The organism is Bacteroides pyogenes DSM 20611 = JCM 6294, assembly GCF_000428105.1.
GTDB classification, from domain to species: Bacteria; Bacteroidota; Bacteroidia; order Bacteroidales; family Bacteroidaceae; genus Bacteroides; species Bacteroides pyogenes.
This window is the reverse complement of sequence record NZ_ATZH01000009.1, coordinates 57,672-115,342: the sequence shown is the minus strand read 5'-3', so window position 1 is coordinate 115,342 and position 57,671 is coordinate 57,672. Positions and strand designations below refer to the sequence as shown.

37 protein-coding genes and 1 tRNA gene (2 of these 38 cut by a window edge) are annotated in these 57,671 nt (G+C 47.2%); 17 read left to right on the top strand and 21 right to left on the bottom strand.

All coding sequences use genetic code 11. The features are described from left to right. The 8 genes in view from C234_RS0102290 to C234_RS0102255 are tightly spaced (at most 38 nt apart) and all read left to right on the top strand, a layout consistent with a single transcriptional unit that may run on beyond the window. On the top strand, positions 1-1,193 hold the final stretch of the coding sequence (locus tag C234_RS0102290; RefSeq protein WP_027324440.1) for a SusC/RagA family TonB-linked outer membrane protein. The gene continues 2,185 nt to the left of window position 1, outside the view; only the last 1,193 of its 3,378 coding nucleotides appear in the window; its start codon lies off the left edge, out of view; its stop codon occupies positions 1,191-1,193. Between the two features lie 10 nt (positions 1,194-1,203). Further along, entirely contained in the window at positions 1,204-2,709 is a 1,506-nt protein-coding gene (locus C234_RS0102285) for a RagB/SusD family nutrient uptake outer membrane protein (RefSeq protein WP_027324439.1), read from the top strand. Positions 2,710-2,747: 38 nt separating this feature from the next. Next, complete coding sequence (locus C234_RS0102280) at positions 2,748-3,752, top strand: putative zinc-binding metallopeptidase (protein ID WP_027324438.1); 1,005 nt, start codon at positions 2,748-2,750, stop codon at positions 3,750-3,752. Between the two features lie 5 nt (positions 3,753-3,757). Beyond that, positions 3,758-4,786 carry a DUF4302 domain-containing protein gene (locus tag C234_RS0102275; RefSeq protein WP_027324437.1) on the top strand — a complete coding sequence of 343 codons (1,029 nt, stop codon included), beginning with the start codon at positions 3,758-3,760 and terminating at the stop codon, positions 4,784-4,786. A 16-nt stretch (positions 4,787-4,802) separates the two neighbouring features. Next, on the top strand, positions 4,803-5,477 hold the full coding sequence (locus C234_RS0102270) for a hypothetical protein (protein WP_027324436.1): 675 nt from the start codon (positions 4,803-4,805) through the stop codon (positions 5,475-5,477). A gap of 11 nt (positions 5,478-5,488) precedes the next feature. Next, positions 5,489-6,670, top strand: coding sequence for a DUF4856 domain-containing protein (locus tag C234_RS0102265; protein ID WP_027324435.1), 1,182 nt, complete (start codon positions 5,489-5,491; stop codon positions 6,668-6,670). Positions 6,671-6,677: 7 nt separating this feature from the next. Next, positions 6,678-7,826 carry a fibronectin type III domain-containing protein gene (locus tag C234_RS0102260; protein ID WP_034540452.1) on the top strand — a complete coding sequence of 383 codons (1,149 nt, stop codon included), beginning with the start codon at positions 6,678-6,680 and terminating at the stop codon, positions 7,824-7,826. Between the two features lie 34 nt (positions 7,827-7,860). Continuing rightward, on the top strand, positions 7,861-8,787 hold the full coding sequence (locus tag C234_RS0102255; RefSeq protein WP_027324433.1) for a hypothetical protein: 927 nt from the start codon (positions 7,861-7,863) through the stop codon (positions 8,785-8,787). Positions 8,788-9,561: 774 nt separating this feature from the next. Here C234_RS0102255 and C234_RS0102250 read toward each other — a convergent pair. From C234_RS0102250 to xerD, 9 genes are all read right to left on the bottom strand, one after another. Further along, positions 9,562-11,100, bottom strand: a complete 1,539-nt coding sequence (locus tag C234_RS0102250) for a YifB family Mg chelatase-like AAA ATPase (protein WP_027324432.1) — start codon at positions 11,098-11,100, stop codon at positions 9,562-9,564. A 132-nt stretch (positions 11,101-11,232) separates the two neighbouring features. Next, the gene (locus C234_RS0102245) at positions 11,233-12,285 is read right to left on the bottom strand and encodes a TlpA disulfide reductase family protein (protein WP_027324431.1); all 1,053 of its coding nucleotides are present in this window, start codon (positions 12,283-12,285) and stop codon (positions 11,233-11,235) included. A 324-nt stretch (positions 12,286-12,609) separates the two neighbouring features. Continuing rightward, entirely contained in the window at positions 12,610-14,106 is a 1,497-nt protein-coding gene (locus tag C234_RS0102240) for an arylsulfatase (protein WP_423774563.1), read from the bottom strand. A gap of 141 nt (positions 14,107-14,247) precedes the next feature. After that, positions 14,248-16,170 (bottom strand): RagB/SusD family nutrient uptake outer membrane protein, encoded by a 1,923-nt coding sequence (locus C234_RS0102235; protein ID WP_027324429.1) that lies wholly within the window; start codon positions 16,168-16,170, stop codon positions 14,248-14,250. A 22-nt stretch (positions 16,171-16,192) separates the two neighbouring features. Then, positions 16,193-19,723, bottom strand: a complete 3,531-nt coding sequence (locus C234_RS0102230) for a TonB-dependent receptor (protein ID WP_027324428.1) — start codon at positions 19,721-19,723, stop codon at positions 16,193-16,195. Between the two features lie 65 nt (positions 19,724-19,788). Further along, positions 19,789-20,796, bottom strand: coding sequence for a FecR family protein (locus C234_RS0102225; protein ID WP_027324427.1), 1,008 nt, complete (start codon positions 20,794-20,796; stop codon positions 19,789-19,791). Between the two features lie 140 nt (positions 20,797-20,936). Continuing rightward, positions 20,937-21,524, bottom strand: a complete 588-nt coding sequence (locus tag C234_RS0102220; RefSeq protein WP_027324426.1) for an RNA polymerase sigma-70 factor — start codon at positions 21,522-21,524, stop codon at positions 20,937-20,939. 533 nt (positions 21,525-22,057) lie between these two features. After that, positions 22,058-23,752, bottom strand: a complete 1,695-nt coding sequence (locus C234_RS0102215) for a tetratricopeptide repeat protein (RefSeq protein WP_027324425.1) — start codon at positions 23,750-23,752, stop codon at positions 22,058-22,060. Between the two features lie 439 nt (positions 23,753-24,191). Next, entirely contained in the window at positions 24,192-25,142 is a 951-nt protein-coding gene (xerD, locus tag C234_RS0102210; RefSeq protein ID WP_027324424.1) for a site-specific tyrosine recombinase XerD, read from the bottom strand. A 145-nt stretch (positions 25,143-25,287) separates the two neighbouring features. On the opposite strand from xerD, the gene aroQ reads away from it, so the two are divergent. The 5 genes from aroQ to C234_RS0102180 all read left to right on the top strand — a co-directional run bounded on the left by aroQ (position 25,288) and on the right by C234_RS0102180 (position 30,005). Next, positions 25,288-25,704: a type II 3-dehydroquinate dehydratase gene (gene aroQ, locus C234_RS0102205; protein WP_027324423.1), complete on the top strand. Its 417-nt coding sequence runs from the start codon at positions 25,288-25,290 to the stop codon at positions 25,702-25,704. A gap of 511 nt (positions 25,705-26,215) precedes the next feature. Beyond that, on the top strand, positions 26,216-27,673 hold the full coding sequence (pyk, locus tag C234_RS0102195; RefSeq protein ID WP_027324421.1) for a pyruvate kinase: 1,458 nt from the start codon (positions 26,216-26,218) through the stop codon (positions 27,671-27,673). Positions 27,674-27,722: 49 nt separating this feature from the next. Then, the gene (locus tag C234_RS15735; RefSeq protein ID WP_051290124.1) at positions 27,723-28,400 is read left to right on the top strand and encodes an O-methyltransferase; all 678 of its coding nucleotides are present in this window, start codon (positions 27,723-27,725) and stop codon (positions 28,398-28,400) included. A 49-nt stretch (positions 28,401-28,449) separates the two neighbouring features. Next, positions 28,450-28,782, top strand: a complete 333-nt coding sequence (gene rbfA, locus C234_RS0102185; protein WP_021644255.1) for a 30S ribosome-binding factor RbfA — start codon at positions 28,450-28,452, stop codon at positions 28,780-28,782. Then, a complete protein-coding gene (locus C234_RS0102180) occupies positions 28,779-30,005 on the top strand; it encodes an FtsX-like permease family protein (protein WP_027324420.1) in 1,227 nt (408 codons plus the stop codon). Before rbfA ends, C234_RS0102180 begins: the two co-directional genes overlap by 4 nt. Before the next feature lie 198 nt (positions 30,006-30,203). On the opposite strand, the gene C234_RS0102175 is transcribed toward C234_RS0102180, so the two are convergent. Both C234_RS0102175 and C234_RS0102170 read right to left on the bottom strand, forming a co-directional pair. Further along, positions 30,204-31,214 (bottom strand): 2-oxoacid:ferredoxin oxidoreductase subunit beta, encoded by a 1,011-nt coding sequence (locus C234_RS0102175; RefSeq protein ID WP_027324419.1) that lies wholly within the window; start codon positions 31,212-31,214, stop codon positions 30,204-30,206. 3 nt (positions 31,215-31,217) lie between these two features. Continuing rightward, positions 31,218-33,068, bottom strand: coding sequence for a 2-oxoacid:acceptor oxidoreductase subunit alpha (locus C234_RS0102170; protein WP_027324418.1), 1,851 nt, complete (start codon positions 33,066-33,068; stop codon positions 31,218-31,220). Positions 33,069-33,275: 207 nt separating this feature from the next. Between C234_RS0102170 and C234_RS0102165 the strand changes: the two genes are divergently transcribed. After that, positions 33,276-33,347: transfer RNA gene (locus C234_RS0102165), tRNA-Arg, on the top strand. Between the two features lie 282 nt (positions 33,348-33,629). Here the strand turns inward: C234_RS0102165 and C234_RS0102160 are convergent. After that, entirely contained in the window at positions 33,630-35,102 is a 1,473-nt protein-coding gene (locus C234_RS0102160; RefSeq protein WP_027324417.1) for a sodium:solute symporter, read from the bottom strand. A 69-nt stretch (positions 35,103-35,171) separates the two neighbouring features. After that, positions 35,172-36,416 (bottom strand): exo-beta-N-acetylmuramidase NamZ family protein, encoded by a 1,245-nt coding sequence (locus C234_RS0102155; protein ID WP_027324416.1) that lies wholly within the window; start codon positions 36,414-36,416, stop codon positions 35,172-35,174. Between the two features lie 208 nt (positions 36,417-36,624). Here C234_RS0102155 and C234_RS17860 point away from each other — a divergent pair, with 208 nt between their 5' ends. The 3 genes from C234_RS17860 to C234_RS0102145 all read left to right on the top strand — a co-directional run bounded on the left by C234_RS17860 (position 36,625) and on the right by C234_RS0102145 (position 42,210). Beyond that, the gene (locus tag C234_RS17860; RefSeq protein WP_034540449.1) at positions 36,625-36,822 is read left to right on the top strand and encodes a hypothetical protein; all 198 of its coding nucleotides are present in this window, start codon (positions 36,625-36,627) and stop codon (positions 36,820-36,822) included. 265 nt (positions 36,823-37,087) lie between these two features. Beyond that, on the top strand, positions 37,088-40,372 hold the full coding sequence (locus C234_RS0102150) for a SusC/RagA family TonB-linked outer membrane protein (RefSeq protein ID WP_244947336.1): 3,285 nt from the start codon (positions 37,088-37,090) through the stop codon (positions 40,370-40,372). A 32-nt stretch (positions 40,373-40,404) separates the two neighbouring features. After that, positions 40,405-42,210 carry a RagB/SusD family nutrient uptake outer membrane protein gene (locus C234_RS0102145; protein ID WP_027324414.1) on the top strand — a complete coding sequence of 602 codons (1,806 nt, stop codon included), beginning with the start codon at positions 40,405-40,407 and terminating at the stop codon, positions 42,208-42,210. A gap of 324 nt (positions 42,211-42,534) precedes the next feature. Here the strand turns inward: C234_RS0102145 and C234_RS0102140 are convergent, their stop codons facing one another. From C234_RS0102140 to C234_RS0102105, 8 genes are all read right to left on the bottom strand, one after another. Further along, positions 42,535-43,641 (bottom strand): DUF4971 domain-containing protein, encoded by a 1,107-nt coding sequence (locus tag C234_RS0102140; RefSeq protein ID WP_034536788.1) that lies wholly within the window; start codon positions 43,639-43,641, stop codon positions 42,535-42,537. Between the two features lie 42 nt (positions 43,642-43,683). Continuing rightward, a complete protein-coding gene (locus C234_RS0102135; RefSeq protein WP_027324412.1) occupies positions 43,684-45,165 on the bottom strand; it encodes a BACON domain-containing protein in 1,482 nt (493 codons plus the stop codon). 27 nt (positions 45,166-45,192) lie between these two features. Next, the gene (locus tag C234_RS15730; RefSeq protein ID WP_051290123.1) at positions 45,193-46,671 is read right to left on the bottom strand and encodes a BACON domain-containing protein; all 1,479 of its coding nucleotides are present in this window, start codon (positions 46,669-46,671) and stop codon (positions 45,193-45,195) included. A gap of 32 nt (positions 46,672-46,703) precedes the next feature. Then, positions 46,704-48,422, bottom strand: a complete 1,719-nt coding sequence (locus C234_RS0102125) for a RagB/SusD family nutrient uptake outer membrane protein (RefSeq protein ID WP_027324411.1) — start codon at positions 48,420-48,422, stop codon at positions 46,704-46,706. A 22-nt stretch (positions 48,423-48,444) separates the two neighbouring features. Continuing rightward, positions 48,445-51,225 carry a SusC/RagA family TonB-linked outer membrane protein gene (locus tag C234_RS0102120; RefSeq protein ID WP_027324410.1) on the bottom strand — a complete coding sequence of 927 codons (2,781 nt, stop codon included), beginning with the start codon at positions 51,223-51,225 and terminating at the stop codon, positions 48,445-48,447. Positions 51,226-51,255: 30 nt separating this feature from the next. After that, a complete protein-coding gene (locus C234_RS0102115) occupies positions 51,256-53,019 on the bottom strand; it encodes a RagB/SusD family nutrient uptake outer membrane protein (RefSeq protein WP_027324409.1) in 1,764 nt (587 codons plus the stop codon). A 12-nt stretch (positions 53,020-53,031) separates the two neighbouring features. Next, a complete protein-coding gene (locus tag C234_RS0102110) occupies positions 53,032-56,208 on the bottom strand; it encodes a SusC/RagA family TonB-linked outer membrane protein (protein WP_027324408.1) in 3,177 nt (1,058 codons plus the stop codon). A gap of 640 nt (positions 56,209-56,848) precedes the next feature. After that, positions 56,849-57,671 carry the 3' portion of a butyryl-CoA:acetate CoA transferase gene (locus C234_RS0102105; protein ID WP_027324407.1) on the bottom strand. 680 nt of this gene lie beyond the right edge of the window, so the window shows 823 of its 1,503 coding nt (coding positions 681-1,503); the start codon falls outside the window, past its right edge; its stop codon occupies positions 56,849-56,851.

The window sequence follows — 57,671 nt, the reverse complement described above, 5'->3', positions numbered from 1 at the left end:
TCGCCCTGCGTGCCAGCTACGGACTGACGGCCAAAATGAACGAACAGGCGATAAACTCCACAGCTGTGTTCAAGCATCTCATCATCAACCGTACACTGCTGAAAGACCGCGAGAATGCGTTGCGCATCCTGCATCTTGAGAACCGAGACCTGACATGGGAGAAAATGTATGAGCTGAATCTCGGTTTGGAACTCGGGCTGTTCAACAACCGCATAAGCGCAACATTCGATGTCTACCAGCGAAACTCATTCGACCTGATAGACCTCATCCGTACCTCCGGTGTGGGCGGACAGTATTACAAGTACGCAAACTTTGGAGACATGCGCACACGAGGAGTGGAATTGGCGCTGCAAACCAAGAATATCGTAACCGGCAATTTCAGCTGGACTACGGCTTTCACCGTGAGCGGCATGAAGCAGAAGATCACTCGCCTGCTGAATATGCCGAATACGTTCGATATGGTGGCGGGAACCGGACGCGGCAATATCCTCGGATTCCCACGGGGTTCTCTGTTCTCTTTCAACTTTCAGGGACTCAACAACAACGGTCTGCCTACCTTCGATTTCGGACTTTACCCTTCCAACCAAGGTGTGAACAGCGAAATATCAGGAGCCGATTTCCTCGACGCGCAGTACTCGAAATCGTACCTTATCTACCACGGTCCTATCGAGCCTACTTACATAGGCGGAGTATCGAACACATTTAAATACAAGAACTGGGAGCTTTCGTGCTTCGTCACTATGCAAGCGGGCAACAAGATACGCCTTAACCCGACATTCGACCCTTCGTTCGCCGATCTGAATGTGTTTTCCAAAGAGTACTACGACCGCTGGCTCAATCCGGGCGACGAGTGGAAAACGAACATCCCCGTCATTCCTTCGCAGGATTTGATTCGCAACATCGGAAAAGAAAACATTGAAAAGGCTTACAACACTTATAATTACTCTCAGAACAGAGTGGCAGACGGAAGTTTCGTGCGCATGAAAAACATCTCGTTGGGATACCGATTGCCCAAAAAGCTTCTTGCACAACTCAAGATCAGACAAATGAGTGTGAAGGCAAATGTAACCAATCCGTTCCTGATTTATGCGGACAAGAAGTTGAAAGGGCAAGACCCGGAGTTCTACAAATCGGGAGGAGTTTCATTGCCTACTCCGAAACAATATACGATGACGCTGCATGTTGAATTTTAATCGCATTGAAATGAAAAGAACAATTTACTTAAGTATCATACTCACGCTGCTCACGGCATGCCAAGGCTATCTGGAAACAAACCCCGACTCTACGCTCGATGTGAAGATAGACAGTGAAGAGAAAATAGCCGAATTGCTCGCCGGAGCTTACCCCGAAGCCAGTTACTTCGCGTTCTTGGAAACACGTACTGACAATGTGGGCGAGCGGGTGAACGGCATCCATTCACGGCTGAACGAAGCCATGTATTATTGGGAAGATTACGATCAGGAAGATCTGGACACTCCGCTGAACTATTGGAACGCATGCTACGCGGGTATCGCACAAGCCAACCAAGCGTTGGAACTTCTGAGCAAATATCCTAAAACCGACCGTGTGAAAGCTTTGTACGGCGAAGCATTCCTACTTCGCGCCTATCTGCACTTTATGCTGGTCAACATCTGGGCGGAGCCGTACGGTACATCCAAGTCGGAGACTGCACCCGGCATACCTTACCTGACAAAGCCTGAAAAGTACGCGCTGGTGGACTACAAGCGCGGAACCGTAAAGGAAGTATACGAAAAGATCGAGAAAGACTTGAAACTCGGTATTTCACTGGTAGACGACAGCTATTACGGCAAACCGAAATTCCACTTCAATAAAAAAGCCGCATACGCTTTCGCTTCCCGCTTCTACCTGATTAAAGGAGAATGGGAACTCGTTATTGCCTATTCAGACTACGTGCTCGGCATAGATCCCAAACCTGTTCTTCGGAACTGGCAGAAGTACAGCAAAGATTTTTATTTCAACCGCAAGCATCTCTATACCCGATACACAAGTACTGAAGAGCCCGCCAATTTGCTACTCTCCACAACAGAGTCAAGGGTAGCCCGCAACATATCCACAGAAAAGTACGGAGTGACAAGCAAAAGCGCAGACAAAGTGTACAACCAGCATGGGGTAGACGGATGCGCCAACTTCCGGAAAGTGAATATGGAACCGGTTTTCCTTTTCAACTATAATGACGGACGCATAGGCGACGGACAATATATCGGCAAATTCGACGAGCTTTCGTTATCGGGCTATACAGGCATACGACCGAAGGGACTGTATGTCACCAACGTTTTATTCTCCACCGATGAGGTAATGCTCAACCGGATGGAGGCATACGCCATGATCGGAGAATACGACAAATCCATAAACGACCTGCTTATCTATCTTTCTGCCAAATTCGGAATCACTCCTTCGTGCAGCCGTCCGGACTACACACAAACAAGCAGCGACAATTACCAGACTTATACTCCGTTCTACGGGATGAGTATCAAGCAATTGGCAATGGTAAAAACCATTTTAGGATTCAGGCGTCAGGAGTTCATCCACGAAGGATTGAGATGGTTCGATATCCGCCGTTTTTATATACCGGTGAAACGTACATCGAAGTATAAGTTCTATAAGCAGCTGGAAAAAGAAGACCCGAGAAAGCTCCTGCAAATACCTGCCGAAGCCATTAACCGGGGATTAGAACCTAACCCGCGTTGAATATATTGAACATTTAATGGACAGAGAATATTAAAAACATGAAAACAATAAGCAAAAGAATGAGATTCAGATATTTTATCGGGCGGAGCTTGTCCCTGTTTGCCACATGCTTGCTGTTAGCGGGCTGCGAACAGGAAGCTACCTTATCCGACCAAAGCGTAGTAGACTTGGGAGCAGTACAACGCAATAGGACAGAACTCGACGAGTGGATATTAAATACATTCACACGTCCTTACGGTATCGAAATCGAATATCGTTGGGATAAAAACGTGGCGCAGAACGGAAGCTACACCTATCCGCCGGAAGCCGCTAATGTAAAAAGTGTGCTCGAAACTATCAAAGCGTTGTGGATCGACCTCTATACAGCTTCCGATTTGGGAGGAGAAAAGTTCTTTCTGGGCAAGAATCCCGTTAAGATTTACATGTATGGCGGAAAGAATATAGACGGAAACGGGGTGGAGCTGTTAGGAAATGCGGAAGCAACGACCAACGAGATGTTTCTGTACAACGTGAACGATTTCGACCCGAAAGATGAGGACAAGGTATTTATCCTGATGCGAAGCGTGCATCACCAATTTGCCAAGCACCTGATGGAACTGTTTCCTTACGACAGAAACAAGTTCCTGACCATCAGCAGAAGCAGATATATCGAATCGACCAAACTCATTGCCGACGTCTTCAAAGGAGAGATGCAAGGGCGCAGATTGCTTACTCTATCGCCCTATCCCAGCAAGAGAGGTTTTTTCACTTTCCACTCTTTCCTCTCTGCCGAAGATGATTTCGCCGAGATCATCAGCACTAAGCTTACGCATACGCCTAAAGAAGTGCTTAAAGCTTTGGCAGAAGCCAAAAAGCCTTACTACGACCCGTCGGATCCGGAAGTTCAGAAAACTTACGATGAAGAGGCGCGCCAAGCATACAAAGAGCTGACGGAGAAAGAAGCGTTTGTGGAGGATTACTTCAACAAAGAAATCAAAATCTCGCTCGATTATCTCCAAATGATAAGCATAAAACAATTAAAAGCATATACGAAACAAAAATAAAAAGTATGAAAATAGGATTCCAACTACTTATTCTGATAGCGGTTTGCTTCTCCTGCAAGGATGAGAATATCTTCGATTCATCTCCTTCCGAGCGGAGTGCAAAACATATCAGCGAACTGAGGAAGGAGCTTACAGATGCCCCCTACGGATGGTGTGTCACCTACTTCCCGCGCACAGACTCGCTGCTGTTTACAAACGTGAACGAACAGATAGCCCAGTTCGAATTCCGGAACAAATACGGATACGGCGGACACTGTTTCTTCATGAAGTTCGCCGACAACGGAACGGTAGAAACCATAGCCGACTATGACGAGCAGAGCCGGACAGAGAGCCGGATAAGTGAATTTGAAATAAGGCAAAATACATTCACTCAACTGAGCCTCACCACTCACAACTATCTGCACAGTTTGGTAAACAACGAATTTGCCGCCTCTTCCGATTTTCTTTATACCGGCAAAGACGCCGATGGCAACCTTGTTTTCCGCACAGCCTCATACATAGAACCGGCTCGCGAATATATGGTATTCACAAAACTGAAAAGCGAAAACAGTTGGACGGAAGACATGCAGAAAGCATATGCCAACAACCTGTTTTTCCAAGAGATGAAGAATCCGCAACTGGTCATCCGAAAAGCAGACCGGATATATTTCCGCAGCGACATGCAGACCAGAATCATTATTGACAGCAGAGATGAAAACTCAAAGAAAAGAAAAGAACAGGAAGCCTATCAACGCTATCACCTGTTTCTTTTTGCCAAAGACCCCTATGCGCCTCACGGATGGCCCAAAGAGGTAGTAGGCCTGGGATCGGGATATGTAGGTACAACAGACGGACTGACCTTCAGACCCGGCATACGATACAGCAAAAACTACACGTTCTACGATTTCCGCAGAGAAGGAAACCGGTTTGTTTGCGAACTCGTGAAGGTGTTCGACCCCTATAGCAAGACCGGACGTTGGGTAAGCAAGCATCTTGCCCCCGGCGGAGAGACAACCGGAGTGATAGCCGAAATTTGGGATAAATCTGATAATTAAAAAAACAAAGAGCGACATGAAGTATATATGGACAATGTGTCTATCGCTACTGGTATGCAGTTGCAACACCGTGAAAGAAGACACCATAATAAACGAAGAGTATGAAAAGCTATTTCCGCCGAAGGAAATAGAAAAACCGGAAAACAAACGCGGAGAACTGACCGTGCAGCTGTGTGATCCCGATCTGGCGTTGGAGAACTACAAATACCCCGGCACGGAAATGCCCGAAGGGGCAGAGCAGTATAAGGTAACTCTGGTATGTCGGTTTAATGAAATAGACCGTAAAGGAGATCTTGTGGATGATCAGTTGGTAACAGCCCGCTACGAAGTGAAATACATCAACGAAAAGAAAAAGCTGGTAACGATCACTTGCGGCAAAAAGAACCAAGAATCCGCAGAAGAAGATGACACCGAAGAAGGCAACGATGAGGACGGAGATGAAGGAAAAAACATCGATGTGATGCGCAACGGACAAGACCTTGAAATCACATTCACCGTCTATTCCGGGTTTCCCTTATACCTAAGTGTGAGAGGCGTGGGACCCAGAAACTCCAACGTGAAAGCAAGCATTAAAGCCGTCTCCACAGACGGGTTGATCGAAATTCCCGAATTAAACACCAATCAATATCAGAACGAAGAAGGGCCGAATATGCTGAGGAATCCCTATTGCGAATACATTGTTTTACCCTAAGAAAAAGAAAAATGAATTATCTAAAACATATACTTCCCCTCTGCTTGCTGACGGGTGTGACAGCTTGCACCGAAGGGACGAACGAAACGGTAGAAAGCGCATACCAGCTTCCTGTATTGCCGGAGCTGCCGTACAAGTTCTCAAGAAACGGAGAGAGCAGCGTAAACACGTTGGAGTGTAAATTTCTGAAGGCTCCTATCGACAGAATCTTTTCGAGATACATGAGCGAAGCACGCATGAGCACGAAAATGGACTATGACGAAGCGATGCAGATGTTCCGCGAAGGAGAGTACGGTTTGAAGCCGCAAAACGAGATAGCCACTTCTACGCTGCATCTTGCCGACAGAGAAAAAATCCTGAAAGATTTCGGCAGTTGGTTTGATGAGTCGACACGTATAGGCGGATTAGGGTTGGAAAATCCGCACGAACACAGGAATACGGAAGCCCGAAAAGGAATGACGGGATATGTAGGAATCAATATAGGCGACAAAGATATCTGCTTTGTGAATGAAAAAGGAATTGCGGTGGCCGAAGTTTACAGATATGCCGTCATGGGCGCCATATATCTGGACAAAATACTCAACGTACACCTGAGCGAAGATGTAACGGACAATCCGGAAGTACGCTCCGCGCACGACTTGACCCGACTGTCTGCGGGACACAACTATACGGAATTGGAGCATCACTGGGATTTGGCTTACGGATATTACGATTTCTGGAAGCCGCTCGCCCAGTCTGAAGGCTTGCCGGCATTGAAAGATTCGCACCGCCGTATCTTTCAATGCTTTGTAAGAGGACGCATCTATATGGAAACGTCACGCTACGATGAAATCAAGCTGCAAGCGGATACTATCAGGCACGAGCTCGGGCGTGTGGCGGCTGTCAGAGCAATGAACCTGCTGATAGGAGCCAACACCTTTGCCAATCTGAAAGAAAATCCGAAACAGGCTTTTCGACTTCTGTCGCAAGCTTACGGACTCATTTATGCCTCGCAGTTTGCCCGAAACGCACAAGGGCAACCATTCATTACCTACGACGAAACCCGGCAGCTCTTGCAGACATTGGAGCAAGAAGGCGGACTATGGGACAAGGAGCGCTTGCTGGGAGAAGAAAAAGACGAAGGCTCGTTACGCCATCTGGCAGCACAGATAGGCGAGAGGTTCGGAGTGTCACCTGAGGAAATAAAAAAATAAAATAAACATGAAAGCAATTCACAGAATAGCATTATTCGCAATGATGTGGGCATGGATGATTCCCACAGCGAACGCACAAGAGAATTTATTGAAAAACGGAGACTTTGAAGGTGCATGGAGCGGATCGTACTTTGATATGAGTCCCGAAGGATGGAAGGTACACAGAGCGGCGACCGAGCGCGTGTCAGGAAAGCGGGACGGAGGAAGCGGAACGAATATATTCATGGCGTATCTCGACAATGGGGGGGCCATCAGAGCCATTGACAAGAGTGTCGAGGCTTGGCGCGGCGGAGCATTGCACCTGGAGAAAGGAGCTTCGTACAAACTGACCGTTTGGCACAAGGGCACACACGATAATTTGAAATTCTATGCTATGTTTAACTTCTACAAAAAACTTTCCGATGACGAAATCTGGAAAAGCAGCACAGATTACAGCTTCACCACCCAAAAAGACAAATGGGTGAAATTCGAACAGGTGGTCAAGGTACCTGAAAACGAAGATATAGACGTAGCCTCAATGAGCATAAGTTTCCCGTACAGGCGAAACGAGAAAATTTATTTCGATGATATTTCTTTGGTAAAATCAGAGGGCGGTTCCAGCGCGCCTGAAGTAGAAAAACCGGAAAAACCCGGATTGAAGTACCCCCAAAGTTTCCAGCGTGAAATTACAGTGTCGTGGGAAAAAAGCAATGCAGAAGGAATCACTTACGAAGTAAAAGATGGAAAACAGGCATATACCGGAATCACCGGAAACTCGTTCACAGTAGAGAAACTGACTCCCGGACAGACGTACGATATCGAAGTATGTGCCGTAAAAGACGGAGTAAGGTCTGAATATGCGAAAACGACCGCCAGAACGAAAAACCTCGAAAGACCAGTCGATTCAGAAGACCGTATCCCCTATCTGCGTACTATCGAAGCCGATGCTACATGCAAAGGACGTTTTCTCAAGCTCTACTACAACGATTTGGCAAATCCGGATGCAAAAATCTCTTACAAACTCGATGGAAAGCCTGTTCAGCCGAAAGACAATACGCTGGAATTCCCCGCTTTCGAAGGGTATTACAAACGCTTTCAACTGGAAATCCATATCGATGAAGGAGAAGGGCGAGAGTGGGAAATTCTGTATAATGAGCTGAGCGTGCGAAATATTTAAGAATAAAGAACATCATTAAACTGTTTACAAACCAATGAGCAAGAATATAATAACCGCACTGTGCATCGCTTTCTCGATTATTTGCTGCTTTGCCTGCGAAGACGGGAAAGAGGAATATCCGGACATCCGGATAGGAAAAGAAAACCCCGTCGACGAATTGTCGCTGAATAAGCAAACGGAAAAAAGGCTTCTCGTTTCGGGGGGAAACGGAAAATACATCGTCAACGTGGAGAACTCGCAAATAGCCACCGCGCAAATGAGCATGGACACGCTAAAGGTGAAAGGATTGCTGGAGGGCGAAACGTTTGCCACGATCCTCTCGCACGACAAGCGTGTACGGCTGAAAATCAACGTGACTTTCCCCGAATTGGGGATAAGCCATTCCGCCGTCCGGCTCCGGCCTAAAGACATAAGCAAGTTCGTAAGCATTTCGGGAGGAGGAGAACGCGTCACACTACAGGAAAACGATCCGGCAGATGTAATGGATATAAAATGGGACGGCTCTACCGGCATGCTCGAAATAATGCCCAAATACGAAGGAGAAGCCGAAGTTACCGCCATATCCGAAGACGGGAAAGAGCAGAAAACCATCCATATCAAAGTGAAGCCCGAAGGAGATTTGCAGATTCCGGGATGGTATGACACTCGCAACAGTTCATATTACGTGATGTTGAATAACAGAATGATAGTGAAAAGAAAAGGAGTAGGCACATGGATCATAGACAGCGCCCGCCCTTACGGCGGACGGATCACAACCTACGATGGCTCTCACATGAAGATTGCCCCCATCGTGAATCCCGTACAAGGCGATTCCATCGACCTGAATATCCTTGATTACTCGGCTTCACACGGCAAAATAAAAGAAGGGATACACCGGCTCTATGTAGAGGAAGTGCGCGAGTCGGAAGTCATGCTGAGAGGAAAAGGATTTAAATTTCTACTCCCTTACGGGCAGAAGTAAGACACCTGCAACCGGCAGCTGTTTGTCGCCTCCGTGTGAATATCCGCCGGCCGCATCTGTCGTGCTTCAAAAAGGAGTGTACCGCTTTCACGGTGCAACGTGAGGTGATCACCCAAAGTTTGACAGGTACAACATCAAGCTGTTATAGAAAGGGGCTGCCCCAAAAAGCGGCCCCTTGGCATGATAACTTACAATCTATAAGACGCTCACGGAAACCGATGACGTATTGGCTCATCTGTCTCGGTGTTTTAACTTGCAGCCTGTAAGGCTATAAAGAAAAATTCAATAAACCCGGGATGATTAGTTTTTTCGAACAGGAGGTAAAGAAAATTTCACATCTTTCTGTTTCAATCTGTAAGTAACAGCAAGGGGTTACCCGACTTTTGAACTGCCCCGAAGTCGGACCGTAAATTATGAAACTATTTTGAAAAGAGTTCGGCATTGTACCGGACTCTTTCCTTTTAACCGGAACTTAATTCTCCCGTTACTGTAATAATCGATACATCCCTCTAAAGTCTTCATGAAGTCATCGTCGGGTAAAAGACTTCCCGGATGAGGCTGAAAACCCTCCCCGACGCGGTGTATGTAGCCGGCCCGGTGCATATATATGGTCAGCATCGGTGAGTATATATAGTCATCACCCATGAGTATATATAGTCAGCGCGGTGAGTATATATGGTCATCACCCATGAGTATATATAGTCACCACCCATGAGTATATATACATACCGAAACGACAAAATACAGCTGTCGAACAGCACACAATTGCATGAGTCACCCTGCCCAATTTTCGCGGTCGAGATTCCGATAGCCGATAGCTTCTGCCAAATGGGAGGAGAGTATCTGTTCCGCTCCTTCCAGGTCGGCAATGGTGCGGGATACCTTCAGGATGCGGTCGTAAGCGCGGGCAGAAAGGTTGAGCCTGTTCATGGCGTTTCTCAAGAGCGCCAGCCCTTTCTCATCGGGACGTGCATACATTGCAAGCAGCCGGCTGTTCATCTGCGCATTGCAGTAGATGCCCGGGTGCGAAGCATAACGTTTTTCCTGCATCTGCCGGGCTTTGATCACCCGCTCGCGGATGGCTACGCTCGGCTCTGCCTGCCGCCGGTCGGAAATCTTTTCGAAAGGCACGGGAACTATCTCGATTTGTATGTCGATACGGTCGAGTAACGGGCCGGAAATCTTGTTCAGATACTTCTGCACCTGTCCGGGACTGCATACACACTCTTTTGCAGGATGGTTGTAATAGCCGCAGGGGCAGGGATTCATGGAGGCGACAAGCATAAAGCCGGCAGGATAATCGATCGTACTTTTCACGCGTGAGATGGTGATGCGGCGATCTTCGAGCGGCTGACGCAGCACTTCGAGCACAGTGCGGCTGAATTCGGGCAACTCGTCGAGAAAGAGTACTCCGTTGTGCGCCAAGCTGATTTCGCCGGGTTGGGGGAAGCTGCCTCCGCCCACCATAGCCACTTGCGAGATGGTGTGATGTGGATCGCGAAACGGGCGTTGGGAGATGAGCGACGAACCTCCGCCAAGCTTGCCTGCCACAGAGTGGATTTTGGTGGTCTCCAAGCTCTCGCCCAAAGAAAGCGGAGGAAGAATGGACGGCAGGCGCTTCGCCATCATCGACTTTCCGCTTCCGGGAGCGCCTACCATAATCAGGTTATGACCGCCGGCGGCAGCCACCTCCAGCGCCCTCTTCACATGCTCTTGTCCTTTCACGTCGGCAAAATCGAATTCGAAGGAGCTTTGCCGGGCATAGAACTCCTCTCGGGTATTGACCACAGTCTGATGCAACTCGCGTTCGCCGTTGAAAAATTCGATTACCTCTTTGATATTCTCTACGCCGTACACCTTCAGCTTGTTCACTACTGCTGCTTCGCGGGCGTTCTGGCGCGGAACGATGAGCCCCTCGAATCCCGCTTCGCGCGCTTTGATGGCGATAGGCAAAGCTCCTTTCAACGGCTGTATGCTCCCGTCGAGACTCAATTCGCCCATGAGCAGATAGCGTGAAAACCGTTCCGAAGAGATGATTTCATTGGCGCCCAACAAGCCGATGGCGATCGGAAGGTCGTAAGCCGAACCTTCCTTGCGTATATCGGCAGGAGCCATGTTGATGACGATATTGGCGGTGGGCATCTTATAGCCGTTCACTTGCAATGCGGAGATAATGCGTTGGTGGCTTTCCTTCACCGCCGAGTCGGGGAGACCGACGAGATAGAACATACAGCCGCGCGAGCTGTTCACTTCGATGGTAATGAGCGTGGCGTCGATTCCTTGCACGGCCGCTCCGAAAACTTTGGTTAACACAGTGTCTTTCAGGTTTGCTTGTTAAGACCTTCGCAGAAGCCGTTTTCTGCCGAATCATGGTTCAGCGGCTTTCTTTCGCCTCGTGTTTTCAAACAAACATACACAGGCTTTCTCAGGTCGGTTTATTGAGATTTATTTCTTCTTTCTCTTCTCTAATTCGGCAGCCGATTCTTCCAGCTTCTGTTGCAGCGCATCCCCCCAGATGTTTTTAGCCACCACTCTTCCTTCGGGCGAGATAAGTACGTTTGCGGGCAGTCCGTCAACCACATAAGGAGCAGTTGCTTCCGAGTTCAAGCCTCCCTCATCACATACCTGTTCCCATTCGAGGCTGTCTTTCTTCACGGCTGCTTTCCATGTCTCGGGGGCTACATCGAGCGAAACGCCCAGCATACCGATGTATTTGTTCTTCTTGTATTTTTGGTAAAGTTGGCGCAGCTCCCTATTGCGATATTCGTTAGACAGGCTGTCCGCCCACGAAGCCCAGAAATTGACCAACAAGTATTTTTCACGGAAAGCTTCCGATAGCCGGTTGATTCTTTTGCCTTTCGTGTTGGGCAAGTCGAAATAAGGAACGTAGCGGTCGACCTGCACCTTCTCTGCTTGAGCTATCTTCTCTTTCAGCCATTCGACGTAGCGAGTATCCTGTAATTTCCCGGGCATCGTTTCCATCAGCCCCTTCACCTTTTCTATATCTATAGAATCGGCATCGACCAGAAAACGATCCAGCAGGTAGATACCTGCCAACATATGGCGATGATTTTTGATAAACTCCTCCGCCTTCTTTCTTTTTACCGCCTCCGTATCGTCAGCCGTCTCTTTCATGAAAGCGGTCAACGCTTCATTGTCCGCATTACCGTTCACTTCGAGCAGATCGAGCCGTGCGGTATCTCCTTTGATGCTGATTTTATCCCCTTTATCGAGATACAGCGGATATTCCACCCTGTTGCCTATGAGCAGATAAACCGAAGTAAGCGTATCTACACGGACAGTATGCGAGAACTTGCCCTTTTCGTCGACGAAAAGAGTATCTATCCGGTCGTATCCTTCGTCCGCTCCGTACAGATAAAGCGTATCCGTTGCCATCCCGCCGATTTCTCCCGTAATGACCACTTTGTCCGTATTCTTATTACACCCCGTCAGGAACAAAAGGGTAAGTATAAGGGTTAAAATATCATTCTTTTTCATTGCTGCTTTCCTATAAATTAAAGTAACCGTTCAACAACCGGAAGCACCGCCAACCATTCTTGAGATATTGTGAAGAATGCCTTCCGGCAAGCTTCAACGCTACGTTGCGTAAGTCATGCAGAGCAAACTTTCCGTTGAACCGACATTTGTCTGTTGCGAAAGTACAGCTTTTTGCAAATAAAAAAGAATAAGAAGAACAAAAAGTAAACAAATAGCCTATAAAAGACTTAGACTGATTTATTCACGAGGACAAGAATTCATAACGAATTAAAAATAGGATATGATATTCTTATCATGAATCGGCACATAGGAATATCACAACACCTACATTCTAAACCGTTTATTCTCAGGCAGCGTGCTCGACTGCCTCATCAAGCGTTCCATCTCTCTCACCACGTCGGGATACTTATCGGCTACATCGTGCTCTTCTTTGAGGTCGTTCTCCAAATCGAACAGCATTATCCGTTTGTTCCCCTTCTTAATGTTTTTCCACAAAGCTTTCCATTTTCCGCTGCGGACGGCTTTCTCTCCACCCCATTCGGGAAATTCCCAGTAGAGGAATGGATGCTGCGCCTGCTTATCGCTTCTGCCCAACAGAGTCGGCAGGAAGCTGATACCGTCTGTGCGGGGAGAGGGAATACCGGCAATATCTGCCAGCGTAGGCATCACATCTTGAAAGCCCGACAAATGATCTGATTCGCTATTGGCAGCAATTTTGCCTGCCCACGTAAATATCGCCGGCACACGAATGCCGCCTTCGTGTAGAGAGCCCTTTCCCCAACCATATTCCGAGCGAAACAGTCCGCCGCTGTTAAACCAAGGCGAATCTGTTCCTCCGTTAAAGGTCGGCCCATTGTCAGAAGTAAAAACAATGAGCGTTTTCTCATACAATCCCTCAACTTTGAGTTTCTCTACCAGTTTGCCCACCTGCTCGTCGAAATAGCTGATCATGGCGGCATAAGTGGCACGGGGGTAGCGACAGGGCATATATCCCTTCTCTCCGAGGTAAGGAGGTTCGTCACCGAACTTTTGCACATAGTGCTGCACCCACCGTTCGGGAGCTTGCAGAGAGACGTGCGGAAGCGGAGTAGTCCACATCAGGAAAAAGGGGGAAGAGCGGTGTTGATCGACAAAGCGCATCAAACGATCGAAAATAAGGTCGTTGGCGTATTCCTGTTGCACATATTTGGCATAGCCGGCGGCATCATACGGGTCGGCATGAGCATCTAACTTCTCCGTGTGCGGATTCATCACACGGTTTCTCAGATAGATTCGCTCCTCATTCTCATACAAAAAAGCAGGATAGTAAGTATGTGCCTGACGCTGACAGTTGTATCCGAAGAAGTGATCGAATCCCTGCTTTCCGGGTGTTCCCTCAGAGCCGGGATATCCTAACCCCCATTTACCAAAACATCCGGTCACATAACCAGCTTGTTGCAACATCCTTCCCAACGTCATGGTTTCGGCTTTTAAGGGAAACTGCCCTTCTAAATTTCTATGCACGTGCATCGAATCGTAATCTCCGACAGCACCTCTGAAAGCCATCTCGTCATTGCCCCGTATCTGCGAATGCCCGGAATGCAATCCCGTAAGAAGAACACAGCGCGAAGGAGCGGACACCGGCGATCCCGAATAATGTTGCGTGAACTTCATTCCATCTTCCCTGAGCCGGTCGATATGGGGTGTTTCTATTTTCTGTTGCCCGTAGCATTGCAGATCGCCATAGCCCAAATCATCCATCAATATATGAATAATGTTGGGATGCGATACGGCTTGTTGCGCTTGTAAACCGGTATAAGAAAGAAGCGAACAGCCTATCATCCATTTCTCAAATTTCATATCCTTGATTTTTTAAAGTCTTACTAATCAACAAGCGAAGAAAAAAGACAAGGAAAGCAGTTTGACGCCTGAAGCAAAAGCAACATTACTTTCCTTGTCTTTATATGCAACTACAAAGGTTGTTTACCAACCGGGATTTTGTTCTAATTTCGGATTTAACAGTATCTCGGAAGTGGGAATCTGATATAAGTAATATTTCTCCAACCATCCCTTACCTTCTTTCAAAGGATCGTTAAAGAGGAACAAATGTCCTTCTGCCATGGAACCGCTTGTCCCATCCGAATAGCCGGTAGAAGGATTGTACAAAGTCATATTCTTCTTCGCTGCTTCGGCTTTGCTCATCCAAATGCCTGTTGCCGCCCTATTCAGAAACCATGGAGCCATCCGCCAGCGACGCACGTCGTAAAATCCGAATCCTTCGCCCATCAACTCTACGATACGCTCACGGCGAATTTCCCATAATACAGGATCAAGCGTAACACCCCGGTCATTGTTCTTCGGATAATATTTAGCTCGGTCGGGGTCGAAGTTGTCGTCGATATCGGCCACAACCATCTTTGCCACGCCCGCACGCGCACGCAATTTGTTAATCGTCTTATCAGCAACAGCCTGATTGAAAGAACCCAGCTCGAACTTGGCTTCGGCAACATTCAACAGTATCTCTTCTATCTTGAAAATAGGTTTGTCGGATGTATTGACTGCACCATTATTGAAGTTTCTTTCCCAGTTGCTCCAATGTTTCCACACATAGTATCCCGAGCGGCAACTGACGAATGAGCCCGTACCGATGCGAGGAATCTCAGGAACCAAAGACGCTCCCCAGTTTTGTCCCGGCAAACGTTTCATACCGACGCCCGGATTGGTGCAGCTCTCATTGGGCCCCATAATGTCGATATACTCCCTGTCGGCAGGATTACTTGTATACGACCACGTAGGATAGTCACCCTTACCCGGCTTTACTTTATACGGAGGCATCACCGTATGATACAAACGCGGATCGCGATCACGGAACTCGGCATACATATCTTTCATCCCATGATAGCCCGATGAAACATTCTTGATAGGTTTCCCATTTTTCATCAGGTACAAATTAACCGTGTTGTGGTTCATCTCCACGTGATGGGAAGAAGTGTGCTCAATATGCCCCATGCTATGCTCATTCGTATTTTCCACGTAAGACTTATACAAAATGACACCGGGAACGACACTTAAATCGCTGCTTATCCACATTTCTCCATATCCGGCAGCCGGCTGTCCGTCTGTTCCTTCATACAAGGCAGGATAAGCCTCCATCAACAGTTCCGAAACACGCACACATTCCTGAAGATATTTTTCATGGTCGCCCAGCTCATGGTATTTTCTCCATGTACCTTCGCGTAATGCAAAACGGGAAAGGGCAGCTCGCACACAATTACGATTGATGGTATTGGCACCATCCGCAGCGGTGAAATCACCGATATGTTCTTCCGCCCATTTCAAGCGTTCCAAAACCTTGTCGGCAACTTCTTTTCTATTCATGCGCGGTCCATAAGCCTCAGGTGAGTCTTCTTTCAGTACCTGATCTATCCAAGGTACGGCCCCAAAGCGGTCGATCAGCTCCATATACCAATAGGAGTGGAAGAAATATCCCACAGCACGCCAATGATCTTTTTGGGCATCGCTCATGTTGGAATCGTCGATATGAGAAAGCATGATATTGATGCGGCGGATAAATGACTTAAAATCCCAACCGTTTCCACTGGCAACACTGGCTACCGTTTGATAAGCAAACTGATTGTATCCGCTTTCCTGCTTTCTTTCCAGATAGCCCGCATCCATATCTCCTCTATAACTGCCGTTCTGTGCATAACTTTGGAAAGAAGTACGAATGGTATTATTGGTAAACATTTCATAGCAAGGCCACATGAAAGCCTTGAAGTTATCGTACGAGTTGAACGCATTATTTTCCGTTAAATCCGTTACGGGCGTTTTTTCCAGGAAGCTGTCGTTGCAACCGGCACATAGCATTCCTGCAAAAACCGCCATACTTATAAATAGTTTCTTCATATTATTCTTATTCATTTAAGGTTTACAATGTAATATTAAAACCGAATGACACGGTACGGAAAGCAGGATAATCCCATCTCAGAGTCTCTGGGTCTATACCTTTAGGCAGAGAAGAGAATGTAGCCAAGTTTTCTACACTGACGAATGCTTTCAACTGAGACAAGGAGAGTTTCGAGGTCCATACTTTGGGTAAGGTATATGCCAAAGTCATATTCTTGATTCGGAAATACGAAGCGTCTGACAAATATTTGTCAGAAGGGCGGTAGTTAGAACCCTGGTTCCCATAGTTGCCATAGATACGCGGAAATTCCGCATTCGGATTCACAGGAGCGTAATTGCCGTTAGCGGCATCCACCGGTTGCCAATAATTTCCCAAGCCCTTATATAAAGGAATAAATTTATAGTCCGAATACATCGGAAAAACCAAGTTGTTAGCAATCCATGCATCTCTCCTACCCGTTCCCTGCATGAATATATTCAAATCCAACCCTTTATAGTTGACTCCTAAATTAATACCGTAAAGGTAACGCGGGGTTGTGTTACCGATAACCTTACGGTCGCCCGGATTATTTAATGTATTGTCACCACTTGAAATCAGGTTCGTTCCCCTGTCGTCGTCCATCAAGTTTTTAAATTTAACATCGCCCGGACGAGGGTTATAACCGTCGATACTGGGAACACCGTCTTTCAACTTCCACGATGAAGTATCGACGAAATCGTCTATATCGTAAAAGCCGTCGAACTCATATCCCCATATTTCACCCAGGTCCTTGCCTTCATAAAAGTCCCAAAAAGTATAGGTTCCACCTGTTTGCGCATTTCTACGCTGGCTGCTTAAGATATAAGACGAATTACTGTCATATTTCGTAATTTTCGACTTATTGTCCGAGATATTCAGACCGATGCGGTAACCGACTTTACCAATCCGGTCACGGTAGTTCAAACTCAGCTCCCAGCCGCGTGTACGCATATCTGCCGTATTCTGATAAGGAGCATCGGCGCCTACTACGTCTGGTAGCTGCATACCTGGGGCGAGCATTCCATCCGTATTGCGCTGATACCAATCGAATGTTCCGGTAAAGCGATTGTTGAACATGGAGAAGTCAAGCCCCACGTCTACTGTACCTACTTTTTCCCAAGTAAAATTGTTGCTTACCAGTGAAGGAATGGAGGTAATGGCTGTTACACGATTCCCATCAACCAGCCATCCGTTGTACTTGTTGTTTACGCTCATGGTCGGAATGAACGAATAAGCCGGTACATTCTGATTTCCTATCATACCGTAAGAAGCACGTATTTTCAATGCTCCTAACCAACTTTGAATATTTTCCATAAATTTCTCCTGAGCTACATTCCACCCTAACGAAACGGAAGGGAAGAACCCGAAGCGAGAATCTTTGGGGAATTTGGAAGAGCCGTCGTAACGCCCGTTTACCTCCATCAAATATCTATCCATGTAATTGTAGTTTACCCGGAAGAAACCACCCCGTACAGAATATTCATTGTATTGATCGACAGCCCTCAAAGTAGAAGTTCCCGAACCCAATGAAGGAACTTCAATAACTGCCTGTCCGTATGAAAGAGCCTCCATTAGTTCGCTATAGCTCGATTCCTGGTTAAAGCCTGCCATTACTTTGAACTTATGATCGCTTAGCTGAAAGTCATACGAACCATAGAGATTGATGGAGTTATAATCGGTATATCGTTTTGTCTTTTGCAGATAGTCGTTGGTGGGCGTAACGTCTCTCCCTCCCTGCACGGTGGTATAAGCCACACTGCCGGTATACCAGTGATAATCATATATATTCTTGTCATAAGTATACTCGAATATAGCTTCGAATCCTTTAAACGGCTTGAAAATAGATTTCAAGAATATACGAGGATTATCATATAAGGTCTTGGCCGGATTAGACCAGCGAATCTGATTAGAGGGAGTGAAAAAAGGCAAATCATCCGAAACCTTATCCGACATGCCTTTCGGCATACTTCCTTCGGGATAGAAAGAAGCCAAACGAGTTGAATAAACAGCTCCTAAAGGCGACCTCGGCTCCAAATTCTTACTATGCGCATAGCTAAATGTAGCCTCCTGAGTAAGCCATCCGGTTATATCCGTAGAAATAAACCCGCTCACATTCATACGCCGATACTTATCTTTATCTGTGATAAGCACGCCATCATGATTGATATACCCTGCAGACAAGCGATAGCGCAATTTATCCGTACCGCCCGTCATAGAGATATTGTGGGTCTGCTGAAAGCTGGTTTCAAGCATGTTTTTCACCAGATCTTTCTCATTCAGATAGTACACAGCACCATCCGCGTCTTTATACAAACCATCGCCTTCGACCTTTATCGAAGAAGGATTGCTGCGGTATTGCTCCAGATAACCTAACCATTTACTTACGCTTGGAGCCCCGATGGTCCAGAATTGATCACCCGCTGCATGGGAATACGCCTTCAAGTAATCGGTCAGAGGAGCTTGCTCGGGCAAATTGACAGCAGAGGCAAAAGCAAAGTTATTGTTATAATTTAATTGGAATGTGGTTGCTCCCTTGGGGCGTTTGGTAGTGACCAAAATAACACCGCCGGCGGCACGTGCGCCATAAATTGCGGCGGAAGCCGCATCTTTCAATACGGTAATGGTCTCAATATCTTCCGGATTAATCAAATCCAAATCACCTTCTACGTTATCAATCAGAACCAGAGGTTTGATGGTTCCGCCATAAGAACCGTCAGCGTTCTTAATACCTACCGAATAAGCACCCCGGATCTGGAAAGATTTGCTTTTTCCGGGAGCATTGCCGTTGCTGGAAATAAGCAATCCCGGCACTGTCCCTTGCAAAGCATCGGCTGCTTTAGATAACGGGCGGTTGGCCATCACTTCATCCATTTTCACAGAAGCGACCGCACCGGTCAGATTGGCTTTCTTTTGCGAGCCGTATCCCACTACCACGACCTCTTCCAGCGTTTCGGTATCTTCGCTCATGATTACCTGAATGGCTTTTGTATCGCTCACCATTATCTCCTGAGTTTTGTAACCGATATAGCTAACCTGTAACTTCACCGGAAATGAAGTAACCTCCAGAGCGAACTTTCCGTCAAAGTTTGTAATAGTTCCATTGGTCGACCCCACCACTATGACAGATGCTCCGATAATCGGCTCTTTTGAGACATCGAGCACCTGCCCCTTTACTGTGCCTTGCTTCACCTGCCGGGGAGTATAAACGGAAATTTGCTTCTTATCCACTTCGTAACGGATATTCTTTCCCGCAAACAGAATTTCAAGCACTTCTTCCACGCTCTTATTCTCTACATCGATAGAAATTTTCTGATTAATATCGACATCGTTATTACGAACTAAAAAAGAATAACCCGTCTGTTTCTCTATCTCCCGAAAAACAGCGCTTAAAGACACAGAACGTTTTTGCATGGAAAATTTAGAGTGCTGGACAGGCAATGCAGCCATAGCCACATTTCCCCATAGCAACAATGAAATAATCCAGAACAGAGGACTGCAATGCCCTCTGCAAATTTTACAGAAGTTTTTTCTCATACTTAGAATTTTTAGTTAACAATATTATAAGTTTTATTGCTTTCAGTTGTTTTTTATCTCATTTATTATCTGTCTGTGATGGTAATTGTTTTTCCTCTTTTTTTGCAAACGAACTTATTATCTACATCTAATAAAGAAAGTATTTCGTCCAAGGTCAAATGAGCGTCTATGCTTCCAGAGAAATATTCATCATACACCTTCTGAGACCGGATTTCTATCTGCACATTATGTTTTTTCCCGACGCCCTGTAATATATCGGATAGTTTTTCATTGATAAATACCAGACGCCCGGTAATCCAAGCTGTTTGCAGAGTTGCATCTGTTTTTTTCATAGATAATCGCTTCTCTTTCTTATTATAAACAGCCTGTTCGTTAGGCAAAAGAAATATGTTTTTGCTTGTTTCAGAATCGGTAAAAACACTCACATGACCTTCTACCAAACTTACTTTAATTTCGGGATCATCAGGATAAGAAGTAACGTTAAACGTAGTACCAAGTACTTTTACATTTAATTCGCCTGCATGGACAATAAAAGGTTTTTCTCTATTTTCAGCCACTTTAAAACAAGCTTCGCCCGATAGATAAACCTTCCGGTCGGGTTTATATGGCAAAGCGGCGTCGTACTTTAAAATAGTGCCTCCATTCAGAAAAACCACCGTACTATCGGGCAACAATAGCTTGGACGTAGAACTCTCAGGTACTTCTATTCGGCAATAAGACACCGGGTTGGAAGCTGGAACGGATGACCGGGATACATATAAAAGAATGCCGCATCCGATAAGCAACACCCATACAGCGACCGCACTCCATACTCTTAGTCTGCGTGAAAAAGTTTGTTTGCGAGAAGAATGGAAGTTCAGTATATCACGCAATTGCTCAAAGTTCTGTTTTTTCCTTTGTGCAAACCAAGTCGAAGACGCCAATGCGTAGGCACGTGACAATTCACGATATTTTTCCCTGCAAGATTCATCTTCTTTCAACAATGTTACCAGTTTCTGCATATCTTCAGGCTCGATATCGCCTTTCAGATAATTCAGCATTATTTGTTCAAATTCATCTACCGAAGAGCTCATGTCGTATAATAGATATAGATTTAGATTTACCTATATATAATACACGAGTAACAGCCAAAGCATTTAGGCAGAAACCGATTTTTTTCATCGTTTTTGAATATTCCGCATAGTTTCCTTAATCAGCAATGGAATCTCGATGCTTAGAAAAGAAATAATAATAAAATCCCTATTCGTGCACCCATTTTATCTTTTATCTTGTCCATGGCATTTTTCACATGCACCCTGACCGTATTGACGGAAATGTTATTCTTCTCCGCTATTTCTTGAGGAGTTAAATTAGCATAGAGATATTGCTCAAAAATAAATCTGCATTTGTCCGGAAGAGAAGATATGAGATCACGGACTTGACGCTCCAAATCCGCCAATTCGATTTCCTGTAAAGGCGAGCATTCCGAAACACAGTATTCTTCTTGATATTCAAGTAATGCTTCACGATATTCGTCTAAAACTCTCTCCCGACTATGAAGCGAACGGAGATAGTTTAAGCATCCGTTCTGGACTGCTCGTGTAAGATAACCATGGATCGGGAAAGATAACTCGCCACGCTTATACCATATCTTGACAAAAATTTCGTTTACAATATCCTGCGCTTCGATAGAGTTGAAAATATAAGAATTGGCACACGTACAAAGATAAACAAAGTAACTGTTGTATAATACCTCAAAGGCTTTTTCATCTCCTTTGTTTATTTTTTCAATCAGAATTTGATCTACAGTACTTCTCTGCATTTTGATTCTTAAAAGTTTAACGCTGCAAATATAGTCTTTTTTTATTTTAATTTTACGCTATTTATAATTAAGGCTACCGTTAAAACTTTGAGTGAAAAACAGAAAATCTCAGAAAAGCCGGAAAGTGGATATTGGCGTTGAGTTGTTCAATCGGGTGATGGTCTGACAATCTCGTATAGGACTTGAGAACAGTTAGAATAATCTTACGCAGGTAGAAAAGCAACTCCTTTGCCCCCCAAAAAAAATAGGATTTTAAACTTATCTCTTAAACGAGGAAAGAAAAAGGAAAGAGCAAATGAATGAGACTCAACGTAGGCTGAATTTTGTAAATATTTCGTGTTTTATCTATCTGTTTTTATTGAATTTTCCCGTTTTCGTCATCAACCTTAATTTCGAGAGAGTGCTTAAAGATTTAAAAGGAGGTGTGTCGTAATGTACGATGCACTTCCTTTGTGCATAAAAAAAGAGGTGTGCATTTTGACACACCTCCTTTTGAGATTTCGGAATATTCCGAAATCAGGAGAGCAAATCTCTTATCGAACTAAGCTCATGAATGCCGAGTTTGTGAAGTATTTGGCAAACTCTAAGTCGGTAGCTGCCTTCTTTGCCAACGACGGATCTTTGGCGATGGCGTTCTTCAGGCTACCGGTGACCATGGAAATATTGTTAGTTCTTGCGCCCAGCACAGCCATCAGATAGTCTGTGTAAGCATCGGGGCTTTCTACATTTGCCAATGTGTTTTTGGCTTTGTTGTAGTCTTTTGCCAAGATTTGAGCCAACGCCGCACTGTTTGTTTTGGCATCTCCAAATGAATTTACAGCTCGCTCGTACTGGCCTTGAGCAATGTACAGGTTACCCATTGATTCTCCCAACTCTTTTGCGCCCGGAGCCTTACCGAAATAAGTCTCGGCAGCGTTTTTGTCGCCTTTTACTAAAGCAACCAAGCCTAAGTTCATGTTCACTTCAGGAGCGGCATTTAAGCTTTCGGCTTTCTTCAGGAAAGACTCTGCTTTGTCAATGTTTCCAGCTTGATAAGCAAGCTTGCCGAGGTTGTTGTAAGCGCGGTAGTCGTTCGGGTACTGCTTGGTAGCCTGAGTATAAATTGCTTCTTTTTTAGCGTTGTCATCGGTCAGCGTTGCTGCGTAGAGTAACTCTTCAACAGTCAGAACTTTCGGGTCGGAAGCGGCCAGATTAGCAATTTCTTCATCGGACTTACCGATGATTTCGTAGTTCAGTGTCAAGCGAGAACGACGTAATTGGGGAAGAATTTCTTCGGCCAGGTTTTTGTATACGGAAGAAATATTTTTAATTTCCTGCTCTCTCTGATCCGGATCTTTATACATAGATAGCACACGCAGAATGAGTTCTTTGTCCTGGATATTGGATTTTGAAACAAGCTCTTGAAATCCTTCCCAGTCTTGCGCTGTATATTTAGCATCTACCGGAACATCAATTTTAGCTTTCTTTAAATCTTTGTTCAGCATTTTAGAAGTGTTGCTTTCACGATTTTCCGCCAAAGTCGTGTTCAAGCTCACGCCACCGTCCGGAGAAGCGTATGCGGAAATCTCGATATTACTGATTTTTTTGTTGGCAGCCTCGTGCACATTAGCTACTTCTTTGTTGAAATCCTTAGCTTTTTTCAGCTCGCTGGAACGGATATTGGCTTGTTGGATGAGGAACATGATGTTTTCATCGTGTTTTTCTTTGATGATGCGCTGGAAAGCATCTTCGCCCAAAGCCGGGTTAGCGCTACCCAATGTATTGTTTACCAGCTCGGAAGTAGAGATTACTCCGTCAGCCACTTTCACCGCAGGGATAGCGAACTCCTTACCGCCGATTCTGGCTTTGAATTGAAGATAGAGTTCAGACTTCGCCATTGCGGGTACATAGTCGAAAGAGGTTTTCATGGTGTAGTTACCGCCCATCTTATAAGAGATAGTACGATTGTTTCCTTCCACTTTTTCACCTTGGAACATCACCGGCTGGCCTTTGGCTTCGCCTCCTTTCCATTTCAATACTGGAGTTACTTCTACCACCGCTTTTTTGTTGAAATACTTTTCAGGGAATTTGCCATTGATGGTTGCAGGAACTTTGCCTCCTACTGCTTCCAGTATTTGTGGAGTAACAGTAAAATAATCGGCAGATAATTCACCCATTTTTTTGCTGCAGGAAGATACCAGAGCAACAAACATTGCCATGAGTAAAGGCACGTACAACTTCTTTGTCATTTTTAGGTATAAATTAATTGGTTTATAATTGATTTTATTGATGCGTAAACTTTCTTTCACCTGAAACAGGGAAAGTATTAGCAAAGATATTAAATCTTAATGCAAAAGTAAGGAGAGTTTTGCGATTTTATCAAATTTTAAGCCACGAGTTCACTAAAAAACCTTTACTTTTCGCTAATAGAACAACAAACGGAACAAAGGTACGTGCCAAAGGGCATGTTTTCGAAAAAATATCCGGCGGTAGAATTCCTTCCGAATTCTGATTCTGATGCGAGCAAAAGACTCCTGCTTAAAAAGATATTGTCGTTTACTTAAAAATATTTCTATATTTTCTAAACTCGGTTTTTTATAGGTGACAAGCGTATGTTCTTTTCATTAGGCAGAAGAGGTGTTCCGGATAAAGTGGGAAAAGTGTTTGTCGCGAACGAGACAGGTGTTTTTATTTCTCCTGTTCTCTCCGATACTTGATGTTTCGCGGATGATGCTCTATGATTTCACTGCGCAGCATTTCACGATCGATGTGCGTATAAATCTCTGTTGTTGCGATGGATTCATGCCCGAGCATACACTGGATGGCACGCAGATTGGCCCCTCCTTCGAGCAGATGTGTGGCGAAAGAATGGCGGAACGTATGGGGGCTGATGTTTTTGGTGATGTTTGCCTGCACGGCAAGCTCTTTAATCAGATGGAAAATCATGATTCTGGAAAGCGATTTTCCGCGCCGGTGGCTCACAAAGACGAAATCTTCGTATCCCGGCTTTACTTCAATGCCGTTGCGGTCGGAGAAATAGAGCCTGAGTTCGTATATAGCGCGTGGTGATATGGGAACCAGCCGCTGTTTACTTCCTTTTCCCTCCACCTTGATAAACCCTTCGTCGAGATAGAGGTCGGATAGTTTGAGGTTGACAAGCTCCGACACACGCAGCCCACAACTATAAAGTGTTTCCAGAATAGCCCTGTTGCGCTGTCCTTCCGGTTTCGAACGGTCGACGGCGGAGATTATGGCGTCTATTTCTGCTACCGACAGTACTTCGGGCAACTTAAATCCGATTTTGGGCGATTCCAGCAATTCGCTAGGATCGGCTTCCAAGTAATCTGACATCAGAAGAAATCGGAAAAAAGACTTGACCCCCGATATGATGCGTGCCTGGGAGCGAGCATGAATGCCGATATCGTGCAATCCGGCGGCAAATCGCTGGAGATCTGCCAGGCATACTTCTAGAAAATCAATACCCTCCAAAGTAAGAAAGCTCATGAGCTTGTCCAAGTCCGTCAGATAAGCTTCCAGTGTGTTGGGAGACAAACCTTTTTCTAATTTCAGATACTCCCTATACTTTCTGACTATCAAGGCTTGTCGTTCCTTATTTCTCTTTTTTTTATTGATTTCCATTTCTTTTTTTTACCTTTGCCTCGCAAAGACAGATTGTACCTTGCTGCATATGGGCAAGATTTGTTGCTCCGCTTCATTTGCACTATCTTTGCACCTTGAAATATTGTTCTTCGATACAAAGGTATCAAAAAAACAGGATTGCGCGATGAGGATACAAATTATTAACGGCCCAAACATAAATCTGTTGGGAAAGCGTGAACCTTCCGTCTACGGAAGCGTTACATTTGAAGACTACCTGAAAGAGCTTCGTAAAAGGTATGCTGACGTGGAAATCGACTATTTTCAATCGAACATCGAGGGTGAGATGATAGACTGCATTCAGCGGGTCGGATTCGAAGCAGACGGAATTATCCTGAATGCAGGCGCTTACACGCACACGTCTATCGCTTTGCAGGATGCTATCCGGGCAGTGACGTCGCCGGTAATCGAAGTGCATATATCCAATGTGCACAGCCGTGAGCCTTTCCGACACGTTTCGATGATTGCCTGCGCCTGCAAAGGAGTGATTTGCGGATTCGGGCTGGACTCTTACCGCCTCGCGATGGAGGCATTCAAAGGGTAGCAACGGAGATTCTTCGGCACAAAGACGGAGCTTTTAGAATCGGTGTATAAAAATTCAGGAGATAGCCGGAATGAATTTCCCGGTTTTATAGCCCAAAAAGGAAATAGAAGCAAGTAATTTTCAGGAGTAGGCGGAAAGGTTTATCAAGCTGCATAACAGAAAGATAAAATCTCAGGAGGTGAAAGGAATAACTTTTTGCTTGTATGACAAAGGTGAGCAAACAGCAACCGGAGAGCTTCAGAAGCAATCGGAATAGCTTTTATTGAAATATTTTTGAAGCCTTTGCAGCCAGGTCATCGTTACCAAATATGATGAAAAACCTTTGGTTACCCGTTAGAAGCAGATTGTCAATCTGTTGGGAGGCTGCTGTCGGCAAACGGCCTCAAAAACCGGAAGTAAACTTTTACACGGGTTGTCTGCAAGCTCAAAAAGACAAACTTCGTTATGCGGTAAAGGCTTTTACTCGAAGAAGAGAAGATAAATGTAATATATAATAATAGGTATAAAGATTATGTTATTGAAACAAACAAAAATAGTGGCGTCTATCTCAGACAGACGTTGCGATGTGGATTTTATAAAGGGGTTGTTCGAAGCGGGAATGAATGTTGTGCGGATGAATACCGCACACGCAAGCCGCGAAGGATTCGAAACCCTGATTGCAAACGTACGCCAAGTGTCCAACCGGATTGCTATCCTGATGGATACCAAAGGTCCGGAAGTGAGAACAACCGCATGCGCCGAACCTATCGCCTACAACATAGGTGAAAAGGTGAAGATTGTGGGGAGGCCGGAACTGGAAACCACCCGCGAGTGCATTTCCGTTTCTTACCCGAATTTTGTAAACGACCTGAACGTGGGGGGAATGATTCTGATTGATGACGGAGACCTCGAATTAGAGGTAATCGACAAGGGTATCGACCACCTTCTTTGTGAAGTGAAGAACGAAGCTACGCTGGGCAGCCGCAAAAGTGTGAACGTGCCGGGTGTACGCATCAATCTGCCTTCGCTTACGGAGAAAGACCGCAACAACATTTTGTACGCCATTGAGAAAGACATCGACTTCATCGCCCACTCGTTCGTGCGCAATCGCCGGGACGTACTTGACATCCGGGAGATTCTCGACGCACACAACAGCGATATCCGCATCATCGCCAAGATCGAGAATCAAGAAGGTGTAGACAACATAGACGAAATTCTCGAAGTAGCCGATGGAGTAATGGTGGCCCGCGGCGACTTGGGCATCGAAGTTCCGCAGGAACGCATTCCGGGCATCCAGCGTTTGCTTATCCGCAAATGTATCCTTGCCAAAAAACCGGTGATCGTTGCCACGCAAATGCTTCACACGATGATTAATAACCCGCGCCCCACACGCGCCGAGGTGACCGATATCGCCAATGCCATCTACTACCGCACAGACGCGTTGATGCTGAGCGGCGAAACGGCTTACGGAAAATATCCGCTCGAGGCAGTGAAGACCATGACCAAAGTGGCGGCACAAGCCGAAAAGGACAAGATGCAGGAAAACGATATCCGAATCCCTCTGCCCGAACACGGTGACGACGTGACGGCTTTCCTTGCCAAGCAGGCTGTGAAAGCTACGTCAAAACTTAAAATACGAGCCATCATTACCGACAGTTTCAGCGGACGCACCGCACGCAACTTGGCAGCTTTCCGCGGAAAATTCCCGGTGCTCGCCATCTGCTACAAGGAGAAGACGATGCGCCATCTGGCTCTCTCGTATGGTGTGGAGGCTATCTATATGCCTGAGCTGGCGAACGGACAAGAATATTATTTCGCCGCCTTACGTCGTTTGATTAAAGATGGACGTCTGAAACCGACGGATATGGTGGGCTACCTGAGCAGCGGCAAGGCAGGCACTCAGACTTCTTTCCTCGAAATAAACGTGGTGGAAGACGCTCTGAAACATGCCGAAGGAACCGTGTTGCCCAATAAGAACCGTTACCTCTAACCTGGAAAACTGTTTTTTTATTTATCGTCATCAAGACATTTAAAACGATATGAAGGAAACCGAATCTATCGACGAATATATTTTAAACCACATCGATGCGGAGAGCGAGTACCTGAAGGCACTTTATCGCGACACGCATGTGAAACTGCTCCGTCCGCGCATGGCGTCCGGACATCTGCAGGGAAGGATGCTGAAAATGTTCGTGGAGATGATTCGCCCTCGCCGGATATTGGAAATCGGAACGTATAGCGGATACTCTGCCCTCTGTCTTGCCGAAGGCCTGCCTGAGGGTGGAATGCTGCACACGTTCGAGATAAACGACGAACAGGAAGATTTTACACGCCCGTGGCTCGAAGGTTCGCCGTTTGCCGATAAAATCCGTTTTCATATCGGAGATGCCTTGGAGCTTGTGCCTCGTATGAATCTGACTTTCGATTTAGCCTTTATCGACGGCGACAAACGAAAGTATATCGAGTATTACGAAATGACGCTGGCGCATCTCTCGGAAGGAGGATACATCATAGCAGACAACACGCTCTGGGACGGGCATGTGCTCGAACTGCCTCACCCCACTGACATGCAGACCATTGGTATCAAGGCGTTCAATGATTTTGTAGCAGCAGACCAACGGGTAGAAAAGGTGATACTCCCGCTGCGCGACGGACTGACGATTATCCGGAAGAAACCCGCGATGCCGGGTAGCTCTCCTCTGAGCGCCTATGAATAATAGTGAAAATAAAATATAAGGACCCAAACAACGATTTATAAACAAACTTATGGAAACAACCAGACAAAATAAGATTGCCCGCTTGCTGCAAAAAGAGTTGAGCGAAATGTTTTTGTTGCAGACGAAAGCCATGCACGGAACATTGGTATCGGTGAGCGCCGTGCGCATCAGCCCCGACATGAGTGTCGCACGCGCGTATCTCAGCGTGTTCCCTTCGGAAAAGGCGGAAGAGATGGTGAAGAACATGAACGACAATGTGAAGTCGGTACGCTATGAACTCGGTACACGTGTTCGCCACCAACTCCGCATTATCCCCGAACTGAAATTCTTTGTGGACGACTCGTTGGATTATATTGAAAAGATCGATTCGTTGCTGAAGTGAACCTCCCCTTCTACATAGCCCTACGGTATCTCTTCTCGAAAAAGAAACACAATGCCATCAATATCATTTCGGGCGTATCGGTATGCGGCGTGGCCTTGGCTACGCTGGCACTGGTATGCACGTTATCCGTCTTCAACGGATTTCAAGATATGGTGGCAGGATTCTTTACGGCTTTCGACCCGCAACTGAAAATTACCGCTCGTCGAGGAAAAGTATTCGATGGCAGTGAAGAGCGTATCAGGGCGGTCTGCGCGCTTCCGGAAGTGGAGGTGTTTACAGAAACGCTCGAAGAGAACGCGATGGTGCAGTACAAAGACCGTCAGGCGATGGTGGTACTGAAAGGAGTGGAGGACAACTTCGAACAGCTTACGGCGATTGACAGCATTTTGTATGGAGCCGGGCAGTTTTTGCTTCATGATTCGGTGGCGGATTACGGAATTATGGGTGTAGAGCTGATATCCACACTGGGCACGGGACTGGAGTTTGTGGATCCTCTGCAAGTATATTTACCCAAGCGTAACGCGAAAGTGAACATGGCAAATCCCAATGCCTCGTTCAACCGCGATTATCTCCACTCGCCGGGAACAATATTCGTGGTCAACCAGCAACCGTACGACAGCAAGTACATATTGACTTCGCTCGGGTTTCTCCGTCGCATGCTGGATTACAGCACAGAGGTTTCCGCCATCGAGCTGAAGTTGAAGCCGGAAGCAAACACCTCTACCGTACAGGCAAAGATAGAACAGATGCTGGGAGAAGAGTTTTTGGTGCAAGACCGTTATCAGCAACAGGCCGATGTGTTCCGTATCATGGAAATAGAAAAGCTGATTTCTTACCTATTTCTTACTTTCATCCTTGCCGTCGCTTGCTTCAATGTCATCGGTTCGCTCTCGATGCTGATTCTGGATAAAAAAGACGATGTGGTGACACTGCGCAGCTTGGGAGCGGACGACAAGTTGATTGCGCGCATCTTCTTGTTCGAAGGGCGGCTCATCACTGTTTCCGGGGCTGTCACCGGCGTTGTATTGGGACTGCTTCTCTGCTTCATTCAGCAGAAATTCGGTCTCATTTCATTGGGCGAAGGCACGGGAGCTTTCGTTGTAGATGCATATCCGGTAAGCGTACATGCGTGGGATGTGGCTTTGATTTTTATCACAGTGCTGACGGTAGGTTTTCTCTCTGTCTGGTATCCGGTTCGTTACCTGAGTAAGAGGCTTTTGTAAATACCGTTTTTTAAATCTTTCATTGCGGGTATGCAATTGTTTCCGCAAAATAATTTTAGTGGACTTCAAATAATAATGTTAATTGGAATTGTTTGAAGCATTAAAAAAGGAGCCCTGAGAAGTCTCAAATGTTATTTTCGAGGACTCTCAGGGCTCCTTTTGTTCTGATTACTTATATTTTCTGTAATGTGAAATAGCCTATTTCACCTCCCACGTATCGTTTGTCATAAGCAACTCCTGAAAATTATGATACTTTCTTTTGCTTTTCACTTCTTCTATTTGTTGACAAACGGCATCATTGTACGTAGGAGCTTCCACGTCGCGAATCACACCGAGCGCGATAGGGAACTCGGGACCTTCCATCAGTGCAAGCTTCAGCTGAAGCGTGTTGTCCTGACTATGAGCGTCGTGCACCAGAATATCTTTCTCCGTGACACCGTTCTCACCTAGTTTCACCACTTTCAAACCAAAACCTTCCTGCATCAGCCCGAACTCTTTGTTCTCACCGAAAAGCATCGGTTTTCCTTGTTCCAGATAAATAGCATTTTTCGCGCGCCCTTCTTTAGTAGCAACGGTAGCATGCGTCCCGTCGTTGAAGATTACGCAGTTTTGAAGCACTTCCACTACCGAAGCGCCTTTATGGCGTGCCGCCGCTTTCAGTACTTCTATCGATGCCGGTCCGTCTACTGCAATACAGCGCGCAAAGAAGCGTCCCCTTGCTCCGAATGCCAGTTCTGCAGGTCGGAACGGATCTTCCACTGTCCCGTAAGGCGATGATTTAGTCACCAGCCCGCGTTCCGAAGTAGGAGAATACTGTCCTTTGGTCAAACCGTAAATGCGGTTGTTGAGCAAAATCATGTTCAGGTCGATGTTCCGGCGAACAGCGTGAATGAAGTGGTTTCCGCCAATAGCAAGACCGTCTCCGTCACCCGATATTTGCCATATAGTGAGATCGGGATTGGTCACTTTGGCTCCCGTTGCCACAGCTGCCGCACGTCCGTGAATGGTGTGGAAACCATACGTATTTACATAATAAGGCAGACGAGAAGAACAACCTATACCCGAAATAACAGCGGTTTGATGAGGAGGAATCCCCAACTCTGCCATAGCTTTATGCAGAGAATTTACAAAAGCGTGATCGCCGCATCCCGGACACCAGCGTGGCTGTCCGAATTTATAATCTTGCATGGTATATACTTTTTCGCTCATCTGTTATTCCTCCAATAATTTAGTGAATGTATTTATCAGTTCTCTCGTAACGAAGGGCTGTCCTTTCACCTGGTTGAACTGCCGAATGTCCAATCCGGGCACTTTCATGCGAAGATATCCGGCAAATTGTCCCAGATTCTGTTCGGCTACAATGATTTTCTTGTAGCGGCGCAACACTTCGGCTGCATTCTTGGGTAGCGGATTGATGTATTGGAAGTGGGCGAGCGCCACCTTCTGTCCACGTGCGCGCATAAAGTCCATAGCCAGACGAAGATGCCCGTAAGTACCTCCCCATCCTACAATCAACAGGTCGGCATCCTCATCTCCCAAGATCTCAAGCTCGGGTATCGAGTCGGCAATCTTTTCTACTTTTTCACGACGCAGATGAACCATTTTTTCATGGTTGTCGGGATCTCCTGAAATCACACCGGTTTCACTGCTTTTCTCCAATCCGCCAATGCGATGCATGAACCCTTCTGTTCCGGGTGTCGCCCAATAACGTACGCCCGTTTCGGGGTTTCTGAGATAAGGCGTCCAAGTTTCTGCCATATCAGGCTTTACATAGGGAGGACAAATGGGAGGATATTTCTCCAAGTCGGGCAATTTCCAAGCCGCAGAACCGTTGGCTACAAAAGCATCGGTAAGCAATACAACCGGCGTCATGTGTTCCAGCGCTATTTTAGCTGCCATGTACGCGGCATCGAAGCAGTTCGTAGGCGAGGTTGCAGCAATAACAGGCATCGGACTTTCACCGTTGCGTCCGTAGAGTACTTGCATCAGGTCGGTCTGTTCGGACTTGGTAGGCAAGCCGGTAGAAGGTCCCCCGCGTTGTACGTCGATAATAACCAGCGGAAGCTCGGCGATGACCGCGAGGTTCATTGCCTCACTTTTCAGGCAGATGCCCGGTCCGGAAGTCGTAGTCACCGCCATGGCTCCTGCAAAAGAAGCTCCCACAGCCGACGCGCAACCCGCTATTTCGTCTTCGCACTGCACGGTTTTCACACCAAGCGATTTGTGTTTGGCTAGTTCATGCAGAATATCCGTAGCCGGTGTAATGGGGTAGGAACCGAGATAAAGCTGCAAACCAGCTTTTTCAGCAGCGGCAATAAGTCCGTAAGCAGTCGCTTTATTGCCGTTGATATCGGTATAAAGTCCTTTTTCTTTCAGTGATGCGCTTTCTATTTTATAAGTGGAAACCGAAGCGTGAGTATTGGCTCCATAGTTGTATCCGTCATTCAGCACCTTGATGTTAGCTGCCGCTATTTCAGGTTTCTTGGCAAATTTCTGTCGCAGCATCTTTTCCGCCGCCGCCAAGTTTCGGTTGAACAGCCAGCAAACCAATCCGAGTGCAAACATGTTTTTGCAGCGAAGAATAGTTTTGTTGTCCAGTCCCGAGTCTTTCAGGCTCTCCTTACACATAGACGAAATGGGAACTTCAAGCACCTCTTGCCTGATGCCTAATTCCTCAAAGGAGTTTTGAGTCATGAATTTAGCTTTTTCAAGATCCCTCGGTGTGAACGAGTCGGAGTCTGTGATAACCAATCCATTAGGTTTACAAAACTGAATTTGTGTTTTTAATGCAGCCGGATTCATCGCTACCAATACATGGCAACGGTCTCCCGGTGTATACACCTGTCCGGCGCCCACATGTATCTGGAAGCCTGAAACACCGGTGAGCGAACCTTGCGGAGCGCGAATATCTGCCGGATAGTCGGGGAATGTGCAAATATCATTCCCTACCGTAGCCGACACGTTCGAGAAGATGTTACCGGCCAGCTGCATGCCATCGCCGGAATCCCCGGAGAAACGTACTACTACTTCCTCCAAATTCTTTACCATCATTTCGTCTGCCATAACTTTGAATTACTATAGTTGATTTTAAGATTAAAACAGCCTTGTTTAAAGGCGCGGTAAAGGTCGGAAAGTTAATCGAATTTTCAAAATAAAAACCTCTTTATTGGCATATGTCATCACAAAGATTCAAACTTATTCGAAGGAAGTATGCTCTTTCCTCTTGATAAATCGGTAGAAACCGCTATCTTTGTGCCCAAGATAGAAAACGGCCTTGTAGTTCAACGGATAGAATAGAAGTTTCCTAAACTTTAGATAGGGGTTCGATTCCCCTCGAGGCTACTTCGAAGGCGAAGTGTTTTTTATTTCATAATCCTGCGATACTTGGATAAGCTAATCTTCAGAATTGTACGCATTCAGAGTTTATTCTATAAATTATTGCTGTGCGGCAGCTGCCTCTCGAAGCCGACCTTTTAGAAAACATGATGTTCACGCTATTGTCTACTTTGGCGGACATATATATACATTGCGTGAAACATAATATCTATCATGCCAGGCAATAATTATCGGTGGGATGAACTGTGTTCTGTCCGTATCCGATAACTTTCCCGAAAGCTTCCTTCATCACACCTTCCGCAGGTTCTCCCGCACGGTTTCTCCCTGTTTGATAAACAGGCACAAGCCCAGAAATGTGAAAAATGCGTTGAACAATAGCAACTCATAGCTGAACCGGTAGCCTCCGAACCACGCTTCGGAATTGAGCTGTAACACCAGACAGAGCAGCGGAGAAACGATAGCAACAAGCGGAATGTAACGGTCGCGCACCTGCCGTTTGGTGAAAATGCCGAACGCGAACAGTCCGAGTATGGGGCCGTAAGTATAACTTGCCAACGTATAAACGGCATCGATAACGCTCGTATTGTTGAGACTGTTAAAGACAAAAATTGTAACTCCCATCAACACCGCCATCGCCACATGCACCCGCTTCCGGGTGGAGGTCAGCGCTTCATCGCTCTTGCCTTTGGCGCCAAGAATATCAATAGTAAACGAAGTGGTGAGGGCTGTCAGCGCCGATCCGGCTGCCGAATAGGCGGAAGAAACAAGCCCGATAATGAATAGCACTCCCACAAACACAGGGAAGTAGTCTCCTGTGGCAATCATGGGGAACAGCTCATCGCCTTTCTCTACCGTCAACCCCTGATCGGCGGCAAAGAGATAGAGCATCACACCCAGCATGAGGAACATCAGAATGACTACGAACTGAAGGCAGATGCTGACAACCATATTCTTTTGGGAGTCTTTCGAATTCTTGCAGCTGAGGTTCCGCTGCATCATATCCTGATCCAATCCCGATATGGCGATAGTGGTAAATATTCCCGCCAGAAACTGCTTGAAGAAGAATTGCCTGTCGTTCACGTCGTCGAAGAAGAAAAGACGCGACATGTCGCTGTCGGCAATAGCTCCCAGCATCTCTCCGAAAGAAAGCCTGAGTTCTCCGGTGATATAATAGATGGTGAGTCCCACCGACACGACAAGGCATAGCGTCTTGAACGAATCTGTCCATATCAGCGATTTCACGCCGCCCCGAAACGTATAAAGCCACACCAGCAACACGGTAATCGTCACGTTCAGCAAGAAGGGAAGACGCAACGGATCGAATACGAGCAATTGCAGCGTAAGGCAGACCAGAAACAGGCGGACAGAGGCGCCCAGCATCTTCGAGACAAAGAAGAACCATGCCCCCGTTCGGTACGAACGCATTCCGAAGCGATTTTCGAGATACTCGTATATCGAAACCAAGTTCATTTTATAGAACAGAGGAACGAGCACGTATGCGATGACAAGCTGCCCCACGATGAATCCCATCACCATCTGTAAATAACCGAAGCCGCTGCCTGCTACCATACCCGGCACAGAAATGTAAGTGACTCCCGATATGCTGGCCCCGATCATGGCAAAAGCGACAACATACCACGATGATTGCCGATTACCGGTAAAGAAACCGGCATTGTCGGCTTTCTTGCCTGTGACATACGAGATAGCGAACAACACAATAAAATAAACGGCAATGGTGATAATGACAGATAGTGGTGACATAATATTTCGACAAGTATAATTATGGTATAAAATGATTCAGTTACGTTTGTTTGTTTTTCCGGATGCGTATCACTCTTCGGGATACAGCAAGTAAGGTTTTCGCTGCTTTTTGAACTTCTCCACATCCCCTTTCCAACGGGCTTTTATCTCTTCGGCGCTTTTCCCTGCTTTAATCATGGGACGGACATAGTCCACGCCGATAAGCAATTCGAAGAAAGGACGGAAGAAATGGTCGCCCAGATTCAGGTTGCGGTAAGCGTCTATCACATAACTCAGATCGACACCTCGCCGCCAGATCTCTTCATCCTCCATGCCGCTCAAGTCGACTCCGTAACAACGCTTTCCCAGTTGAGGAGGATTCTTGGCTCCCTCCACGCTCTGCGGAGTAAAGCTGAAGTCGTATCCCACCATGTTCGGGTGTCCGTACACCTGAAAAGGCAGCGGAGTTCCCCTTCCCAAACTAACGGGTGTAGCCTCGAAATAGCAAATGGAAGGATATAGGTAGACGCCCTTCATGTTCCGCAGATTGGGCGAAGGAGGAACGGGCAGTTTGTAGAGTGTGGCGTGCGTGTAGTTGGCACACGGAATCACCGTCAGCTTGCAACGGCGTCCCTGAGGAAGCCATCCTTCTCCGTTCACCATTCGTGCCAGCTCGCCCAGTGTCATCCCATGCACTACGGGAATAGGCAACCAACCTACCCCCGACTTATATTTCATGTTCAGGATAGGACCGTCCACATAGTGTCCGTTCGGATTAGGCCTGTCGAGCACCAACACCTCTCGGCCGTGTTCGGCACAAGCATCCATCAGGCGGCACATCGTAATATAATAGGTATAAAACCGCAACCCCACATCCTGTATATCTACAATCAGCAAGTCGAACTCTCTCATCGTTTTCGCGCTCGGTTTCTTATCTTTCCCGTCGTATAGCGAAAAGATGGGTACTCCCGTTTTCGGGTCGGTAGAGCTCGATACATGCTCGCCGGCATCCGCATTCCCCCTGAATCCGTGTTCGGGTGAAAAGATGGCGGTCACATTAAAACCGTTTTCCACAAGAACATCCAGCAGGTGTTTATCGCCTACCATTCCCGTATGGTTGGAGAATATGGCAATGCGCCTCCCTTTCAGCAGAGGGAAATACTTGTCGGTCTGCTCGTCGCCGAGAATCACCTTCCCCGAATCCGTCAACGGGACTTCAGTATTGGCGGAGCAATCAACTCCTGTCCGTTCACAAGCGGAAAGTGCCGTATCGCTCTTTACCCACAGCGTGGAAAACAGGAAAAGGGAAAATAGAAAAGCTGAGAGTTTTTTCATATATCAATTGGTATGTAAGTAAACATTGGTTGGAACAAAGATATATCTATTTTTTACATTAGAAACTTTCGTTTTGATATTTTCAATATTCTTTGAATAAGTTGTGATAGTAGCTTCTTCATCCGCTCCTAAACAATCGGCCATTGAATCTGAGATGGGTATTGTTCTCCATAAGATTAAGAATAAAGGCAAGGAATGATTCGTCACTATGGATGCGTTAACAGTTCAGCTCTCACGGCAATACCATGAAACAGGTTTGGTTTCAGCTGTTTTTTATCTTTCCATCCGATTTGAGAAAAAGAAAAAATCTTCATTAGATATAGAATCATTCCATAATTATATTTTCCGGATTCATCAACAGCGGTTCATTCAAATTCAGAAAGAATCAGTAAAAAAAGAGGTTTAAAAAAGATGGATCATGACTTCTAAATAATAAGTTAAAAGAAAAAGATAAAACAAAAAAACAGAAATATATATATCTATATATAAAAAACAACTTATCTTCGAAATACAAAACGAAGAGACAAGATATGCTTTTCAGTATCTTCTCGGTCTCTGCATCTGATGAACAAGGATCAGAAGATGTTTTTATTAATAATATAATCAATCAATCTTTTATGAATGGAAATCACAAGAACCGAGCAATTGCTCCTCGCCGTATACTAACGGCAATGGCCATAAGCTCCCTGCTTTTAGGCAACAGCCATGTGATGGCTTCAGATTTGAGTTCCGGTCCGTCATTCACAGTGATGGAACAGATGCAAAATCAAACCGTTACAGGTTGGGTGGTAGACACCAAAGGTGAACCCATGATAGGTGCCAGTGTAGTAGAAAAAGGTACAACAAACGGTATTATTACCGACATGGAAGGCAAGTTTTCCCTCAACGTAAAACCGAATGCCGTGTTGGAGATATCCTATGTAGGCTACAAAACGCAGGAGGTGAAGGCAAGCAACCAAATGAAAATTGTGCTGAAAGAAGACACCGAGTTAATAGACGAAGTAGTGGTTGTAGGATACGGCGCACAAAAGAAAGTCAACCTGACAGGCGCAGTGGCAAACGTGAATGTGCAGGAAGCCATCGCCAGCCGTCCGGTGATCGATGCGGCGAAAGCCCTGCAAGGCATCACTCCGGGATTGACCATTACAAATAAGATAGGCGGAGTAGGAACAGAGTCGACCATCAAGCTCCGCGGTTCTATCGGGTCGCTGAGCGCTACCGAAGGAACATCTCCCCTTATTCTGGTAGATAATGTGGAAGTCCCGAACCTGAACGTAATCAACCCCGACGACATTGAAACCATCTCCGTACTCAAAGATGCCGCTTCGGCATCCATCTACGGTACACGGGCCGCATGGGGAGTTATCCTGATTACCACCAAACAGGGCAAGAAGAACAATAAAGTAAGCGTGACTTACTCGAACAACTTCGCGTGGAATACTCCCACCAAAACAGCAGAGCTGGCATCCGCCACAGACAACGCCCGATTTATCTTATCCATTATGAAGCGTTTGGGAAAAAGCACCGTGAGCACCATCGGATACACCATAGACGACTATGCGCTGGGACGTATCGAAGATTGGGAAAAGCAATACGGCGGCATGTCGCAAAGCGAACTGGGAGAGATGAAAGAAGGACGGGATTTTGAAATTAAAAACGGAAAGACCTACTTCTACCGCTCGTTCGATGCCGTGAAGGAGTTTACACGCAAGTGGACGCCGCAACAGAATCATAACCTGTCGGTAACAGGAGGCAATGACCGTACAACCTACAACATCAGCCTCGGCTATCTCAACCAAAAAGGTATGATGAAGTTCAACACCGACTTGTACGACCGCTACACGCTGAACAGCAGCATCACCACCGCCGTACGCGACTGGTGGAAGGTGAAAGCCAACGTGCTTTTTACACGCTCCATCAACGAGCAGCCCTACCGTTACTCTTCGGGACAATACGACTCATGGTTCTACCTCCAACGCTGGCCCCGATGGTATCCGTACGGACAGTACGAAGGAAGAGACTTCCGCTCGGCGGTGACCGAAATCAAGGCAGGCAACCGTGAACGAGTGGCTTCGAACTACATACGCACCAATTTGGGTACGGAAATCAATCCGATAAAAGACCTGAGCATCAACTTCGACTACACTTTCTCAATGCTGATCGACGCACAAAAGCGCGACGGGGGAACCATCACGGCATATGATATGTTTGCCACAAGCCCTTTCAGCAACTACAAGGAGGTCACCCACTCTTCGCACAACCGTGTGGTTCAAACCAGCAAATACACCATGTCGAATATTTTCAAAGCCTATGCTACTTACCTGTTCAGATTCAATGATGTGCACAACTTCAAAGTGATGGGAGGTATGGATGCAGAGACACGCGAACGACTCGGTCATTATTCGGAACGCCGGGGACTTATCAGCAGCAATCTTCCTGAAATAGCGCTTACCACCGGAGAAGAATTTGCTTACAGCACGACCGACAGCTATCACAACGATTTCGCTGCGGCAGGTTTGTTCGGCCGTATCAATTACGACTACATGCAACGCTATCTGCTGGAGCTGAATATGCGCTACGACGGATCGTCGCGCTTCCCCAAAGGTAAAAAATGGGCTTTCTTTCCTTCCGTATCGGCAGGATGGCGCGCCTCCGAAGAGGCTTTCATGGAATGGGCGAAACCTGCGCTGAGCAATCTGAAGTTCAGGGGTTCGTGGGGAACGATTGGCAATCAGGACGTAGCCGCCAATTCATTCATATCCACCATGTCTTCGGGCGATTCGGGATGGGTGATAGACGGAAAGGAAGTTCTTTATCTGAGCTCTCCGTCGGTTATTTCACCCGCATTGACATGGGAGCGGGTCACTACACTCGATCTCGGATTCGACGTCCGTTTCTTTAACGACGAACTGGGCATATCTTTCGATTGGTACAAGCGCGTCACTTCGGACATGCACAGCGTGGGCGAGGCACTTCCGCTGACCTTCGGAGCCATAGCACCGAAAATCAACTACGGTGAAATCACCGGCAAGGGATTCGAACTGGCGGCAGACTACAACCACACCTTCGCCAATGGTTTGGGAGTGAGCCTGAGAGCAGCTCTCTCGAATGTAAAAGAGAAGATCACCAAATTCAACAGCACAGACAGAAACATCAACAGAAATTACGAAGGCAAGGTCTTGGGCGAGATTTGGGGATACGAAACCGATCGTCTGTTTCAGGAATCGGATTTCGACATCATAAAGAACGGCAGCAAAACGATCTATAAACTAAAAGACGGAATCCCGTCACAGTCACTCTATGAGACCGGCGACTTTACCTTCGGCCCGGGCGATGTGAAATACAAAAATCTCGACAGCGACAATTCGAAAATCAGCTACGGAGACAACACCGTAGATAATCCCGGCGATATGAAAGTGATCGGCAATTCGCTGCCCCGATACGAATACAGCTTCACGTTGGGAGCAAGTTATAAAGGGATAGACTTCAGCGCGTTCTTCCAAGGAGTGGGCAAGCGCGATTTCTGGGCATACGGTTCGGTAGGAATACCTGCTGGAGGATCGGGCTATGCGGAAGGAGCATTCGCACATCAGATGGATTACTGGACACCGGAAAACCCACACGCCTTCTATCCGCGTCCCGCCAACAACGCATGGACGAGCAACGGCATGAACTTCCTGAGACAGACCCGATACCTTGCCAACATGGCGTACCTGCGATGCAAAAACATCACCATCGGGTACAGCCTCCCCAGAGAATGGATGAAGAAGATACATTTCGAACGGGCACGACTTTATGTAAGCGCAGAAAACCTGTTCGAGTTCGACAGCCTGCATCTGCCGCTCGACCCCGAATCGACGGACTATAAAGTAGGAGTGAAAGGCAGTACATGGTCGTTCGGAAGAAGCTATCCGCTTTCGAGAACCATCTCCTTCGGCATGCAATTAGGATTTTAACCTTGAATGACAACAGTATGAAAAGAAAGATTATGAGAACAAAGATATACAGCTTGCTGCTTGCAGCAATGAGTTTGGCGTCCTTGTCATCGTGCGAAAGTTTCCTTACGCGCGACCCTATGGATACCACCACAGACATTCCCGGCTTCTGGAACAACGAAAATAACATACGCACTTCGATCTACGCCTTTTACGACATCTACTTCGAAGGATACCGGAGCGGATGGAACCGTGCCGACTGGTATTCGGAGACCAACGTGGCCGATTGGACGGACGATAACGCGCAGGAAGCCGCAACGTTCTTCACCAAAGTGGCCCCCACATCGGAAACGGACAACACGAAAACCAAAATCGACGAACGCACATGGACATTCAGCTACGTACGGCAGTTCAACACGCTGATCGACCGCATCGGCAAGTCGACCATGAACGAAGAAGCGAAGAACCATTGGCTGGGAGTCGCACGGCTGCTGCGCGGCATGGAATACTCCAAGCTGGTATCCCGCTTCGGCGACGTGCCGTGGTATGGCGAACCATTGAGCAACACCGACTACGAAGCGCTGTACAAACCCCGCGAAAACCGTGTTCAAGTCATGGAGAAGGTACTCGACGACCTGAAGTTCGCTTGCGAAAACATACGAAAGACGGATGGCAAGCCGGGACTTACCATCAACAAAGCGGTGGCTTATGCTTACACTTCACGCCTTATGCTTTTCGAGGGCACTTGGCAGAAATACCGCGCGAAAAACAACGAAGCGGCCAAGAAGTTCCTGAAAGCCGCCAAAGAAGCGGCGGCAGAGCTGATGAACCGGAATGATTACAAACTGGCAGACGATTACAAATCGCTCACCACTTCGGAAGACTTGGCGGGCAATCCCGAAATCATCATCTACCGCTCTTACGTAGACGGAGCAGTCACCCACAGCCTGATGACATTCCAGAATACGGAGAAAGAAAAAAACAGTCCGTCGAAATCATTGGTCGACAGCTACCTGTCTGCCAACGGGCTGCCTATCCATCAAGCCGAAAACAAGCAGTTCAAAGGCGACAAATGGTTCTTTGACGAGATTGCCGACCGCGATCCGCGCCTGTCGGCAACAATAGAAACCAAAGGGCTTCGCCTGAAAGACGTGGAAGCCGTGTATGCCATTTCGGGATACTTCGCCAACCGCTTCGTAAACGAAAAGTTGATAGACAAACCGGGAGGAACGAGCTCTACTTGCATCACCGACGCTCCGGTGATGAAACTCAACGAGGTGCTGATGAACTACATCGAAGCCGCCGCCGAACTGGCGCAAATGAACGACTACACGCTGACACAAGCCGACTTTGACCAAACAATCAATGTCATCCGCAGCCGCAAGAGCACGAACATGCCGCACGTGAAACTTGCGGGCACAGACCTGTCCGTCAACGGCATCGTGATCAACGACCCCAAACGCGACGGTGACGTACCTTCGCTGATCTGGGAAATTCGCCGCGAGCGCCGCGTAGAACTGGTGTACGAAGGCATCCGTTTCAACGATTTGCGACGATGGAACAAGTTGCACTATGCCGACATGGTGAAGAATCCGGCCATCAATATGGGAGCGTGGCTCGACAAAGAACGCTACATAGCCTGGTACAATGCCAACCACCTTTTAACCCCCATCAGTCTGGAGAGCTTGAAAAACATTATCCTCGACAGGCCGGGCAATGCCGGATATATCGTGCCCATAGAGTCGGATGTGATGAAACGCACCCTTCAGGAAAAGGACTACCTATATCCCATTCCTCTGGATGAAATCACACTTTACAAGAGTCATGGCTACACATTGGAGCAGAATAAAGGATGGTAGCCGGTGTTTTACCTGATGCAGAGTTTCGTTGTTTTTCATGCTTGTGACACAAGAGTTTCCCACTGGGGAAACTTTTGTGTCCATTAAGGGAAACTTTTGTTTCCCCAGTGGGAAACTAATCTGTCTATATATGCTTACGGCGATAGATATCTATCTCCATCGGCGTATATCCGAATAAAGCCGTTTCAGCTTGTGAATTTATAGCTGAAACGGCTTTCATTGTATACTCGAATGCAGATGATGACTTCCGAGTGTTTCAGAGCGCCTCTTGCACATCTGCCTTCATCCCGAAAGACAGCTTCAAGTCTTTCTCCGCGCTTGCGGTTATTCGGACAGTTTGGTCACTCTCACCCAATCCACCTCCATCACAGCCGGCAGATTATCGTCGTCTACGGGGCCTGCCCACGAGCCGGGGCGATCTCCGCCCAAACCCATGTTCAGTATCAGATAGAATGAAGAATCTTTGGTAAAGGGCCATTGCTTCATTTCCGCTTCGTTCTCCAACTTGAGGTTGGGGTATGAGAATGTTTCCTGCCCATTGACAAAAAAGGTAAGCCGGTCTTCGCTCCATTCCATCCCATAGGTATTCCAATTCCGGTAATCGCAGACCACCGTTTTTGTGTTAGACGGTTTCTTAATGCCCAAATTATAAGTATAGTTGGTGTGTATCGTATGGTGAATATGAGGCTCCTGCTTGACATGTTCCATAATGTCAATCTCTCCGCAGTTGGGCCAACCGTTGTAGATAAACTTGCGGGGCATCATCCAGATGGCGGGGAAAGCACCGTTCGGACATTGGGTGATTCTTGCCCGTACCTCTACGCGTCCGAAAGTAAAATCGAATTTACCGTTGGTCTCTATGCCGCCCGCCTTATATTCTCCGTTAACTTTTTCTGCCACCAACACCAGCTTGCCGTCTTTCAGATAGGCTTGGTCGTAACTTTCAGACATCTCATCGTTCCAGTCGGAGCCGGCTTTCTTACAAAGCGCCCATTTCTCCGGATCGGGCGTGCTGCCGGTGTTAAAGTCGTCTACGAACAACAGGTTCTTATACGTTTCGTCAAACTTCGTAAGTACGATGGTATAAGTCGTCTGCTTGCCATCTTCGGTTGTAACGGTCACTGTCTGCTCTTTTTCCCATTTCCCGATAAACGCGGAAGGGTCGGGAGCAATGACAGCGTCATTGCTCATCAGCGTATATTCCACTCCTGTAATGGTATTGGCATCTTCGATAGCCCCGATTTCCACCTTATGCGCCGTCTGGCCTATTTTCCCGTGAAAAAACGAATCTCCTACCTTGACAGCAAAGGCGGTGAGCGGGTACTTCTTTGGCGAAACAACGCTTCCCGTACTGTCGTCATCCGAGCAGGCGATGCAGGAGAACCCCAGCAAAGCCATACCCAGCGAAAGTAATAATTTTTTCTTTATCATATTCTTGTTGTTTTATTGATTCATATATCGGTTGCCGATGCTTTAATCTCCCCAAACCAACGGAGCGATGTACTCCCACTTCGTAAACACTACGCTTCCTCCTGACGCGCGCAGCAAGAAGGTTCCCCCGGCGCTGATCTGGTCGAACGGAACTTTCCATGTATCGCTCGAACCGTTCGAATCGGTTATACCGTCGCTGGTTGCCTTGGCTATCACCGCATCGTTGAGTATCCATTCGGTATAAATCCATGCCTTAGACGGATCATTCGGGTCGACCGCCTTCTGAATATCGAACGACAACACATTCGGCTTCCCGGTATCTACGTCGCGGATACAATTGCTGTTCTCGCTAAACACATCGCCGCACCAAGGGGTAGTGCTCAGGCTCGTTTTCTTGTTCAGCACATGGAAACGCAATTCCGCATACGGGTTGCTTCCGCTCCAGATAAAGAACAGATTGACGCGTGTATTGCCAAACGGCTCCAGATAGAAATTGTAGCGTCCCGGCATCAAGCCGCCCGGACCGTAGAAATCTCCGCTGATGGTACGGTTCACCTCTTTTACCACCGGAATCTTCGGATTGGCTTGTTTGAACTTCACTGTTTTCACAAGCGGAGTAGCTCCCTCGTCAGCTTTGGTAGTGAGCACGATTATCCCTGTACGCACGCTGGAACCTTTGTGTTCGGATACATTGATTACCAGATTGGCGGAACCGCTGAACGAAGTCTTTTCAAACTCGTACCAGTCGTCATCTGCCTCATTCTCTTTAGATACGCTCCATTCTGCGTTCGACTCCACAGGAATCACCAGTTGCTGCGCTTTCTCGTACACGGCAAACCATTTTCCGTTTTCGGGAGTTGCGGGAGTCAGCAAAACACCGTCTTGCGTGCACGCCACTTCGCGCGCCACCTTACCGTGGCGATCGTATATGGTCACTACGCCCGTGCGCTGCTCGCCCGTATTGGGAGAAGCGGATACTACAACTTTCCCATTCTGCTCGCCGGACATCCCCGAGCGGAGTTTCAGCCAAACAGCGCCTTCCGTTACCTTCGCCGTCCATTTCTGATTGCTGAGCACATCGAATGCCATCTCCTCTCCTTCCCTTCCAATCATCTCCACGCCTTCCACATCGAGATAGGCGATGCCCTTTTGCATAAGCACAAACCGTTTGCCCGTCCAATAGTCGCTTTTGATACTGATGGTATCCGTCCGGTCGTCGAGCTCCGTATTTTCTTTGCAGGTGATGGTTACCGTATAAGTCTCACCCGCCTCGCCCTTAGCGGGCGAGATAGCGTACCAATCGTATTTGCCGAACACTTCCCAAGGATCGGTCGATTTGACAAGGAAAGAAACCGGCTCGGGATTTTTGGCTTCCAACAAGTAAGCATCTTCCACCCTGTAACGCAAGTCGACCCATTTCTCGGCTTTCTCATCATCTTTACAACTTTGCAGCAAGGTAGACATCCCCCAAAGAGCAAAGAGCGAAAAGCCCAATAATGCTGTTCTATATTTCACAAGTTTCATAATCTTTTCGTTTTTAGCTTTTTAAAATCACTCCTCAGGTTCGTGGGTGATGCTCTTAATCACATAGTAATCGTCAGGTTCCGCTACTGTGATCTGAAGATTCACCATTTGCCCCGGATTGTTATCAGGATCTTCCTCGTAACAGTTGCTCTTATTGCCGAGCACGGCCATCTCCGTCCCGTCGATCACCAGTCTCAATCTCAGCTTGCCGGCATTATCCGGATCGTTTTCCACATAAAAATCTATCTTGCGAATCGCGTTCACTTGTTCCGCTGTCAGCTTGAAGGTTTTCTGCTGCCACGCAAACCCGCTGCCGCCGCATGTGTACTGGCATGGAGCATCCGACCTCAGCCAGAAATGGAAGTTGGTATTTCCCTTGTTCGGCCACATATTGAATACCAAGCGCGATTTTCCCGTCAGGTTCATTTCTGCGAATTCGAAACTCAGGCGTCCTTTCCTGAACGCATAGTTGGAAACGATATTGTTGTTTACAACTGCCTTCATTTTCACATTTCCGGTTTGCTCGTCCACTGTATAGTTTTCACCGGCCGCACTGAACCAGAACTGCGGGCGTTGCGTGATTCCGAAAGATACTCCCTCAAAGCCCGGAATAATGTCTACTGTCGACAGCAACACATGTGCCTTCCGGGTAACCAACCGGTTGCTGGGCTTCACAGATATCTTCAGTTCCGATTCGTTCAGAGCTTCCGCTCTCATCCAAGCAGCAAACTCTTCGGGCACTTTCACCTTCCATGCCTTATTCGCCCGCACTTTCACCACTTTTTCCGATTCGTTCCAGCCGAAGTCAATTGTTCCGCTTTCCGAAGGCTCTTCCTGCTCAATTACCACTCCATCCTGATGAACAGTGAAGGTAAACTCTTCATAATCGGTCTTCACGGTAAGTGTGCCGCTTCTCCGCGCACCCGGATTTTCGGGAAGAGTGATGCTGATACTCTCTTTCTCTCCACTCTCATTCCCTTGCCCGGAAGCCTTGTCAATGTTTTCGAGGAACTGAGTGGAAGGAATAATCTCCCAAGGTTTATTCGAAATGATGTTGAAAGAGATTTTTCCGCCTTCGGTGGGAACCATTCCGTCGTAAGGAATCACCACCAGATTTTCTTTCGAAGCTTGCGTGATGGTGATTACCCTTGCTTCTTCGATGCCTTCGGCTTTGATTGTCAGCGTAGCTGTACGCGACTGTTTTCCGGTATTCGGCTCCGTTGTCACCACAATTTCCGAAACCAGCGAGCTGGACGCGCTCATGGCGGGAGTAGCCTTGCACCATTGCCGGTCGCTGCTGATTGTCCACGGAGTGTTGGAGCTGATATTGAAAACCACATTGCTGGGTGAAGTAGCCGTTACGGTATACGCGTCTTGCGCATCGATGCGGATATTGAGCGGACCTTCCGGTTGAGAGTCGATATCGAACTCCTGACAAGCGGTGAAACTGAATGCGCACAAGGCAAAAATCAGTTGCAATAATGTGTTGTTATATAACTTTTTCATACGTCTTTAAACTATTGGATTAAACAAATTGATTACCATCCTGTGTTTTGAGGATTCAAGTTCTTATTTTTATACAACTCGCTTTGCGGAATGGGATACAGATACATGCAGTCCCTCCACTTGCGGATTTCGTAAAGGTTTCTGTAAAAAGAGAAACTACCGTCCTGCTTCTTTTCTATTTTTACACCGTATAGTTCCCTTTGTGTAGAATCGGCAATCTTCCACCTTCTCACATCCCAAAAGCGGTGATCTTCGAAAGCAAACTCTACCCGCCACTCGTTGTACAAACGCCGGATGAACTCATCTTTGTCGCACGAAGGGATTGCGGGCATGCCTGCATTCTTTCGCACCTCATTGAGCGCCCATAGAGCGGAATGCTTATACACACCGTCCGTATAGTTTGCATCACCGAAAGCGTTTATCATCGATTCGGCATACGTGAGCAACGTTTCCGCATAACGGTAAATCACCCAATGATGCTTGTTGCTTACTTCCTTGTCGGGCGTAAAGCTCGTAGTCTCCTGAATGTATTTGCGCAGGTAATATCCGGTAGGAGAGCCGCCTTGCGTTACCGGGAAACAGTCTTTTCCACCCTCGAAGGTCTCGATAGTGCTTTCTTTGAACTTCGATCCGTTGGCCAGAACCACCCGGTAGAAGCGCGGGTCACGATTAGCGTAAGGATTCTGCGCATCAAACTGCGGATCGGCGCAGACCCAACCTTTATCTTCCAAAGTCACTTTATAGCCGTTTACCGTCTCAAAAGCATCTACAAGATTCTGGGAAGGGAAATTGCCGTAAGCAATCATACCTGAGCCACGTCTCCCTTCGGTGAACCGGATAGGAAAATTATACAATTCGAAGTTTGCCGATTCGGAATTCATGCGCATCAGGACCACTTCGGTAGAAGCAACATTATTGGCGCTCTCCTGTGAAGAGAGAGCATACAACCCGGTTTCCATTATATCCAGTGCCGCTTTAGCCGACTGTTTCCATCTTTCAGCGTCCATCGAAGGGTTGTGCAGCTTGCTGGCGGCATAGAGCAAAGCCTTCGATTTCACCGCCATGGCAAAGCCTTTCGTTATGCGTCCCACCTGCTTGTCGGGTTCGTTGGCATAGCTCTCGGGCAAATTCTCTGTCGCTTCTTCACATTCGTCGACAATGAAGCGGATCACCTCATCGAATGGAGTTTTTCCGATCGTGTTCGCCTCCTCTTTATTCAGAACCTTCAAGGGCATGGCAATATCGCCGTAACGGCGCGCCAGTTCAAAAAAGTAATACGCCCGCAGCACCCTCGCCTCGTAGGGGAAATACTTCAGCTTCTTCATCCAGTTCTTATAATTCCCATTGTACTCGTAACGCGAGAAATCGACCTTGGCAATGTCTTCAATAAAGCTGTTAGCCGCACGTATGCCATTGTACAGCATCCACGCATCATCGTAAGTCTTAATCGGCGACCAGTTGCCGTTGTTCACATTTTGCACGGGTTCCGCTACCGCTCCGAACTCTCCGTCGTCGGAAGCGCAATCACGCATTCCGTACCCTTCAGGGTATAAAGCTCCCGAAGCTCCGAACCAGCGGCATCCCTGCGGCATGAATGAATATACATGGGTAAGCATATTCTCGGTGCTTCCGAAATATTTGTACATGTCTTCTTTTGTTTTCAGTCCGCTTGTCTCATCGAAATCGAGATAGTTACATGAAGCCAACAACAACGAAGACCATATAGTCATGATAATGTATTTTACTCTCATAGCATTCATCAGTTAGTTTGCATTAGAAATTCAGTTTAATACCCGCCCAATAGCTTCTCGTCGACGGATAAGCGATTCCGAGTTGTTCGGGATCGGCAAAGCCGATGTTATCCAGCGAAAACAGATTGGTTCCTTGCACAAACACTTTCAAATCGGCAAACCGTGTTTGCGATTTCGGGAAAGTATAAGCCACTAGCAGGTTGCGCAGTTTGATGAACGACCCGTCGCGATACCAAAGCGAACTGGCGCGATAGTTGTTCATATTCTCGAGAGTGGTAAGCCGGGGCATGGTGGCTCCCGCCTTATTCTCTGCAGTCCAATACACTTCTTCTTTAAGGAAAGTGTGCGAAATGTTTCCGTTATCCACAAGCGGACGGTAGAGCGGACTGTCGAGCAACGAAACAGTTACTCCCGTCATCCCTTGGAAATCGGCGGAAACTTCGAACCGTTTATAACCCAGATTTACGTTAAATCCGAAGTAGCAACGGGGGATGGACGAGCCGAACATGCGAACAACGTCTTTTTCGTCGATAATGTTATCGCCGTTCTGGTCTTTGTACTTCACATCTCCGGGCGATACCTGAGAGAATGTCTGTCTCGGACTATTGTTAATCTCCTGACGGCTGTTGAAAAAGCCGATAACTTCCAAGCCATACCTTTGTCCCACACGATTTCCCTTTGTGTACAAGTAATCGTGCTCCTGATAAGCCTGATTCTCATTTACCACTTCAGAATCGAGATAAGACATCGTAGCTCCCGCACCATATCGGAAATCCCCGATTTGGTCATTCCATCCCAAAGCAAGATCGAAACCCTTGTACTTATAGATTCCTTCATTCACCTTCCCTACACCGATGCCAATAATTCCGGAAGTAGAGTTCGAACCCGGCACCAACACATCCGAACGCTTTTCATAAAATCCTTCCATGCTTACATTCAATCGGTTGCGGAAAGCTGCGAGATCCACACCTATCGTCGCTTTTTCCGACCTCTCGGCCACCAGCCCTGTAACAGGCAGATCTCCTTCGCTACCACCCCATACCTGTGCTGCATTGGCTCCGAAGTTGTATCCGGTTCCGCTGCCTCCATAAGCTTGCCGCCACAACTCGTGAGTTAGATTTCCATCCCAGCCTGACAATCCGTAAGAAGCGCGAAGTTTAAGCAGATCGACCGGAAGAATCTTTTTCATAAATGCTTCGTTAGACACTACCCATGCGGCAGAAAGGGCGGGATAGTTATCGAATTTATCCCCATCCGGCAGGTAAGCCGAACCGGAACGATTGAAAACCGCATTGATGCTGTAGCGGTTGTCGTAAATATAGGAGGCATTTACAATCACCGACTGGTTTTTGGCGGTATTGTTCCTTCCGTGCTTCACAACCGACTGCATATCGTATATCAACGCTCCACCGATTTCGTGCCTGCCGAAAGCGCGGCGATAATCTATTTTCGCCTGAAGGTCGCTTCTCATCAACAAGCTTTCGAAAGGCTGGCTATGCCCAAGTGTTTCAGAATCTTTTCCATATACTTTCGGAGTAGTCACCAATGTTCCGTCATCTGTAATCCGGGCGTTGGCATTCATGTAGCGGTATTCTTTTCTGCTACTCTCCTGCATGCCCCCGATGTTATCGAACGAAACGGATACTTCCGCCGCTAAGCCCTGAGTCAGCATATTCAGCTTCTGGCGAAGGCTCAAATCGGCCAATAGTGTTCCATACATACTCCTTATGTGACCGTAGTCTTTCAACAACGCTACGGGGTTCTTCTCTCCGTAAACGGCGCTTCCTCCATATATGCCATTGGCATAACGGATAGGGAATGCCGCCGAAGGAGTCCGGTAAACAGGCCGGAAGATGGCATTTCGTCCGTAATGCGTACCGTTCGTCTCATGCAGTTTTCCTACTATTCCCGCTTTCAGATACGTTCCTTCGGTGATATTCACATCGATATTGGTGCGCAGAAGCAACCGTGTGTCGGTAGGATTGGTGTCATAACGGTCATCTTCCGTATTCTTTTTCAACATAGACCGGTCGCGATAATAATCGATTACGGTGAAATAACGGAACTTCTCATTGCCTCCGTTGAACGACATTTTCAGGTTGTGCGTAAATCCGTTTTTATTCAGAATCTCTTTCCACCAGTCTACATTGGGATATTCGTACGGATAAATTCCCGTTTGAAACGCGTCCAGTTCCTGCACGTTATAACGTTCTTCCAATCCATCGGCTGCCAATGCCGTATTCAACGCTTTGGCATAGGTGTAAGCATCGGCAAACTCCGGTGAGCGAAACCGGCTGTTCACGCCAAAGTTATAATCCACTTTCACTTTCAGACGAGCGTTCGCACCCCGCTTGGTAGTAATCAGCACCACACCGTTGGCTCCTCTCATTCCGTAAAGAGCTGCCGCGGCTGCATCCTTGAGGATATAGCACGACTCTATTTCCATCGACGTGATATCATCAATGTTTCGCGGATATCCGTCTACCAAGACCAAAGGTGCATTCCGGTGAATGGACAGGCCCGACAGGTTGTCGGGCGACGCTCCCGTTCCCTGATATACGTTCAAGCCGGCTATTTTCCCGTACAGGGCTTTACTGACATCCACATGCGGAGACTTCTCAAAAGCGGAAGCATTGACTCCGCTTACAGAATAACTGCTTGTCAGGGAAGATACATTCATTTGGTAACCGACACTTAACGTATCGGGCAGCTTGCTTTCCGAAGCCACAACCGATGATTGCGCATTCGCGGAAACCGCTCCTCCCAGAAGCAGAGTGGTTAATATATAATTCAGTTTATTCATTTCTTCAATCAATATTAGTTAACATGCTATTTACCAACCCGGATTTTGAGTCATTCCGTATTTCTTGTTGATTTCGTCTTGCGGAATCGGGGCCAGATACCATTTCGTATCCCAGTTGGCCACCCAATAGCGGTCGGGGAGTGCCACCTTTTCAAAAGTGAATGCCGTAGGATGATTCAGATCATTCCCCCTGCTTTTCAACCCGTACAACTTCTTCTTGAAATCGCTTTGGCGGTTTCTGCGCACCAAATCGAACCAACGCACCTCTTCGAATCCCAATTCCAAAGCTCTTTCCCTGAGCACCGCCTCCAAAAACTGCTCGCGGTTCATTCCCGGACGGAGTTTCGAAAGCCCCACTCTCTCACGTACGTCATTCACCAATTGATAAGCCCGGTCGTTCGGGCGTCCATTGACCTCGTTGATGGCCTCCGCATACCCCAGCATGATTTCTGCCAGCCGGGTGTGCGGCCATTGTACGGGGCGGTTGGCGCGGTCTCCGTTTTCCTGCAAGATATATTTCATAATCAGGAATCCGCTACCCGGTTTGTAGGAAGCATGGTTCACGTATACAGGCGCGGTAGTTCCGTCACAATACGTATCACCGGGACAGGCTACGTTTTCATACAGTCGCGGATCGCGGGTAGGCACCATGCCTTCGCTTTCGGAATATTTAAAGAACGGTTGGCGGGAAGGCGACTTCCAATTGAAATCTTCCGGAAAGTCCGAACCGTCTTCCCAAGGAAACATGTCAACATAATTCAGTGTAGGCCCGGTATAGTATCGCTGGTCGATAAAATCGGCATGTGTAGCGGGAAGGTAGCCTTTTCGTACCGAGATCAGCACTTCCGTTCCACCACGGTCATAATAAGCTTTGCGATAAGCCGCACGTCTTGCCTGATGAGTATTTGCCGAAGGGAGAATCAATTTATAGCCGTTTTGTTTCTCCATTTCCTCGAAGAACTCCCTGCCTGCCGTTTCGGCATCTTTCCAGCGTTGCGCGTTATAATTTCCGTAACACGTGTATTCATCGGCTTCCGGATGCCATTTCTTATCGGAGTTGAAAGCGGGACTGGCAGCCCAGTGAAGTACTTTGAATTTCAATGCCATCGCTCCGGCTTTGCTCATCCGCCCGTCATTAATATCGTCCTGCTTCCATTTCAAAGCAGGGATGGCTTCATCGAGCAATGCCACTATCTTCTCCACTGTTTCCGCAAACCCAATCCGCGGGAAATTCAAGGCTTCATTCACATCCACATAATGGTCCAACCAAGTCACGCCTCCTACATACCTCAACATTTCGAAATAAGAGAGCGCGATCAGTGTTTTGGCTTCTGCCACTCCTTCGTTTTTTTCAGCATCGGAGATGTTGGGAACCTTTCCTATGTTTTCAATATACAGCCAGGCATAGCGTATCGTAGTCCAATCCGATTTGGCTCCAAATCTGTAAGCCGAATTCCTTGGTACGTTGTTGGCTCCTAAAGCCCCGTTATAATAGAGCTTCACCGGACCGTCGCTTATATTATCACGGAAGCTGTAACACAAGTCGGTAATAGATTCGAGTATATTTCCTCCCAGCTTATAATCCGAAGCGGTAGGCAATCCGTAACTCAATCCGGTATAAGCCTTTGTCAGCACCTTCTCCGCATTCTCTTTCGAAGAGAACATCTCTTCGGTAGTGGCACCGGAGCTTTCCGGCTGTTTGCCCAGAAAGCTATCTCCGAAACTTATCTCGGAGCAAGACGCCATCAGCGCGCAGCCCAACGCAACTCCAAAACCTTTTAATATGCTATTCATAAGTCGTCTTTTTTAGAAGTTAAGATTTAAACCGAAACTATACAGTTTGATTAACGGATAATCTCCCAACCGGTCGGGGTTGCTTTCCGGATCGATATACTTGAGCGGAGAGAACGTTAACAGGTTATAACCGCTAAAGGTGATTCCGAGAGATTTGACTCCCACCTTCTTCAGTAGGCGGTTGCCGCTAATGGTATATCCTACGTTCAAACTTTTCAGCCTGAGATAAGAAGCATCCTGTAACCATAAGGTAGAAGGCTCGGAGTTCCAGCTTTCCGATTCTTCTGCCGGACGCGGATAAACAGCTCCCAATTGGTTTTCGGGAGTCCAGCAATCATTGTAGAAGTAAGTCAGCAAACCGCGCTTGCCGGCGTTAGTGAACGGAATACGATATTCGATATCGTACATCCGGCTGACGTTGGTGGCGCCCGCCCATTGCATGGAGAAACTGAATCCCTTCCAGTTGCATCCCATGTTCAAACCGAATGTATATTCGGGGCGGGTAGCGTATCCTGCCACACACCTGTCTTTCCCATCCACAATGTTGTCTCCGTTGAGGTCGGCATACATCGCGTCACCCGGATATACCTTCTGGTACGGCTGTGGAAGTTCGGGTTTCAAGGTCAGCCCGCCTTCTGCATCCTTTATAAAGTCGTCCTGCTGGTAAAGGCGGATATATTTATATACATTGGTCTGGCGTCCGGTGGATCCTCCCGTCACATTCATATAGTCGAACTGCTTGGGTACTTCGTCGCGGTAAATGATTTTATTGCGCGCAAAAGACACATTGGCGTTCATGTAATAATTGAAATCCTTTCCTATCGCGTCGTTCCATCCGAGAGCCACTTCGTAACCGTGATTATTCACTTTACCTATATTTGAGTTGGGTAAGGAAGTGGCGATGATGGCAGGAGTGGATTCGGGAGTGATGAGAATCCCCGTACGGCGCTCCATGAAATAGTCGAAATTGAGCGACAAGCGATTGTCGAGAAACTTAACGTCTATACCGTAATTCTGCTTGTCGGCGGTTTCCCAAGTCACATGCGGATTACCTATTTTAGTGATTCCAAAAGCGGGAGCATTTTCGGGTGTATTCACTCCGAAGCTGTATCCGCCCGACTGTTGCCAAACGGCAGGCATATACATGAAGCGGGAGTCGATGCCTTTATCGCTGCCCACGCGTCCCCACGAGAGTCTTAGTTTCAGATAATCCACCACATGCTGGTTGGCCATGAACTTCTCCGCGCTTGCCACCCATCCGGCGGAGAATGCGGGAAAAATCCCGAAACGGTTCTTTCCGGGAGCGAAGTTTTCAGATCCGTTGTAACCCACGTTTACATCGAACAGGTATTTACTCAAGTAGCTGTAAGTAGCCCGGCCGACAAAACCGATATAGCTTCTGGGAATATAGGTATATGCGTCGGGGTAGTAATCGCGTGACTGATTATACAGCAAAAGCCCGGAAACTTTGTGGTTCCCGAAAGCGCGTTCGTAGTTCACACGCCCTTCTATATACCAGTTCTGGTCGCGTCCCCGCTCTTCGGCGTAGCCCAGCGGTGTGTCGCTGCCGGAAGGCAGATAAATCAACGACTTATCATAGTCCGGATCGGTGGCAGGCATATTGCCGTTGGAGTCGAAATACGACTTATAATAAACGGTTTGGCTCTCCACATCACCGCCCGGACGCTTTTTAAACAGTTTGAAGGCATTGTCGTACGCTCCTTTTACGGAAACGCTCAGGCCCTTCGTCAGGAAGTCCATTTTTTGAGTAATGTCCAAATCCAAATTCAAATTGGTACGATAATTTTGCGTATAGCCCTTTCCGTAGAAGACGAACATACCGTCGCGAAGAACCTCGCCAAGCGGAACAAGATCTTTCGGAACCAGCGTGCGCACCCCGTCTATAAATCCCGGTCCGGCAAACGGATGCGACCATATCTGTGCGATAACCCACGGGTTCTGGTCTTGTCCTGTGTCGGATACCACGCTGCGAGGCTCTTGCGTTTTACCCAGATTACCGCCGATACCCAACTTCATGGTCGTAGTTTTTGTCAGCTTGGCGTCGATATTGGCACGATAATTATAACGGTCGTAACGATAGTTGTTGTTGTACTTCTGTCCGGGAAGATCTTTTAAAAGTCCATTCTGGTAGAGGTAACCGATAGAGATGAAATACTTTACATCCTCACTTCCGCCCGATATGTTGATGTTGTTCTTGCTCTGTAGATACACATCGTGGAAGATATACTTCTTCCAGTCCATGCTGGGGTACATAATGGGATCCGAACCGGTGCGATAAGCCTCTACCTGCTCGGGAGTAAAATAACGCTTCTTGTCTGCCACTCCGTCGAGTTGCTGCTTGATGTTCCAGAAACGGGCAAACTCATAGCTTCCGGTCTGCTCTACGAGCGAGATAGGCTGTTGCAAGCCCAGCGACGTGCTTACATTGATTTGCGGTTTGCCGCTCTTTCCCCGCCGGGTGGTCACCAGAACCACGCCGTTGGCTCCCCGCACACCAAATACGGCTGTAGAAGAGGCATCTTTCAAGATAGAGATGCTTTCAATCTCATTCGGGTCGATTTGAGAAAACTCGCGTTCTACACCATCTACCAGTATCAACGGTTTGGATTGCGAATCATTCAGCGAGCCCGAACCGCGTACATAGATAGCTGCGGCATCCTTTCCGGGCTGTCCGCTGGTCTGCACCGACGAAACACCGGGCATGGCTCCCGCCAGCACATTGGTGACACTTGCCACCGGCGATTTTATCAGCTCTTTGTTACTGATGGAAGATACGGCGCTTGTAAGCAGGTTTTTATCCTGATTACCGTATGCGATAGCAACGACTTCCACCTCTCCGAGCACATTCGCGTCTTCCTTCAAACTGACATCGATTGTTCTTTTGTCTCCCACTGTAATTTCCTGAGTGACATAGCCCATGAACGAAAAGACCAATACCGATTTTTTACTCGGAACCACAATGCTGTAAGTTCCGTCGAAACCGGTGATTGTTCCGATGGTGGTACCCTTCACAGTTACGTTAGCTCCGGGAACGGCTTCTTTCAACGCTTCGTCTGTCACCCTGCCTCTGATTGTTATGCCTTCCGGAGGAAAGGCATGAATCATCATGGGCATGAACAAAAGAAACGCGATAAGAAAGCTGAATCTTAAATTAAGCGTGTTTCTCATACTGTTGAATTTGTTGGTTAATACTTACCGGCAACCGATTTTCGGAGTCGGCTACAATTATTTCGAGCCTTAGATTATATACGAACTATCGTCCAAGCCTCTTTATCATTCGCACAAAAATAGGAAGCAAGGGAGAGACGGATGTGCAATATTCTCCAAATTAGTTACACAAATTGTGATAAATAGCCTTTATGCCTGCTGAAAGAAGATTCAAAGCAACAGAGTTCAAGTCGATGCCAACTGTTTTTAATAGAATTGTATTGTCAGCTTTATAAATATGCATTATGTGGGTGGTAGACATATATATTCAGCACGGTGGATATATATGCCCAGTGTGGTAGCTCTATATAGCCACCGCGGTAGCTCTATATAGTTACCACGGTGAGTATATATGAATTGTGTGATGAATTGCTATTGAACAAAATTGGGAGAAAAAGGGTAAAAAAAGGATGCATCAAAAACCGGAGAAACTCTCTGGGATTTTTGATTCGGAATCGCTCTTTGACAAAGAGACGTACGAATAAAATACCCGCAAAGGTTCCATGATCGATTTATGATGCATCTCCGAATAGATTTCATGCAGAAGCGAAACATGCAACAGTACTACGAATCACAGCTTCCTAGTACGCCGCATCCCGCATCACTTCAGCGTGTAGTTCGTCCAGTCGGTATTCCTCATATCGCCGCTGCGGTTCAGTTCGGCATGCATACCGAGAGCTGCTTGTACGGCATGAGGCGTTTGCGCCTTGTTGCCGGATAGCTTGAGGTAATCCCACAGAAGTTGTTTGTAATCGGGATGGGCGCAATTCTCAATGATAGCTTGCGCGCGCTCTTTCGGACTTTTGCCACGCAAGTCAGCCACACCCTGTTCCGTTACTACGATGTTCACGGAGTGTTCGCTATGGTCGTGGTGCGATACCATCGGCACAATGGCGCTGATCTTTCCTTCTTTGGCTACCGACGGGCAAGTGAAAATGGAGATGTAAGCGTTTCGAGTGAAATCTCCCGATCCTCCGATGCCGTTCATCATCTTAGTTCCACCAATATGGGTCGAATTTACATTGCCATACAGATCCACTTCGATGGCGGTGTTGATAGAAATCACACCCAAGCGGCGGACTAACTCGGGATTGTTGGATATTTCCGAAGGACGCAGCACTAGTTTGTCGCGGAAGAAATCCATATCGTTGTAGATACCTTCCAGGCAGTCGTTGGTCACCGTGAGCGAACAAGCACTGCCGAACTTGATACGTCCGTCGCGGATAAGTCCGATGACCGAATTCTGAATCACTTCCGTGTACATTTCAAATGCCGGAATGGTTTTATCGCGTCCCAATGCTCCCAGCACGGCGTTGGCAATGTTGCCCACTCCTGATTGCAGAGGCAGGAAAGTAGACGGAATGATTCCGCGTTTCATGTCGGCAACGAGGAAGTCTGCAACGTTTTGTCCGATTTTATCCGTC

Excerpts from the sequence above, each read along its gene's own strand:
- C234_RS17860 (WP_034540449.1), top strand. The coding sequence starts at position 36,625 with ATGGATGCGTTAACAGTTCAGCTCTCACGGCAATACCATGAAACAGGT.
- C234_RS0102240 (WP_423774563.1), bottom strand. The coding sequence starts at position 14,106 with ATGATAGGCTGTTCGCTTCTTTCTTATACCGGTTTACAAGCGCAACAA.
- C234_RS0102275 (WP_027324437.1), top strand. The coding sequence starts at position 3,758 with ATGAAAATAGGATTCCAACTACTTATTCTGATAGCGGTTTGCTTCTCC.
- C234_RS0102145 (WP_027324414.1), top strand. The coding sequence starts at position 40,405 with ATGAGAACAAAGATATACAGCTTGCTGCTTGCAGCAATGAGTTTGGCG.
- C234_RS0102235 (WP_027324429.1), bottom strand. The coding sequence starts at position 16,170 with ATGAAGAAACTATTTATAAGTATGGCGGTTTTTGCAGGAATGCTATGT.
- C234_RS0102260 (WP_034540452.1), top strand. The coding sequence starts at position 6,678 with ATGAAAGCAATTCACAGAATAGCATTATTCGCAATGATGTGGGCATGG.
- C234_RS0102125 (WP_027324411.1), bottom strand. The coding sequence starts at position 48,422 with ATGAGAGTAAAATACATTATCATGACTATATGGTCTTCGTTGTTGTTG.
- C234_RS0102135 (WP_027324412.1), bottom strand. The coding sequence starts at position 45,165 with ATGAAACTTGTGAAATATAGAACAGCATTATTGGGCTTTTCGCTCTTT.
- C234_RS0102150 (WP_244947336.1), top strand. The coding sequence starts at position 37,088 with ATGGCCATAAGCTCCCTGCTTTTAGGCAACAGCCATGTGATGGCTTCA.
- aroQ (WP_027324423.1), top strand. The coding sequence starts at position 25,288 with ATGAGGATACAAATTATTAACGGCCCAAACATAAATCTGTTGGGAAAG.
- C234_RS0102170 (WP_027324418.1), bottom strand. The coding sequence starts at position 33,068 with ATGGCAGACGAAATGATGGTAAAGAATTTGGAGGAAGTAGTAGTACGT.
- C234_RS0102280 (WP_027324438.1), top strand. The coding sequence starts at position 2,748 with ATGAAAACAATAAGCAAAAGAATGAGATTCAGATATTTTATCGGGCGG.
- C234_RS0102225 (WP_027324427.1), bottom strand. The coding sequence starts at position 20,796 with ATGAGCTCTTCGGTAGATGAATTTGAACAAATAATGCTGAATTATCTG.
- C234_RS0102215 (WP_027324425.1), bottom strand. The coding sequence starts at position 23,752 with ATGACAAAGAAGTTGTACGTGCCTTTACTCATGGCAATGTTTGTTGCT.
- pyk (WP_027324421.1), top strand. The coding sequence starts at position 26,216 with ATGTTATTGAAACAAACAAAAATAGTGGCGTCTATCTCAGACAGACGT.
- C234_RS0102285 (WP_027324439.1), top strand. The coding sequence starts at position 1,204 with ATGAAAAGAACAATTTACTTAAGTATCATACTCACGCTGCTCACGGCA.
- C234_RS0102270 (WP_027324436.1), top strand. The coding sequence starts at position 4,803 with ATGAAGTATATATGGACAATGTGTCTATCGCTACTGGTATGCAGTTGC.
- C234_RS0102265 (WP_027324435.1), top strand. The coding sequence starts at position 5,489 with ATGAATTATCTAAAACATATACTTCCCCTCTGCTTGCTGACGGGTGTG.
- C234_RS0102175 (WP_027324419.1), bottom strand. The coding sequence starts at position 31,214 with ATGAGCGAAAAAGTATATACCATGCAAGATTATAAATTCGGACAGCCA.
- C234_RS0102230 (WP_027324428.1), bottom strand. The coding sequence starts at position 19,723 with ATGAGAAAAAACTTCTGTAAAATTTGCAGAGGGCATTGCAGTCCTCTG.
- C234_RS0102155 (WP_027324416.1), bottom strand. The coding sequence starts at position 36,416 with ATGAAAAAACTCTCAGCTTTTCTATTTTCCCTTTTCCTGTTTTCCACG.
- C234_RS15735 (WP_051290124.1), top strand. The coding sequence starts at position 27,723 with ATGAAGGAAACCGAATCTATCGACGAATATATTTTAAACCACATCGAT.
- C234_RS15730 (WP_051290123.1), bottom strand. The coding sequence starts at position 46,671 with ATGAAAAAGTTATATAACAACACATTATTGCAACTGATTTTTGCCTTG.
- C234_RS0102245 (WP_027324431.1), bottom strand. The coding sequence starts at position 12,285 with ATGAAAAAGAATGATATTTTAACCCTTATACTTACCCTTTTGTTCCTG.
- C234_RS0102220 (WP_027324426.1), bottom strand. The coding sequence starts at position 21,524 with ATGCAGAGAAGTACTGTAGATCAAATTCTGATTGAAAAAATAAACAAA.
- C234_RS0102160 (WP_027324417.1), bottom strand. The coding sequence starts at position 35,102 with ATGTCACCACTATCTGTCATTATCACCATTGCCGTTTATTTTATTGTG.
- rbfA (WP_021644255.1), top strand. The coding sequence starts at position 28,450 with ATGGAAACAACCAGACAAAATAAGATTGCCCGCTTGCTGCAAAAAGAG.
- C234_RS0102115 (WP_027324409.1), bottom strand. The coding sequence starts at position 53,019 with ATGAATAGCATATTAAAAGGTTTTGGAGTTGCGTTGGGCTGCGCGCTG.
- C234_RS0102110 (WP_027324408.1), bottom strand. The coding sequence starts at position 56,208 with ATGAGAAACACGCTTAATTTAAGATTCAGCTTTCTTATCGCGTTTCTT.
- xerD (WP_027324424.1), bottom strand. The coding sequence starts at position 25,142 with ATGGAAATCAATAAAAAAAAGAGAAATAAGGAACGACAAGCCTTGATA.
- C234_RS0102120 (WP_027324410.1), bottom strand. The coding sequence starts at position 51,225 with ATGAATAAACTGAATTATATATTAACCACTCTGCTTCTGGGAGGAGCG.
- C234_RS0102255 (WP_027324433.1), top strand. The coding sequence starts at position 7,861 with ATGAGCAAGAATATAATAACCGCACTGTGCATCGCTTTCTCGATTATT.
- C234_RS0102140 (WP_034536788.1), bottom strand. The coding sequence starts at position 43,641 with ATGATAAAGAAAAAATTATTACTTTCGCTGGGTATGGCTTTGCTGGGG.